Annotated in this window: 53 protein-coding genes and 1 pseudogene (1 of these 54 only partly in view); 26 read left to right on the forward strand and 28 right to left on the reverse strand. The window is 71.7% G+C overall.

Features of this window, described 5'->3' with window-relative positions:
- A partial coding sequence (locus tag K4G64_RS03335; RefSeq protein WP_374206351.1) for an AAA family ATPase occupies positions 1-1,424 on the forward strand: 1,424 nt, incomplete at its 5' end.
- Here the strand turns inward: K4G64_RS03335 and K4G64_RS03340 are convergent.
- The 4 genes from K4G64_RS03340 to K4G64_RS03355 form a co-directional block, all read right to left on the reverse strand.
- Complete coding sequence (locus tag K4G64_RS03340; protein ID WP_221754495.1) at positions 1,377-1,958, reverse strand: hypothetical protein; 582 nt, start codon at positions 1,956-1,958, stop codon at positions 1,377-1,379. The genes K4G64_RS03335 and K4G64_RS03340 overlap by 48 nt on opposite strands.
- A gap of 86 nt (positions 1,959-2,044) precedes the next feature.
- Positions 2,045-4,447, reverse strand: a complete 2,403-nt coding sequence (locus tag K4G64_RS03345; RefSeq protein WP_221754496.1) for a BTAD domain-containing putative transcriptional regulator — start codon at positions 4,445-4,447, stop codon at positions 2,045-2,047.
- Positions 4,448-4,476: 29 nt separating this feature from the next.
- Positions 4,477-5,253, reverse strand: coding sequence for a thioesterase II family protein (locus tag K4G64_RS03350; RefSeq protein WP_221754497.1), 777 nt, complete (start codon positions 5,251-5,253; stop codon positions 4,477-4,479).
- Entirely contained in the window at positions 5,196-5,870 is a 675-nt protein-coding gene (locus tag K4G64_RS03355; RefSeq protein WP_308122202.1) for an NAD(P)H-dependent oxidoreductase, read from the reverse strand. Before K4G64_RS03355 ends, K4G64_RS03350 begins: the two co-directional genes overlap by 58 nt.
- Positions 5,871-6,045: 175 nt before the next feature.
- Between K4G64_RS03355 and K4G64_RS03360 the strand changes: the two genes are divergently transcribed.
- From K4G64_RS03360 to K4G64_RS03375, 4 genes are all read left to right on the forward strand, one after another.
- The gene (locus K4G64_RS03360; protein ID WP_221754499.1) at positions 6,046-9,279 is read left to right on the forward strand and encodes a BTAD domain-containing putative transcriptional regulator; all 3,234 of its coding nucleotides are present in this window, start codon (positions 6,046-6,048) and stop codon (positions 9,277-9,279) included.
- Positions 9,280-9,561: 282 nt separating this feature from the next.
- On the forward strand, positions 9,562-10,014 hold the full coding sequence (locus K4G64_RS03365) for a hypothetical protein (RefSeq protein ID WP_221754500.1): 453 nt from the start codon (positions 9,562-9,564) through the stop codon (positions 10,012-10,014).
- 183 nt (positions 10,015-10,197) lie between these two features.
- Entirely contained in the window at positions 10,198-10,653 is a 456-nt protein-coding gene (locus K4G64_RS03370; protein WP_308122203.1) for a regulator component, read from the forward strand.
- Positions 10,640-11,818 carry an MAB_1171c family putative transporter gene (locus K4G64_RS03375; protein WP_221754502.1) on the forward strand — a complete coding sequence of 393 codons (1,179 nt, stop codon included), beginning with the start codon at positions 10,640-10,642 and terminating at the stop codon, positions 11,816-11,818. Before K4G64_RS03370 ends, K4G64_RS03375 begins: the two co-directional genes overlap by 14 nt.
- Before the next feature lie 36 nt (positions 11,819-11,854).
- Here K4G64_RS03375 and K4G64_RS03380 read toward each other — a convergent pair whose 3' ends face one another.
- Complete coding sequence (locus K4G64_RS03380; protein WP_221754503.1) at positions 11,855-12,688, reverse strand: SDR family NAD(P)-dependent oxidoreductase; 834 nt, start codon at positions 12,686-12,688, stop codon at positions 11,855-11,857.
- A 160-nt stretch (positions 12,689-12,848) separates the two neighbouring features.
- Between K4G64_RS03380 and K4G64_RS03385 the strand changes: the two genes are divergently transcribed.
- The gene (locus tag K4G64_RS03385) at positions 12,849-13,121 is read left to right on the forward strand and encodes a DUF3253 domain-containing protein (RefSeq protein WP_221754504.1); all 273 of its coding nucleotides are present in this window, start codon (positions 12,849-12,851) and stop codon (positions 13,119-13,121) included.
- A 175-nt stretch (positions 13,122-13,296) separates the two neighbouring features.
- Here K4G64_RS03385 and K4G64_RS03390 read toward each other — a convergent pair whose 3' ends face one another.
- Positions 13,297-13,581, reverse strand: coding sequence for a DUF6223 family protein (locus tag K4G64_RS03390; RefSeq protein ID WP_260459946.1), 285 nt, complete (start codon positions 13,579-13,581; stop codon positions 13,297-13,299).
- Here K4G64_RS03390 and K4G64_RS03395 point away from each other — a divergent pair.
- On the forward strand, positions 13,574-14,206 hold the full coding sequence (locus K4G64_RS03395) for a response regulator transcription factor (RefSeq protein ID WP_221754506.1): 633 nt from the start codon (positions 13,574-13,576) through the stop codon (positions 14,204-14,206). The two genes, K4G64_RS03390 and K4G64_RS03395, sit on opposite strands and share 8 nt — an antisense overlap.
- A gap of 37 nt (positions 14,207-14,243) precedes the next feature.
- On the opposite strand, the gene K4G64_RS03400 is transcribed toward K4G64_RS03395, so the two are convergent.
- Positions 14,244-14,543, reverse strand: a complete 300-nt coding sequence (locus K4G64_RS03400) for a putative quinol monooxygenase (protein ID WP_221754507.1) — start codon at positions 14,541-14,543, stop codon at positions 14,244-14,246.
- 41 nt (positions 14,544-14,584) lie between these two features.
- Positions 14,585-15,571 (reverse strand): carbohydrate kinase, encoded by a 987-nt coding sequence (locus K4G64_RS03405; RefSeq protein WP_221754508.1) that lies wholly within the window; start codon positions 15,569-15,571, stop codon positions 14,585-14,587.
- Between the two features lie 249 nt (positions 15,572-15,820).
- Between K4G64_RS03405 and K4G64_RS03410 the strand changes: the two genes are divergently transcribed.
- The 4 genes from K4G64_RS03410 (at position 15,821) to K4G64_RS03425 (ending at position 19,926) form a co-directional block, all read left to right on the forward strand.
- Positions 15,821-16,837: a sugar ABC transporter substrate-binding protein gene (locus K4G64_RS03410; protein WP_221754509.1), complete on the forward strand. Its 1,017-nt coding sequence runs from the start codon at positions 15,821-15,823 to the stop codon at positions 16,835-16,837.
- Positions 16,838-16,992: 155 nt separating this feature from the next.
- A complete protein-coding gene (locus tag K4G64_RS03415; RefSeq protein ID WP_221754510.1) occupies positions 16,993-18,006 on the forward strand; it encodes an ABC transporter permease in 1,014 nt (337 codons plus the stop codon).
- Positions 18,003-18,836: an ATP-binding cassette domain-containing protein gene (locus tag K4G64_RS03420; RefSeq protein ID WP_221754511.1), complete on the forward strand. Its 834-nt coding sequence runs from the start codon at positions 18,003-18,005 to the stop codon at positions 18,834-18,836. The genes K4G64_RS03415 and K4G64_RS03420 overlap by 4 nt, the downstream gene beginning before the upstream one ends.
- A gap of 64 nt (positions 18,837-18,900) precedes the next feature.
- On the forward strand, positions 18,901-19,926 hold the full coding sequence (locus K4G64_RS03425) for a LacI family DNA-binding transcriptional regulator (RefSeq protein ID WP_221754512.1): 1,026 nt from the start codon (positions 18,901-18,903) through the stop codon (positions 19,924-19,926).
- Between the two features lie 953 nt (positions 19,927-20,879).
- On the opposite strand, the gene K4G64_RS03430 is transcribed toward K4G64_RS03425, so the two are convergent.
- From K4G64_RS03430 to K4G64_RS39800, 4 genes and pseudogenes are all read right to left on the reverse strand, one after another.
- Positions 20,880-21,272, reverse strand: coding sequence for a type II toxin-antitoxin system death-on-curing family toxin (locus K4G64_RS03430; protein ID WP_221754513.1), 393 nt, complete (start codon positions 21,270-21,272; stop codon positions 20,880-20,882).
- The gene (locus K4G64_RS03435; RefSeq protein WP_037672007.1) at positions 21,269-21,463 is read right to left on the reverse strand and encodes a ribbon-helix-helix protein, CopG family; all 195 of its coding nucleotides are present in this window, start codon (positions 21,461-21,463) and stop codon (positions 21,269-21,271) included. The genes K4G64_RS03430 and K4G64_RS03435 overlap by 4 nt, the downstream gene beginning before the upstream one ends.
- 487 nt (positions 21,464-21,950) lie before the next feature.
- Positions 21,951-22,565, reverse strand: a complete 615-nt coding sequence (locus K4G64_RS41280) for a universal stress protein (protein WP_374206352.1) — start codon at positions 22,563-22,565, stop codon at positions 21,951-21,953.
- Positions 22,513-22,797: pseudogene (locus K4G64_RS39800) on the reverse strand (potassium-transporting ATPase subunit B); the annotation flags it as partial. The gene K4G64_RS41280 and the pseudogene K4G64_RS39800, both read right to left, overlap by 53 nt.
- 178 nt (positions 22,798-22,975) lie before the next feature.
- Between K4G64_RS39800 and K4G64_RS03450 the strand changes: the two are divergent.
- A complete protein-coding gene (locus K4G64_RS03450) occupies positions 22,976-23,542 on the forward strand; it encodes a hypothetical protein (RefSeq protein ID WP_260459948.1) in 567 nt (188 codons plus the stop codon).
- A 3-nt stretch (positions 23,543-23,545) separates the two neighbouring features.
- Here the strand turns inward: K4G64_RS03450 and K4G64_RS03455 are convergent, their stop codons facing one another.
- On the reverse strand, positions 23,546-23,752 hold the full coding sequence (locus K4G64_RS03455; protein ID WP_221754516.1) for a hypothetical protein: 207 nt from the start codon (positions 23,750-23,752) through the stop codon (positions 23,546-23,548).
- 138 nt (positions 23,753-23,890) lie between these two features.
- On the opposite strand from K4G64_RS03455, the gene K4G64_RS03460 reads away from it, so the two are divergent.
- From K4G64_RS03460 to K4G64_RS03480, 6 genes are all read left to right on the forward strand, one after another.
- Positions 23,891-24,922, forward strand: a complete 1,032-nt coding sequence (locus K4G64_RS03460) for a magnesium and cobalt transport protein CorA (RefSeq protein ID WP_221754517.1) — start codon at positions 23,891-23,893, stop codon at positions 24,920-24,922.
- A gap of 567 nt (positions 24,923-25,489) precedes the next feature.
- The gene (kdpB, locus tag K4G64_RS03465) at positions 25,490-27,643 is read left to right on the forward strand and encodes a potassium-transporting ATPase subunit KdpB (protein ID WP_221754518.1); all 2,154 of its coding nucleotides are present in this window, start codon (positions 25,490-25,492) and stop codon (positions 27,641-27,643) included.
- 350 nt (positions 27,644-27,993) lie between these two features.
- A complete protein-coding gene (locus K4G64_RS03470) occupies positions 27,994-28,812 on the forward strand; it encodes an SDR family NAD(P)-dependent oxidoreductase (RefSeq protein ID WP_221754519.1) in 819 nt (272 codons plus the stop codon).
- A 32-nt stretch (positions 28,813-28,844) separates the two neighbouring features.
- Positions 28,845-28,922 (forward strand): 50S ribosomal protein bL37, encoded by a 78-nt coding sequence (locus tag K4G64_RS41285; protein WP_374206355.1) that lies wholly within the window; start codon positions 28,845-28,847, stop codon positions 28,920-28,922.
- Between the two features lie 83 nt (positions 28,923-29,005).
- A complete protein-coding gene (locus K4G64_RS03475; protein ID WP_221754520.1) occupies positions 29,006-29,782 on the forward strand; it encodes a GNAT family N-acetyltransferase in 777 nt (258 codons plus the stop codon).
- A gap of 180 nt (positions 29,783-29,962) precedes the next feature.
- A complete protein-coding gene (locus K4G64_RS03480; RefSeq protein ID WP_221754521.1) occupies positions 29,963-31,915 on the forward strand; it encodes an amino acid transporter in 1,953 nt (650 codons plus the stop codon).
- 935 nt (positions 31,916-32,850) lie between these two features.
- On the opposite strand, the gene K4G64_RS03485 is transcribed toward K4G64_RS03480, so the two are convergent.
- The 4 genes from K4G64_RS03485 to K4G64_RS03500 all read right to left on the reverse strand — a co-directional run bounded on the left by K4G64_RS03485 (position 32,851) and on the right by K4G64_RS03500 (position 35,640).
- Entirely contained in the window at positions 32,851-33,591 is a 741-nt protein-coding gene (locus tag K4G64_RS03485) for a DUF1775 domain-containing protein (protein ID WP_221754522.1), read from the reverse strand.
- Between the two features lie 147 nt (positions 33,592-33,738).
- Positions 33,739-33,963 (reverse strand): heavy-metal-associated domain-containing protein, encoded by a 225-nt coding sequence (locus K4G64_RS03490; RefSeq protein WP_185013625.1) that lies wholly within the window; start codon positions 33,961-33,963, stop codon positions 33,739-33,741.
- Between the two features lie 113 nt (positions 33,964-34,076).
- Positions 34,077-34,694, reverse strand: coding sequence for a sigma-70 family RNA polymerase sigma factor (locus K4G64_RS03495; protein ID WP_221754523.1), 618 nt, complete (start codon positions 34,692-34,694; stop codon positions 34,077-34,079).
- A gap of 184 nt (positions 34,695-34,878) precedes the next feature.
- Entirely contained in the window at positions 34,879-35,640 is a 762-nt protein-coding gene (locus K4G64_RS03500; RefSeq protein ID WP_221754524.1) for a hypothetical protein, read from the reverse strand.
- A gap of 247 nt (positions 35,641-35,887) precedes the next feature.
- Here K4G64_RS03500 and K4G64_RS03505 point away from each other — a divergent pair, with 247 nt between their 5' ends.
- A complete protein-coding gene (locus K4G64_RS03505) occupies positions 35,888-37,030 on the forward strand; it encodes an MFS transporter (RefSeq protein WP_260459960.1) in 1,143 nt (380 codons plus the stop codon).
- Positions 37,027-38,055: a sugar ABC transporter permease gene (locus tag K4G64_RS03510; protein WP_260459949.1), complete on the forward strand. Its 1,029-nt coding sequence runs from the start codon at positions 37,027-37,029 to the stop codon at positions 38,053-38,055. The genes K4G64_RS03505 and K4G64_RS03510 overlap by 4 nt, the downstream gene beginning before the upstream one ends.
- Before the next feature lie 36 nt (positions 38,056-38,091).
- On the opposite strand, the gene K4G64_RS03515 is transcribed toward K4G64_RS03510, so the two are convergent.
- Positions 38,092-39,264: an acyl-CoA dehydrogenase family protein gene (locus tag K4G64_RS03515; RefSeq protein WP_221754525.1), complete on the reverse strand. Its 1,173-nt coding sequence runs from the start codon at positions 39,262-39,264 to the stop codon at positions 38,092-38,094.
- Between the two features lie 125 nt (positions 39,265-39,389).
- On the opposite strand from K4G64_RS03515, the gene K4G64_RS03520 reads away from it, so the two are divergent.
- The gene (locus K4G64_RS03520) at positions 39,390-41,129 is read left to right on the forward strand and encodes a CoA transferase (protein WP_221754526.1); all 1,740 of its coding nucleotides are present in this window, start codon (positions 39,390-39,392) and stop codon (positions 41,127-41,129) included.
- Positions 41,126-42,793 carry a class I adenylate-forming enzyme family protein gene (locus K4G64_RS03525; protein WP_221754527.1) on the forward strand — a complete coding sequence of 556 codons (1,668 nt, stop codon included), beginning with the start codon at positions 41,126-41,128 and terminating at the stop codon, positions 42,791-42,793. The genes K4G64_RS03520 and K4G64_RS03525 overlap by 4 nt, the downstream gene beginning before the upstream one ends.
- A 110-nt stretch (positions 42,794-42,903) precedes the next feature.
- Here K4G64_RS03525 and K4G64_RS03530 read toward each other — a convergent pair whose 3' ends face one another.
- The 6 genes from K4G64_RS03530 to K4G64_RS03555 form a co-directional block, all read right to left on the reverse strand.
- Positions 42,904-43,728 carry a metal ABC transporter substrate-binding protein gene (locus K4G64_RS03530; RefSeq protein WP_221754528.1) on the reverse strand — a complete coding sequence of 275 codons (825 nt, stop codon included), beginning with the start codon at positions 43,726-43,728 and terminating at the stop codon, positions 42,904-42,906.
- Positions 43,677-44,555, reverse strand: a complete 879-nt coding sequence (locus K4G64_RS03535; protein ID WP_221754529.1) for a metal ABC transporter permease — start codon at positions 44,553-44,555, stop codon at positions 43,677-43,679. Before K4G64_RS03535 ends, K4G64_RS03530 begins: the two co-directional genes overlap by 52 nt.
- Positions 44,552-45,187, reverse strand: a complete 636-nt coding sequence (locus tag K4G64_RS03540) for an ATP-binding cassette domain-containing protein (protein WP_221754530.1) — start codon at positions 45,185-45,187, stop codon at positions 44,552-44,554. The genes K4G64_RS03535 and K4G64_RS03540 overlap by 4 nt, the downstream gene beginning before the upstream one ends.
- Positions 45,188-45,485: 298 nt before the next feature.
- Positions 45,486-46,022: a copper chaperone PCu(A)C gene (locus K4G64_RS03545; RefSeq protein WP_221754531.1), complete on the reverse strand. Its 537-nt coding sequence runs from the start codon at positions 46,020-46,022 to the stop codon at positions 45,486-45,488.
- On the reverse strand, positions 46,019-48,316 hold the full coding sequence (locus K4G64_RS03550; RefSeq protein WP_221754532.1) for a cation-translocating P-type ATPase: 2,298 nt from the start codon (positions 48,314-48,316) through the stop codon (positions 46,019-46,021). Before K4G64_RS03550 ends, K4G64_RS03545 begins: the two co-directional genes overlap by 4 nt.
- A complete protein-coding gene (locus K4G64_RS03555; protein WP_221754533.1) occupies positions 48,313-48,567 on the reverse strand; it encodes a hypothetical protein in 255 nt (84 codons plus the stop codon). Before K4G64_RS03555 ends, K4G64_RS03550 begins: the two co-directional genes overlap by 4 nt.
- 162 nt (positions 48,568-48,729) lie before the next feature.
- Here K4G64_RS03555 and K4G64_RS03560 point away from each other — a divergent pair, with 162 nt between their 5' ends.
- Positions 48,730-49,011 carry a hypothetical protein gene (locus tag K4G64_RS03560; protein ID WP_221754534.1) on the forward strand — a complete coding sequence of 94 codons (282 nt, stop codon included), beginning with the start codon at positions 48,730-48,732 and terminating at the stop codon, positions 49,009-49,011.
- Positions 49,012-49,140: 129 nt separating this feature from the next.
- Here the strand turns inward: K4G64_RS03560 and aztD are convergent, their stop codons facing one another.
- From aztD to aztB, 4 genes are all read right to left on the reverse strand, one after another.
- Positions 49,141-50,343, reverse strand: coding sequence for a zinc metallochaperone AztD (gene aztD, locus K4G64_RS03565; RefSeq protein WP_221754535.1), 1,203 nt, complete (start codon positions 50,341-50,343; stop codon positions 49,141-49,143).
- 90 nt (positions 50,344-50,433) lie between these two features.
- Positions 50,434-51,399, reverse strand: coding sequence for a zinc ABC transporter substrate-binding protein AztC (aztC, locus tag K4G64_RS03570; RefSeq protein ID WP_221754536.1), 966 nt, complete (start codon positions 51,397-51,399; stop codon positions 50,434-50,436).
- Positions 51,396-52,628: a hypothetical protein gene (locus K4G64_RS03575; RefSeq protein WP_221754537.1), complete on the reverse strand. Its 1,233-nt coding sequence runs from the start codon at positions 52,626-52,628 to the stop codon at positions 51,396-51,398. The genes aztC and K4G64_RS03575 overlap by 4 nt, the downstream gene beginning before the upstream one ends.
- A gap of 10 nt (positions 52,629-52,638) precedes the next feature.
- Entirely contained in the window at positions 52,639-53,535 is an 897-nt protein-coding gene (gene aztB, locus K4G64_RS03580; RefSeq protein WP_221754538.1) for a zinc ABC transporter permease AztB, read from the reverse strand.
- Positions 53,536-53,692: 157 nt separating this feature from the next.
- Between aztB and aztA the strand changes: the two genes are divergently transcribed.
- The 3 genes from aztA to K4G64_RS03595 all read left to right on the forward strand — a co-directional run.
- A complete protein-coding gene (gene aztA, locus K4G64_RS03585; protein ID WP_260459950.1) occupies positions 53,693-54,292 on the forward strand; it encodes a zinc ABC transporter ATP-binding protein AztA in 600 nt (199 codons plus the stop codon).
- Between the two features lie 93 nt (positions 54,293-54,385).
- Entirely contained in the window at positions 54,386-55,411 is a 1,026-nt protein-coding gene (locus K4G64_RS03590) for a permease (protein ID WP_374206353.1), read from the forward strand.
- A protein-coding gene (locus K4G64_RS03595) for a TIGR03943 family protein (RefSeq protein ID WP_221754572.1) crosses the window boundary here: on the forward strand, positions 55,408-55,917 show its 5' portion. Its footprint extends 228 nt past the window's final position; only the first 510 of its 738 coding nucleotides appear in the window; the start codon lies at positions 55,408-55,410; its stop codon lies beyond the right edge, outside the window. Before K4G64_RS03590 ends, K4G64_RS03595 begins: the two co-directional genes overlap by 4 nt.

The following is a 55,917-nucleotide window of genomic DNA, read 5'->3' on the forward strand; positions in this document are numbered from 1 at the left end:
GTGGGCGCCTCGAGAACCTCTGGCGTCCTGGGCGTCCTTGGTGCTTCGAGGGCGAGAGGCTCGGCGGGACGTTCGACCGGGCGCACGGGGCGCGCCGCCCGCGGTGCGCGGTCGGGAACGGCCGGCACGCGTCCCGTACCGCCAGCGTGGTCATGTTCCGTTTCGGGCTCGGTGCGGAGCTGGGAAGGGTGCTGGCCGAGGACCGGGACCGGGTGGTCGACGCGCTGACCCAGATCGCCCGGGAGAAGACCGAACTCCACGGCGGCCGGGTCACGGCCATGCTCGGTTCGACGGTGCTCTCCGTGTTCGCCGAAGGGGCGGACGCGGCCGACCGGGCCGAGCGTGCCGTGCGCACCGCGGCCGCCGTCCGCTACAGCCTCAGCGTCCCCACCGGCACGCTCGCACCGCCGCAGGCCGCCGTGCGCGGCCTCACCGTGCACGCGGCCGTGGCGTCCGGGGAGGCCCTGCTGCCGCCCCGGTCCTCGGACGACCCGCCGCCGCCCTGGAGCGGCGGCAGGCTCGTCGACACCTGCCGGACGATGCTGGCGCATGTGCAGGCCGGGGAGATCCACGTCTGCGAGGAGACGCACCGGCAGGTCGAGCGGGCGGCGACGTTCCGGCGTGCCTGCGCGTCGGCCCTCGCCCCGTGGGAGCTGCACGCCCTGAACGACGACGTCACGGACCTGGCGTGGGGCCCGGCGGGCGCCGCCGTCCACGGCAGCGAGCTGGAGCTGATGCACCACACGCTGTCGCACACCCGGCAGCGCTCGGCAGCGCATCTGATCACCCTCATCGAGGGGTCCGGCCGGGCCCGGACGCGCCTGCTGATGGAGTTTCAGCGGCGGGTCGAGGAAAGCCACGGCGGCCCGGTTCGGGTGCTGGCCGGCACGGTTCCGGCGCCGCACACCGATTCCGCCCTGTCGGTGCCGGCGGAGATCCTCGCCGCCTACTGCGGCATCGACCCCGACTGCTCCGAGCCCCACACCGCGGTGCGGCTGCGGGCCACCCTGAACCGGCTCGGCGGCGACGCGGCCGGCGCTGTGAAGCTGTACGCGCCCCTGGCCCGGCTGCTGTCGCCGCAACGGTCGGCGTACGAGCGGGAGACGCCCGGCGAGATGCTCCGGGCCTGGGGGGCGTTCCTGGCGCGGGCGGCGCGCGAGCAGCCGCTGGTGCTGATCTGGGACGACCTCCAGCACGCCGACGACACACTGCTGGACATGGTGGAGCGGCTCACGCAGACCCACGCGGGCGTGCCGCTGCTCACCGTCGTCGGCGCGGACTCCCGGCTGCCGGACCGGCGGCCGGGCTGGGCCACCGCGCATCCGCGCACGGTGACCCTCAGCCTCAGCCCGGAGACGGGCGACGCCCTGGACCGGCTACTGGAGTCCCTGCTTCCGCCGGTCCGGGAGCCCGAGGTCGCCTGAGCGCGTCCCGCCCGTGCCGCTGAGGCGTATGGCACGGGCGAGGGCGCCCAGGGCGCGCGTGCCGTCCACGGACCCGTCGGGCAGGACGTCCGCGGCCGATTCGACCAGCAGGGACCCGGCCATGGCCGCCCAGGGGGCCGTCCCGCCCGCCCGCACCGGGCCGGCGTGCCCGGTGCCTTCGAGGACGCGCCGCGCCCACGCGGTCATCCGGGCCCGGTCCGCCGCGGTGACGCCCGGCACGGCCCGGAGCCCCACGCCGAAGCGGGCCAGTATCTCCGCCGCGTGCTCGGCGAGCAGGGCGTCCTGCCGTGCCACCGTATGCCCGGGCGGGCGGGCGAGAGGTTCGGCGTCGCCCGGCCGCGCCGGGCCGGTCTGCCGGGGGCGGCCGGCCCGGCTCAGTCCTTCGTGCAGGGCCGCGGCGAACCGCTCGCCGACGAAGACGGCCATCGGGGTGTCCATCTCGGCGGCGGATCCGCGCCCGGGGCGGGGTGAGGCGTGCGCGGGACGGCGGGTCTGTGGGGATGCGATGTCCATACGGACAGCTCACCAAGTCCCGCCCACACGCCACCCATTCGCCACTCCTCGACCCGGTCATCCCCGCGCCACGACCGCCCCCGTCCTCACACCGCCCGTCGCCCGGGTCGGACGTCGACCGGCTCGGGTGCCTTGCCCCGGAACCCGGCGTGGATCCGGCCGGACGGCCGCGCCCGCTCCTCCTGGCGGCGGGGGCGGCAGTCCAGGAAGGGCAGCGTGCGCCGGGGCGGTGGAGCGGCGGCCGGCTCGCGCAGGCGCGGCAGGGTCAGCCGGCCGGCGTGCTCGCAGGCACTGCCCCAGATGGGCCTGCGGCGCAGCAGGTCCAAGTGGCCGCACGCGACGACCAGCAGCGCCCCGGTGCCCGCGCCGCCCAGGCTCTCCGCCCAGTCCAGCACCGCGTCGTCGGCGAGGTGCAGGTCGTCCAGGCAGAGCACCACGGTGCGGTGGCGTGCCTCGTGCTCGATCACCTCGCCCCAGGCGGCGAGCAGGTCGGCCCCGCGTCCGGCCAGGCCGGTGTGGGGTGCGGGGCACAGCACGCGCAGCAGCCGCGCGGCGTCCACGTCGGACTCGACGGCGGAGCGGACCACTGCCCTGATCCGCTGCTCCGGCGGGTCGTGCCGCGCCCCGTGCCGCGGCGCCCATGCCTCCAGCAGCGCCGCCGCGACACCCGCGGCGTCCTGGCCGCCCCTGGGAACGCGCGGCCGTACGACCCGGACGCCGTCGGCGTCGCCCGCGACGCGGTGCTCGAACTGGGCGAGCAGGCGGGACTTGCCGACCCCGTGATCGCCGAGCACCGTCAGCAGGGAGGGCACACCATGGTGGCGCGAGTACTCCAGCAGGTTCTCCAGCAGGGCGAGTTCGGGCCGGCGCGGGGTGTCGGTGCCGTGCCCGGCGGGCTCGTCCGGGTGCAGGGCACGGGCCCTGCGGATGCCGGGGGCGCCGTCGGCGGCGCGGGTCGTCTCGTCGTAGCTCACCCACGTGCCGGTGTCGCCGGCCACGTCCTCGCTCACGTAGAGCTCGCCCTCCGGGACGCCGGAGAGCAGCGCGTGCGCCTTGTCGAGCAGGGTGCCCACCACCGAGACGGCGGCGCTCGGGTCGTGCGGGTCGTGCCGCACGATCGCCTTGCCGGAGATCACCACGGCCCGCATCACCATGCCCGCCCGTGTGGCCAGCCGGTCACGGGCCGCGAACGCCGCGCGCACCGCGTTCAGCGACGCCTCGGGCCGTTCGGACCGCAGCCCGAACAGCGCGGCGCACAGCCCGCCCATGGAGCCGACGACCGTCCCGGAGCGGTCCTCGACGCTCTCGGTGAGCACCGTGACCGCGTCGTGCAGGGAGGTGTCGAGCTGTTCGCTCCCCATGGCCGCCGCGTCCCCGGCGGACTCGGTGCACACCACGAGCACGCACACGTCCCGCCGCTCGGCGACGGCGCCGCCTCCGGGGAGGCCGAATCCCGTTGCCGCGCCCGGCCGTTCGGCGCTCTCCACAACGCCGTATGTGGACTCCGCACCGGGTCGGTTCCCGCTCTCAGCGGCTCCGACGGACAGCAGGGCCGGCGCCCGCAGGGGTTCCGGTGCCCTGACGTCCGGACCGGCCGCCCCGGGAATCCCGGTGTCCGCGGTGATCCGGACCGGGGCCCACGCGGCGCCCGTCTCCTCGTCCGCGGGGCGTCCCGGGGCGCTCGTCTCGGGGAGGCCCGGCTCCGCGCGGCCCTGCGTGGGCGAGGCCAGCGCCTGGTCGTGGCGCAGGATGCGATGCTGCAGGGTCTGCAGGGCGGCGGACGGCTCCAGTCCGTACTCCTCCACCAGGGCCAGCCGTACCCTGCTGAACACGCTCAGCGCCTCCGCCTGCCGCCCGCAGCGGTACAGGGCGAGCATCAACTGCCCGCACAGCCGCTCCCGCAGGGGCTCGGCCTCGGCGAGGGAGGTGAGTTCACCGAGCACGGCGTGGTGCCGGCCGCATGCCAGTTCCGCCTCGAAGCGGTCCTCCATGGCGTCCAGGCGCAGCTGCCGCAGTGCCGTCAACTCGGCCCACTCCACGCCCTGTTCGGCCAGGTCGGACAGGGCCGAGCCACGCCATTCCGCCAGGGCCTCCCCCAGCAGCTCGGCGGCCTCGGCCGCCTCACCCGCGTCCAGGCGTGCCCGGCCGGCGGCTACGGCACGCTCGAAACGGGTCGCGTCGAGCTGCTCGGGGTCGACGCGCAGGACGTATCCCGGTGCCCGGGTGAGCAGTCGGGGCGCCGCGTGCTGCTCGCCGTTCCCGCTCTCCAGCAGGGCGCGCAGCCCCCACACGGCGTTCTGCACCATCTTGCGGGCCGTGACCGGCCTCGCGTCCTCGGGCCACAGGGCCTCCAGGAGCTGGCTGGTGGCGACCACCTGGTTGGCGTGGAGGAGGAGCAGTCCGAGGACCGCTCTCTGCTTGACGCCGCCCAGCGGCAGACTGCGCCCGCCGCTCACCACCTCGAGCGGCCCGAGAACCTTGAATTCCACGCCTACCCCCGTACGTCGAACACCCGTGATCAGTCATGGCAGGCGTCGTTGCCCGCCCGAGCGGCGCTCGCCGAGCGGACGCCGCGCAGTACCACCTCGGCCACGTCGTCGCGACGCTGGTCCACATAGAAGTGACCGCCGGGAAAGACCCGCACTTCGGTCCCGGCGCGGGTGAACTCCCGCCAGCCGGTTGCCTCCTCGACGGAGACGACCGGGTCGGCGTCGCCGCACAGCACGGTGACCGGCGTGTGCAGCGGCTCCCGGGGTGTCCAGGAGTACGTGGCGAGGGCCGCGTAGTCCGCTCGCAGAGCCGGCAGCACCATTGCCACCAGCTCGGGGTCGTCGAGCAGGGTCACGCCGGTCCCCCCGAGCCGGCGTACGGCGGTCAGGATCGCGTCGTCGTCCGGGAGGACGTCGTGCGGACTGCGCCGCGGCCCCGGCGCACCCCGGGCCGACAGGAAGAGCCTGCGGGGCGACGGGGCGCCGCGCTCCTCCAGGATCCGGGCGGTCTCGTAGGCGACGAGCGCGCCCATGCTGTGGCCGAAGAACGCGAAGGGTGCCGCCGTTTCGTCGTCCTGCAGTTTCCCGGCGACGACCGCGGCGAGTTGCCCGATGTCCGCCACCGGCGTCTCCAGCCGGCGGTCCTGGCGGCCGGGGTACTGCACCGCCCGCACCTCGATGTGCGGTCGCAGCCGCCGGGACAGCGGCTGGTACGCGCTGGCCGCGCCCCCGGCGTGCGGGAAGCAGATCAGCCGGAGAGCGTCGGGCTCGGGATCGGCGAAACGTCGGAACCACTGGCCGTCCATGGCGCGTTGCGCTCCTGTCTGTTCACCTGGGGTACGTGGTAGCCGCGCTCCGCCCGGGCCCGGTGCAGTACACCGGCCCACCAGCTGAGGCGGTCGAACATCAGCCGGGCCGACACGTCCCAGTCGTCGCAGGCGGCCAGGGTGCCGTCGGGGCCGAGCCGCTCCCAGTAGTTGTGGAAGCTCACGGTCTCCTGCACGGGGACGGCGTGGACGTCGCCGAAGACCTGGCGCAGGGCCGCCACCGCGCACAATCCGCTGGAGGGTCCGCCGTAGGAGAGGAATCCGACGGGTTTGGCGTGCCATTCCGTGTCGTACCAGTCGATGGCGTTCTTCAGGGACGCCGGGAAGGTCTGGTTGTGCTCGGGGGTGACCACCACGAACGCGTCGGCGGCCCGCAGCCAGGGCGCGAGGTCCTTGACGGCCTGCGGCCGGGGTGCCGACGGGTCGGCGGACATCACGTCGGGCAGCCAGGCCGTGGCGAGGTCGATGACGTCCACGTCGAAGTCGGGCCGCAACCGGGCCCGCGAGGCCAGCCATTCCGCCGCGACGTGCCCGAACCGGCCCTTCCTGATGCTGCCGATGATGATCGCCAGCCGCAGTCGTTCATTCTCGGCCACCTGCCCCCGCCCTTCCGCCCCAGCGCCGAACCGCATTCCTGGGGGAACCCTGGCATATGCCCCTTCGGATTCGCTTCGGACGACTTCGGAAACGCTGCGGGGCGCCCTTCGGGGCGGGTGGCCGAGCCCTTTTCGTGCCACGTCGCGCCGGTCGTCGGCCGGTTACGCTGAGATCATGGAATTCGGGGTGCTGGGGCCGCTGGAGGTGCGCACGGACGAGAGTCGTGTCGTGCGGGTACCCGAAGTCAAGGTGCGCATGCTCCTCGCCGATCTGCTCGCCCACCACGGGCAGGTCGTCCCGACGGCGCGGCTCATCGAGGGCCTGTGGGGCGGCTCGACGTTCACGGCCCGGCCGACGGCGTCGCTTCAGGCCAAAGTCTCCCAGTTGCGGCGGGCGTTGGAGGACGCGGAGAGGGGCGGCCGTGAACTGATCGCGCACCGGCCGCCCGGATACGTCCTGGACGTCCCGGCCGCGGCGCTCGACGCCGGGCGGTTCCGCGAACTGGTCGCCCGGGCCAGGTCCGGCGCGGACCCGGTGACGCGCGCGGCGCTGTACACGGAGGCGCTGGCGCTGTGGCGCGGGCCGGCCTTCGCCGAGTTCGCCGACCAGCCGTCCGTGCGGCCGACCGCGGCGAGCCTGGAGGAGGAGCGCCTGACGGCGGTGGAGGAACACGCCGCGGTGCGCCTGGAGTTGGGTGAGCACAGTCTGCTGGTGGGCGAGCTGACGGAGCTGGTGGAGCAGCATCCGCTGCGCGAGGGGCTGCGGGGCGCGCTGATGTGGGCGCTGTACCAGGCGGGGCGTTCCTCCGACGCGCTCGACTGCTTCAACGATCTGCGGCGCCGGCTCGACGAGGAGTTGGGGCTGACCCCCGGCCCGTCCCTGGATGCGCTGCAGCAGGCCATCCTGCGCCACGACCCGGCCCTGGCGAGACCGGAGCCGTCGGCGCCCGCCGCGGGGGCGCAGGCGGGTCCGGGTCCCGCCGGTTCGGCCTCGCCCCTGGTGGGCCGCGAGCAGGACCTGCGGGCGGTCCGGGCCCTGCTCTTACAGCGGCGCCTGGTGACGCTCACCGGCCCGGGCGGCGTCGGCAAGACCCGGCTCGCCCAGGCGACGGCGGAGAGTCTGGCGGGCGCGTTCGGCGAGGGCACCTGGCTCGTGGAGCTCGCGGACGGAGGGGGCCTGGAGCGGTTCGCCGGCGCGGAGGCGCTGGCCGAGCGGGTGATGGCGACGCTGGGCATCCGGGAGAACACCTCGGACGACGACGCGAGGGGCCCGGCGGACCGCCTGGCGAACGCTCTGGCCGGGCGGCGGCTGCTGCTCGTGCTGGACAACTGCGAACACGTCGTGGAGGGCGTCGCGCACCTCGCGGGCCTGCTGCTGGGCCGGGCCCCGCACCTGCACATCCTGACGACCAGCCAGGAGCCCCTGCGCACCCGCGACGAGACGGTGTACCCGGTGTCGCCGCTGGCGCTGCCCCCGGAGGACCACCCGGACCTCGATGCCCTGACGGGTGCGGGCGCCGTACGTCTCTTCGTGGACAGGACCCGGGCGACGGACCCGGAGTTCGTGCTCGACGCCACCACCGCCCCCTTGGTCGCCGACGTGTGCCGGCGCCTCGACGGCATCCCGCTCGCCCTGGAACTGGCCGCCACACGCGTGCGGTCGCTCGGCATCCGGGAGCTGCACGACCGGCTCGACGACCGCTTCAAGGTCCTCAACAGCGGTTACCGGGACGCCCCGTCACGCCACCGGACGCTGCAGGCCACGCTGGACTGGAGCTGGGGTCTGCTCGACGAGCGCGAACGGACCGTGCTGCGCCGGCTGTCGGTGTTCGGCGAGGGGTGCGGGCTGCGGGCCGCGGAGGAGGTGTGCTCGGGCGGCGGCGTGTCACCCGCCGACGTCCTCGACGCGCTGAGCCTGCTCGTGGAGCGCTCGCTGGCCGTCCGCACCGAAGGACCGCAGGGCCCGCGCTACCGGCTGCTGGAGTCGGTCGCGGTCTACGCGCGTGACAGGCTCGCCGAGTCCGGAGAGCACGCCGCGACCGCCGCCCGTCACCTGCGCCACTGCGTCCGTCTCGCCGAGCGGGCCAGGCCGCATCTGCACGAGCGGGAGCAGTCCCGCTGGTTCCAGTACCTGGACCTGGAGGCGGCCAATGTGCAGCGCGCGCTGGCCGAGGCCGACCGGGCCGGGGCGGCGCAGGAGGCACTGCGCCTGGTCAACTCGCTGACCTGGTACTGGTATGTCCGCGGCCGGCTGGGCGAGGCCCGCAGGGCGCTGGCGACGGCCCTGGACACGGCGGGCGAGGCCGCGCCCGAGGAGCGCGTGGAGGCTGAGTTCTGGTACACGGGCATCCGGCTGCTGCTCGGCGAGCACGACCGGGAGTGTGCCGTCCTGGAGGAGTACCCGCCCGAGTCCACCCTGGAGTCGACCAGGGCGCAGTGGTTCCTGGCGCACGCGCAGTGGACGGTGGGGGCCCTGGTCAAGGGTGAGCAGCGGGTCGAGCGCGTCCTGGTCCGCTTCCGTACCCTGCGCGACGCGTGGGGTACCGCCGCCGCGCTGACCACCCGCGCCTGCTTCGCCCTGGCCCGCGGGGACCTGGAGTCGCTGCGCGGCAACGCCGAGGAGGCCCGCGCCCATTTCGCCGAACTGGGCGATCTGTGGGGCCGGTTGAAGACGACGGACGTGCTCGGCAGGCTCGCCGAGATCAACGGCGACTACGACCTCGCGGCCCAGTTGCACCGGGAGAGCCTGCGGATCGCCCAGGCCCTGGAGACCTGGCCCGAGATGTCCACGAAGCTGTCGGGGCTCGGCAGGATCGCCCTGCTCACCCAGCGCTACGACGAGGCCGACGATCTGCACGGACGGGCCCTGCGGATCGCGGTCGGGCAGGGCAACCAGCCGGCCGAGCAGTTCGCCGCGCTGGGGCTGGCGTTGAGCGCCCGCCGCCAGGGCAGCCTCGACGCCGCCGAGGAGTGGCTGCGTCCCTGGCTCGCCTGGAACCGGCGCCGCGGTGACGGCCCCGGCCTCGCGCTGGTGCTGGCCGAACTGGGCTTCATCGCCGAGCAGCGCGGCGATGCCGACCGGGCCCTGGCCCATCACCGGGACGGCCTCGCCGCCGCCGCGACGACCAAGGACCCCCGCTCGGTCGCCCTGGCCCTCGAAGGGCTGGCGGGCGCGTACTCCCTGGCAGGCGCCCCGCACCGCGCGGCCCGCCTCCTCGGCACGGCGGCGGCGACCCGGGAACGGGCGGGCGCCCCGCATCCCCCGGCGGAACGGGGCGACGTGGAACGCATCGCGGCCCGCCTGCGCGCCACGATGGACGAGGCGACGTACACGCGCGAGTTCACCGCCGGCACCCGACGCACCCACGAGGCCGAGGCCCTGGCGGAGACAGCCCAGCGGGCACCGTGAGGCCACGAACAGCCATGCCCGGCACGGCCGTTGCCGGACTCACTGGTGCGACGCAAGCACTCACTCGGGGACCGTACTCAGCGGATGAAAGGGTGTCAACCGATCCGCTGGGGTCCCTGGCGCCCCGGGCACGGCACAGGATGGATCTCGAGAGGGCTTTTGAGCCAAAGGTGCCGTCGCGTGCCCGGTGGGAGTGGGCAAGTCGGCGGGTCGCTGCGTAAGTTGGGTGTCCTGTCCTGTCCGCTGGACACAGACGTGATATCGCGCCCGGGAGTTGGAGACTTGGCCAGCAGCAGCAACGGCGACATCGGCACGGCAGGCCCGTCGTCCCTGGCTCGACGGCTTGAAGACATCATCAACGCCTACTACCGGGGCAGCCGTCCTCCCTACAGCAAGATCGCGGAGGAGATCCGCCAGAGCACGGGGCGGACATTCTCGGCCACCTACCTCTGGGAGCTGGCGACGGGACGGAAGCGGAACGTGACACGCGACCACCTCCGGGTGCTGGCGGAGCATTTCGGCGTCACGCCGGACTACTTCACCGACGAGGAGGTCTCCGAGAGAGTGAGGCGCCAGATGGAGTTCGCCGTCGCCCTGGGCAACAGCAAGGTACGAACGCTGGCCTTCCGCGCCGACGGGCTGTCGGAGGCAGGGCTCGACGCCCTTCTCGCACTCGTGAACGCGATGTCCGACGAATCCGATTCCGCAGGGAGACACCAGCGTCCCGGCCGGTGACACCATGCGGAAAGCCGGGGCAGCCACGACCAGTGAGAGCGAGAGGGACGAAGCCCGCTCATGCAAGCGCTCAGGCGACTTTCGCGTTTCCGTCATCCGGGACGGGGGTGACAGCAGGTGAGAAGAACGGGGGAATACGTCAAGTTACAACGCAAGTGTGCGGCGATCCTGCGTGATCTCGGGGTGAACCGGTCCCTGTCCTTCGACGCGATCCGTGAGCGGGTGGAGGAACTCAGAGGCCGCCCGCTGGTTCTGAAGGAACTGCCCGAGCAGGCAGCGATCGCCGGAGCCTGCGGCCTCTGGCTGGGCACCGACGACGCCGACTACGTCTTCTACGAAGCCCGGACCGCGCCGCTCCACCGGGAGCACATCATCCTGCACGAGATCGGCCACGTCCTGTGCGACCACCACCGGGGGATCACGGACCCGGGCGACGAGCTGACGGACCAGCTCCTCAGCGGTCTGCAGCCCCATCTCGTGAAACGCCTGATGGCTCGGACCAGTTACACGACCGCCGAGGAACAAGAAGCCGAGATGATCGCCAGCCTGATACAGAGCGCCGGGAAGACCGGCCCGGTGGCCGGCTCTCTCGGCCGTCTCGGCGCGTTCCTGGGAGTGACGGACGATGTCGGCCTCTGAGCTGGCGACCCAGGTGGGGCTCCTCAGCATCGTCACCATGTGGTTCGCCCTCGTCCTCCGTGCCCGGCCCGCGCTGCGCCAGCCGCACCAGCGGGGACTGTGGCTCACGGTCCTGGCCGCGGCCATCGCCATCACGCTCTTCCAGCCCGAGATCGTCGGCCGGCTCACGCACGCCGGCGTGGAGCTCCACACGGTCGCCCTGACCAGGAACCTGATCGGCGTCCTCAGTGCCGGGCTGGTCCTGCTCTTCATGGTCGATTCCACCCGGGTGCGTCGTCGCCTGCGTCTCACCGTGGCGGCCGGGCTGGCAACGGTGATGGGCGCGCTGGTCGCCCTGGACCTGCTGCAGGCCGATCACCCGCGCGAGAGCGTCACATCCGTCCAGGGGCCGGCCGACCCGGCGTTCTCCTACTGGTTGATCCTCATCGTGGCCCACCTGGTCGGTGACGCCGTCGCGCTCGTGGTCTGCTGGTCGTACAGCCTGCGTACCGGGGACCGCGATCTCGTCTGGTCGCTGCGGCTGTTCGCCGCCGGGAGCGTCCTCGCGCTCGTCTTCTGGTGCGGCTACCTCTGGCACCTCTACGGCGGCACCTCCGCCATGCTCCCCCACCTGTCCCTGATCATCGGCGTCCACGGCTGCATCAGGGCGGCATCGCTGCTCGTCCCCACCACGACCGCTCTCGTCCGGTCATGGAACGCCCTGCGTGTCACCTGGCGTCTGTGGCCACTGTGGCGCGATCTTGTTCTGGCGGTGCCCCAGGTAGCGCTCTCCAGCCCGCAGCGGACCAGGCTGCGGGAGGTTCTGCGGCCGCGTTCCCCGCTGGCGCTGCAGGCTCACCGGCAGACGATCGAGACCTATGACGCGCTGCTGGATCTGCAGAGATTCGTCCAGCCCGGCGCTTATGAGGAGGCGCACCGGCATGCCCGGCGGGCAGGGGTGCCGGAGCATCGCCTCGCCGACGCCGCACTGGCCGGCGCGCTGGGCCAGGCCCGACGGGCCAAGCTCGTCGGCGCGCCCCCGTCCGTCCCCCGCCCCCTGCCCGGCGTGGAGCACGGCAGCCCCGCGACACTGCTGGGGATCGCCCGGATGTGGCCGTCGATGACGGACGCGCTGCCCCGGCACGACGAGCCCGTCGACGCCGTGGCACCGACCCACCGTGACTGACCGGGCGGGCGGCACGACAGTCGGGGATCCGGGCCGCTATCGAGGAGTGCCGGGCGCCTCGTCGTGGCGGGGCGCGACACGGAACTCGAACGCCAGCGTCCCGGGGTCCAGGGCCGTCGCACCGCCGTCGACGGTGAGCACGGCGCCGTTCACGTAGGACGCCGCCGGGGACAGCAGCCAGCTGATGGTCTCCGCGATCTCACGCGGCTCACCGGGACGCCCCAGCGGAAGAAGCCCGGTCACCTCCTCGTAGGCGCCGTCCACGCCCTCACCCCGCAGGTCCGCCTCGGCGGCGAAGCGTGCCATGCGGCGGTCGGCCATCTCGCTTCGCACCCAGCTCGGGCACACGATGTTGGCCCGCACCCCCTGACGCCCGTAGTCGACGGCGACGGAACGGCAGAGTTGGAGCAGGGCCGCCTTGGACGTGGCGTACGGAGCGTTGCTCGTACCGTTGCGCAGTGCGGAGACCGAGGCCACGGCGACCACGGCCCCTCTCGCCTCCAGCAGGTGCGGGATCGCGGCGCGCAGAAGCAGCAGCGGACCGGTGACGTTGGTGCGCATCACCTCGTCCCAGTCCTCCAACGACAGGTCGCCCACGGTCCCGCCGCGCCCGATGCCCGCGTTGAGCACGAGTCCGTCGAGTCGTCCGTACGCGTCCAGGGCCGCCTGGACGAGACCGTCGGCGGCCTCCGGGTCCCGCACGTCGGAGGGATGCGCAAGTACCCCGATCTCCTGCTCGAGACGCCGCAACGGCTCGCTCCGCCGGCCCGAGACGACCACATGGTGACCTGCTTCGCGCAACAGCCGGGCGGTGGCCTCCCCGATACCCGAGCCTCCACCGGTCACGACAACAACTCGTCCGTCAGTCACAGCTGTTCTGGCTCCTTCGAGATCACAAGACGCGTCCGAGCCTAGGACCCGGTGATCCCTTGCTGATGACTTTGAGACATGGGAGGTGGTAGGGGGAAACCCACCCCCGAACTCTCCTGCCGGGGCTACCGCCCCGTCGAACGGTGCCACACTGGATGACATGGCGGAGACGGACCGGCAGCTCACCCAGCGGCTGGAGCAGGTCATCATGGCCCTGCTGGAGCGGCGTGCGGCCACGTCGTCGATCTGTCCGTCCGACGCCGCCCGCGAGGCCTACGAAGGCGACGACGAGGGCTGGCGAGCCCTGATGGAACCGGCCCGCCGAGCGGCGTGGAGCCTGGCGGCGGCCGGCAAGGCCGAGGTGACCCAGTCCGGCCACCCCGTCACGCAAGCCGAGGCCCGCGGCCCCATCCGCATCCGCCGCGGGCGCTGACGAAGGCCCCAGCGCCGCACCTGCCGAACCACGGGGTCGGCGGCTCTTACCCGCGGGCTCCAGGATCGCCACGCACTCCACGTGATGGGTCATCTCCGAGACCTGCGGGCGTGTCTGCGAGCTCCCCGCAAGGAGGAGCACTGACAGCGCGCTCCGGCGGCCCGTCCGGAACAGGTCACCTCCGTGAGCCGAGAACCGGTTCGGCGTCCCCCTCCGCTGCACGCGAGCGGGCGAGGGCCCGCCACCCCATTGCCACGGCGATCAACCCCAAGGGGATGGCCACAACGGCCCCCACCATCCCGTTGCCGGTGCCAGGGCCGCCGCTGGAGGTGGCCAGATGCAGCACCGCGAGGGCCGTGCCGACCAGGCCCACCGCCAATGCCGACACGGCTCCGACGCGCGCGTTGCCGGTGCCGATACGGCCGGTGACACGGGCGAGCGCCAGCCAGCCGATGATCATCCGCAGCGGCTTCCGGGCGCTGCTCGACCTCGAGGACGACATCGAGGTCGTGGCCGAAGCCGCCGACGGCAGGCAGGCCGTGGCCCTCGCGGAGGAGTGTCTGCCCGATGTCGCACTCATCGACATCCAGATGCCGGTCATGGACGGCATCGAGGCGACCCGGCGCATCGCCTCCGACCCCGCCCTGACCGGCGTGCACGTCGTCATGCTGACCAACTACGGCATGGACGAGTACGTCTTCGAGGCATTGCGCGCCGGCGCCGCCGGGTTCCTGGTCAAGGACATCGTGCCGGAGGACCTCCTGCACGCCGTACGGGTCGCCGCCCGCGGCGACGCCCTGCTCGCCCCGTCCATCACCCGCAAGCTGATCCACCGGTACGTCGCCCAGCCCCTCCCCGCAGCCACCGGCGCCGCGCTCGCGGAGTTGACCGGCCGGGAGCGCGAAGCGGTCGCCCTGGCGGCTCAGGGCCTGTCGAACGATCAGATCGCCGACCGCATGGTGATCAGCCCGATGACCGCGAAGACCCACATCAACCGGGCCATGACCAAACTCCACGCCCGCGACCGGGCCCAACTCGTGGTCCTCGCCTACGAGTCCGGCCTGGTCGCCCCGCGCAACAGCTGACGCCGGGGCAGCGGTGACCACGTGCGGCCGAGTGGATTCATGTGCGGTCGATCGGCTCGAGGAACGTGAGTACGGAGGCGTCCTCCTCGATCAGCGGGATGAGGGCGGCGTTGAACGGGGCGCCGTACGGGGCGTTCAGGTGGGCCTGGAAGGCGTCCTCGTCGCGGTAGACCTCGAAGATCCAGTAGGCACGGGGGGCGGCTTCTTTGACGTAGACGTCGAAGGCCAGGTTGCCTTCCTCTTCGCGCACCTTCAGGGCGTACTCCCGGATCAGGCGGGTGACCTCGCCCTCCGCTCCCTCTCGGGCGGTGAATTCGGCGAGCAGGGTTTTCGTCACGATTTTTCGTCCTTACCCTTGTCTGTTCTTGTCCGGGGGATTCAGTGGGTGGCGTCGAGGTGCCGGCCGGCGGAGGCGTCCGTCATGAGCGGCGCCAACCGGTCCTGCCAGGGCGGGTTGGGTCCGGCCACCGAGCAGGTCAGGGCGGCGACCTGCACGGCGAACAGGCAGGCCGCCTCGACGTCGCCGAGACTCAGATCCGTCAGCCTGCCGCCGAGGAGGCCGTGGACGCCGAGCTGGTGCAGCAGCCCGGCCGTGAAGGAGTCCCCCGCCCCGACCGTGTCGGCGACGCTCGTCGGCACGGCGGGCACCTGCATCCGGTCGCCGGCGAGTGAGGCCAGGGCGCCGTCGGCGCCTCGTGTGATCACCACGAGGCGCACCCCGGCGGCGTGCCAGATGTCGCACGCCTCCTCGGGCGGTGTGCCCGGCAGCAGGAGTTCCAGGTCGTCCTCGCTCAGCCGCAGCACGCCGGCAAGGCCGCACCAGTGCGCCAGCCGGGCACGGTAGACGTCGGGGTGCACCAGCAGCGGCCGGACGTTGGGGTCGATGCTGATGGTCGCGTGAGGTGCCGCGGCCGCCAGGAACTCCTCCACCACCACCGCTCCGGGTTCCTGAACCAGGGCCAGGGATCCGGTGTGCACGCAGGCGGTCCCGGACAGATCCACCCGGGCCAGCTCCTCGGCCGTCCACTGCCAGTCGGCCGTGTTCTGCGCGTGGAAGGAGAACGCCGCCTGCCCCTGGGCGTCCAGTTCCGCCACGGCCGGCGTGCTGGGTTCCGCGGCCGGGACGGCACTCGACAGGTCCGCTCCCGAGGTCTCCAGGCGGGCGCGGAACAGACGCCCGAACACATCACCCGACAACCGCGCGAGGAAGCGGGCCGGGGTGCCGAGCCAGGCCAGGGCCACTGCCGTGTTGGCGGGTCCGCCGCCGGGCAGCACACGCAGGGCGAGTTCGTCTCCGGCGCTCGCGGGTTCGGTGAACGCGTCCGCGACGCATGCTCCCAGGATGGTGATCCGGGGTGGGCTCATGGCTGCTCTTCTCTTGGAACGCGCGGAGCGGAAACGGGCATGAACCAGGCACGCCGACGTACGACTTCGGGCGGGCGACCGCCGAGGGGCGTTGCCGATTTGTGACGGGTGAAAGGCATTGACGTTGCCGGGGAACGGAGTCCATCATCCTCGCCAAGCAGTGTCAACGATGACATCAGTCAACGTTGACACCGCGGGACGGCAGGCCTCGCTGCCGACCACCCGCCCGACATCCCGCAGGAGTCGTTCATGTCACGCACCTCTCGTCTGCCCTCCTCTCTGCTCAGAGCCGCCGCGTGCACGGGTGCCGCAGCGCTCGCCCTGACCGCCTGTGGATCCGGATCGGGATCGGGCAGCGCGAGCACCGGCTCGGGCGAGGTCAAGGTCGGCCTCATCACCAAGACCGACACCAACCCGTTCTTCGTCAAGATGAAGGAGGGCGCCGAGAAGACGGCGAAGGCCGAGGGCGTCAAGCTCATGACCGCGGCCGGCAAGTTCGACGGAGACAACGCCGGGCAGGTCACCGCCATCGAGAACATGGTCGCCTCCGGCGTGAAGGGCATCCTGATCACCCCGAGCGACTCCAAGGCGATCGTGCCGGCGATCGAGAAGGCCAAGGCCAAGGGTGTTCTGGTCATCGCCCTGGACACCCCGACCGAGCCGCAGAGCGCGGTCGACGCCCTCTTCGCCACCGACAACCTCAAGGCCGGCGAGCTGATCGGCGAGTACGCCAAGGCCGCGATGAAGGGCAAGACCGCGAAGATAGCCGCCCTGGACCTCGCGCCGGGTGTGTCCGTCGGCGTTCAGCGGCACAACGGATTCCTCAAGGGCTTCGGCGTCACCGACAAGGACGTCGCCTGTGCCCAGGACACCGGCGGCGACCAGTCCAAGGGCCAGACGGCGATGGAGAACTGCCTCCAGAAGGAACCCGGCATCAACGTCGTCTACACGATCAACGAACCGGCAGCACTGGGTGCGTACACCGCGCTCAAGGCCAAGGGCCGGGAGAAGGACGTCCTGATCGTCTCCGTCGACGGCGGCTGCACCGGCACCCGGGCCGTCAAGGAGGGCAAGATCGCCGCGACCTCGCAGCAGTACCCGCTGAAGATGGCCGCCGAGGGCGTCAAGGCCGTGGTGACCTACGCCAAGGACGGCAAGAAGGCATCGGGTTACACCGACACCGGCGTCACCCTGATCACCGACAAGGCGCAGGACGGGGTCACGTCGAAGGACACCGCCTACGGCCTGGAGAACTGCTGGGGCTGAGCCCCCGCCCCCAGCCGCCCTCGTAGCCGCCGGTGTTCGACGCCCCTCAGCGGGGCGGCCGGCCCCTCCTCCCCGACCTGGGACGGCCGCCCCCTCGTCCTCCTGCCGCCCGGCAAGGCCGGACAAGGACTTCTGTCTTCCGACAAGGACCTCGCATGACTGCCACGTCTACGCCACCCTCCACGTCCACGCCGTACGCGGAGCTCAAAGCGCCGACCACGGTCCGCAGACTGCTCACGCAACCGACCACGGGCCCGCTGGTCGCGCTCCTGCTGGCCTGCGCCTTCTTCTCCGTCTCGACCGACCAGTTCCTCACCGGCGGGAACTTCTCGCTGATCGTGCAGCAGGTCATGGTCGTCGGCACGCTGGCCATCGGCCAGACCCTGATCATCCTGACCGCGGGCATCGACCTGTCCTGCGGGGCGGTGATGGCGTTCGGCAGCATCATGATCGCCAAGATGGCCGCCGAAGGCTCCCTGCCACCGCTCGCCGCGATCGCGCTGGGCCTGACCGTCTGCGCCGGCTTCGGCATGCTCAACGGGGCACTGGTGCAGAAGATCCCGCTGCCGCCGTTCATCGTCACCCTGGGCATGCTCAACGTGGCGTTCGCGCTGACCCACATCTACTCCGAGGAGCAGACGGTCACCAACCTGCCCGGCCCGCTGACGGCCCTCGGGCAGACCTTCCCGCTCGGCAGGACCGACATCACCTACGGCTCGCTGGTCACCATCGCCCTGTTCCTCCTCCTCGCCTACGCGCTGAGCAGCACCGGCTGGGGCAGGCACGTCTACGCGCTGGGCAACAGCCCGGAAGCGGCGCGACTGAACGGCATCCGCACCTCCCGGCTGACCATCGGGGTCTACACCGTGGCCGGTCTCCTCTACGGCATCGCCGCCCTGCTGCTCATCTCCCGCACCGGAGTCGGCGACCCGCAGGCCGGGCAGACCGACAACCTCGACAGCATCACCGCCGTGGTCCTCGGCGGCACCAGCCTCTTCGGCGGACGCGGGTCGGTCCTGGGCACGTTCATCGGCGTCCTCATCGTCGGCGTCTTCCGCAACGGGCTCCAGCTGATGGGCGTCGCCTCGATCTACCAGACGCTGATCACCGGTGTCCTGGTCATCCTCGCGGTGACCGTCGACCAGATCTCCCGGAGGAAGGTCCGATGACCACCACCACTGAGACCCCCGTTCTGCAGGCTCGCGGTCTGGTCAAGCGCTACGGCCACGTCACCGCCATCGACGGCGCCGACTTCGACCTGCTGCCCGGCGAGGTCCTGGCCGTCATCGGCGACAACGGAGCCGGCAAGACCAGCCTCATCAAGGCCCTGACCGGCGCGGTGGTGCCGGACGAGGGCGAGATACGCCTCCACGGCAAGCCGATCCAGTTCTCCGGCCCGCAGAGCGCACGCGCCCACGGCATCGAGACGGTCTATCAGGACCTCGCCGTGGCCGCCTCCATGGACATCGCCTCGAACATGTTCCTCGGCCGCGAGCTGCGCCGCCCGGGCCTCCTCGGCAGTGCCTTCCGCATGCTCGACAAGAAGCGCATGCGTCAGGAGGCTGCCGATCACATGGCCGACCTGAAGATCGGCCTGCGCTCGCTGACCCAGTCGGTGGAGACGCTCTCCGGCGGACAGCGGCAGGCCGTCGCGGTCGCCCGCGCCGTCGCCTGGGCCCGCAGCGTCGTCGTCATGGACGAACCCACGGCGGCCCTCGGCGTCAAGGAGTCCGGTCAGGTCCTCGACCTGATCCGCCGGGTCCGGGACAAGGGCATGCCGGTCGTCCTGATCAGCCACAACATGCCGCACGTCTTCGAGATCGCCGACCGGATCCACGTCCACCGGCTGGGCCGGCGCGCTGCCGTGATCAAGCCGTCCGACTACTCCATGGCGGAGGTCGTGGCCATCATGACCGGAGCGCTCAACGTCGACGCGGCTGGAGATACTGTCGTAGCGGATTCCGAGGCCGCGAAGGCCGCGGGAGTCCAGGCCAAGTGAAGCACTCACAGGTTCCGGCCGAGGCCGCGGCCGGGACCGACGAGCACAGGAGACTGTTTCCTCCATGGCAGCGAACCGCCGCCCGACCCTGGCAGACGTCGCCCGAGAAGTGGGCGTCAGTGCCAAGACCGTCTCCCGCGTCCTCAACGAGGACGGCCCCGCCTCGGCCGAGACCAGGGAGCAGGTGCTCGCCGCGGTGGCCAAGTTGGGCTTCCAGCCGAACCTCATGGCCCGCAACATCCGCGTCGGCGGTCCGGACACGACCATAGGGCTGGTCGTCCCCGACCTGGCCAACCCCTTCTTCGGAGCCGTGGCCCACGGTATCGAGGACACGGTCCGGGACCGTGGCCTGACGCTGCTCATGGGGTCGTCCGCCGACGACCCCGAGCGGGAACGCTCCCTGACGGCACAGTTCCTCGCCCGGCGCGTCAGCATTATGATCGTCGTGCCGTCCGTCGGCGCCGACCACTCCGACCTCAAGTCGCACCGTACCGCGGGGCTGCCCATCGTCTTCCTCGACCGGCCGGGGGCCGGCCTGTCCACGGACAGCATCGTCAGCTCCAACCGTGCGGGGGCCCAGGAGGGTGTCGCGCACCTCATCGCCCACGGCCACCGCCGTATCGGCTTCGTCGGTGACCTGCCCACCAAGCTCTACACCCGCCGCGAACGCCTGGCCGGATACCGCGAGGCCCTGCGCGAAGCCGACATCGCCCACGACCGCTCACTCGTCGTGAGCGCACACGACCAGCAGGGCGCGGAGGTGGTGACGGCTCAACTCCTCGAACTGCCCGATCCCCCCACGGCTCTGTTCGCCGGGAACAACATCATGGCGCTCGGCATCGTCGCCGAACTCGCCCGCAGCAAACGCAAGGACGTCGCAGTCGTGGCCTTCGACGACGTGTCACTCGCCGAAGCCCTGGAGCCGGCCCTGACGGTCGTCGCCCAGGACCCCGAGGAAATCGGCCGCAACGCCGCGGCCACCGCCCTGGCCCGACTCGACGGCGACCGCACCCGGGCACGCACCATCACCGTTCCGACGCGGCTGATCGTCCGGGGCTCGGGGGAACAACCACCTGCGCCCAAGCCTTAGGCGGCCTGCCACTGTCCCCTCCAGAAAGACCCTCTGGAGGGGATTCGGCACACATGAGGGCGGGACGCACCGCGAACCCGCGCGCAGGCGCACGCACAAGACCCGAGGTCAGGCGCCCATGGCCGCCGCTTCAAGGAGGGCAACACACTCCACGTGGTGCGTCATCGGAAAGATGTCGCACGAAGCAGGAGTCGCCACAACCGAAGGTCAACGCAGGTGGAGTGCTTGACACCGAACCGGCACATCGCACCGCTGGCGCACCGCGCGGACGCCGCTGAGCGTCCCGCCGATCCGGTCCTGCGTGATCGTGCACCAGATCACCCCTGGACGTGCTTTGAGCGGGACCGTTTGGTCGCGGGCGCTGTCTGCACACGGTGAGCCGCCAGGCGCCGACGCAGCCAGTCGCCGATCTCCCCGATGCCGATCAGGAACGCTGATGAAGCGGCGCATGCCGTGAGGGAAGAGGTCTGGCCGACGGCCTGGCCAAAGAGCCACAGGGCCAGGGCCAGCAGCAACCACCAGGCGGTCAAGGACCAGGCATGCCGCACCAAGCGTGCAGGGCCGGTCATCGGGTGGCCCTGGTCCTCTGGGTGGCGACCATGACCACGATGCATCCCGCGAGTGTCACCAACATCCCCGGCTGTGTCTGCAGCCCGGGTTGCCGCGGGTCTCGGTGGAGGTGGCCTTCACTTTGCGTTGGCCTACGACGATCGAATCCGCCTACCGCGTTCACGAATTCCGTAGAACCGGAGCGTTAACGCCACGAACACGGCCCGGCCGGAGAGGTGCACCAGCGCCGCCACCTGCCGCAGCAGTCCGGGATTGGAACCGCAGGTGTCGAGCACGCCCGGCTACGCCCGGGCAACTCATGAAAACTGCAGGTCAGATCACCTTTGCAGTAAGCTCCAGAATCGCCACACACCCCACCTGAGGCGCCCTTGCCTCGTCGAACGTCAGGAAACGGGGAACCAGGTCGCGAGGCGCTTGGCGATGGCCGGTACATCGATGTTGTCCTGCGCGACGTCCTCCACGAACGGGCCGGCCACGGAGACGGGCGGCGGGACCGTACCGGCACTGACGCCGTTGAACCGCAGGAAGACACGCATGGCGAGCCAGGCGGTGCGCTTGTTGCCGTCGATCAGCGCGTGATTGCGGGCGACGGAGTGCAGCAGTGCCGCAGCCTTCTCGTGCAGCGTGGGATACAACTCGGCTCCGAACACGTTCGTCCTGGGTCGCTCAATCGCCGACACCAGAAGGCCCATGTCACGCACGCTGTGCTCGGTACCGTTGACCGTGCGGGCGATGGCCAGGATCTCGTCGATCTGGATGTAGCGCACGTCCGTCACTTCAGGTAGTCCAGGATCTCCGCATCGCTGTCCATAAGCTCGGCCAGGACGTCATCGACCTTCAGCTCGGCCCGGTTCTGGGCGTCACGGATGGCCTCAATGGCAAGTTCCTGCTTGCTGCGGCCCTCCCGACGAGCCCGCTCGGTGAGCTTCGCGTCAAGGTCGTCGGGGAGTCGAAGTGTCATCGCCATACAAGGATGATACCAGGCCGGTATCAGAGTGGTGCGGTCGGGCCACGTTCCCGGCCTCCCAGAAGCGTGAGGCCGGGAGGGTCACTCGCTCCGCCTGCGGCGGCGCAGCAGAGGCTTCCGCTTAGAGCGTCATCCGAGCGTCAAGAATCTCCGAACGGCCCTCCGAAGGCGTCACCCATGCAGGCGCCTCGCTCACGAAACCGCAGGTCGGAGAGCTTCCAAAGATCGATCCGTCCGCTCGAACCGCTGCACGGTGGGAAGCAGGTCGAACAACCCACCCGGACAACAAAAGCGCAGGTCAGGACCCCTTGCCCGCAGGTTCGAGGATCGCCACACACTCCACGTGGTGCGTCATCGGAAACACGTCATCCTGGGCGCAGATGAGGAAACAGCAGGTCAGAGGTGGTACTCGGTCTCAAATGAGGGCCCGCGGACACTCGGAGCGTCAAACGAGCGTCACGGGCTCGCCCCATCACGACACCGACCCTCAGGGGGAAGACCAGTCGCCGCCTACGAGGGCCACGGGGCAGGGCGAGTGGCGTAGTGCGGCGTGGTGGGTGGGTCCGAGTTCGCGGCGTCCCATGCCGTGCCTGTGCCGGACTCCGAGGACCAGGAGATCGGCGTGGTCCGTGGCTCGGAGCAGGGCATCCCGCGTGGGTCCGTCGACGACTCGTCTGTGTACGACGACGCCCCGTTCGATGGCCGTCCGGTCCGGCACTGCCGCACCCAGGAGGGCTTCGGCTGCCTGCGAGCTGCCGAGGCCGGGTGGATCCTGCCGTGTTTCCTGCCGGCTCCGGGCATGCACCACGACCAGGTCGCAACCTCGTGCCTGTGCCTCCTGGAGGGCGAAGGTGACCGGAGCGGCGTCGGCGTCGGTTCCCTCCCCGACGCCGAGGACGACCTGACGGCCTGCTGACGGGCGCTCCGGGACGGAGTGGCCTACGACCACGATGGGGCACGACGCGCGTCCTGCCACACCGAGTCCGATGGAATCGGTGAAGAGGCGGCGCGCCAGGGCACCGTGTCCACGGTGGCCCACGACCAGTGCGAAGGTCCACGCCCGACATCCGGGTCTGGGCGGTGAAGGCGATCCACTCGGCACCCACCAGCTCGCCCTGGTGGCGCTCGCGCAACCCGTACTTCTCCTTGGCGAGAACCACGATGGAGCGGCCTTCGGGTGTCTCGTCGGCCAGCGACGAGAGCTGCGCCGCGTCGGCCACCTGCGCCTCGGTCGTGCCGCGCACGGGCACGAACTCGGCGGCCTGCCGGTTGCCCAGGGTGATGGTGCCGGTCTTGTCCAGCAGCAGCGTCGAGACGTCACCGGCGGCCTCGACAGGTCAAAACTGACGAGATGTTGACAGAAGTGACCCTGGCTACAGCCGAGCGCCTCGACCCGGCCGCGTGACCACTCGGGCGGTGAGAGGCGGCATCGGAGCAAGATGCCGTTCGGCATCCGTCAGAGCCGCGTCAAGGTGCGCCGTTCGGCAGCCCGGGCTCACTAGCGTCCAGCCCATGGGACGCCGTGACGATGCACACCGGGGACGGCTCGACGCACGGCCGGAGGACCCCGACGGAACCAGTGAGGCGACGAACGACCTCGAGCGCGCACAAGAGCTGCGCAGCGCGGTCCTCTGCGCAGCCGCACTGCTCGCCTTCCTCCTCCTGCTCGACTGGGGCTCCGGCCTGATCACCCCATGGCGGGCCGTGCTGTGGTGCGCCCTCGCCGGACTGCTCTACGCCGTGCTCTACCCCCAGCGCGTGTCCGCGGGCAACCACTGGCTGACCACGCGCGGCCTGGTCCGCAGGCACCGGGTCCGGACGGATCTGCTGGTGTCGGTCCGCTGCCTTGACGGGGTCTCTCAACGGCTCCTGCTGCGCGATCGCCTGGGAAACCGTGCCGAGATCGACCCCGAGGTCCTGGTGCGCCACCCGCACCTGTGGTTCTGCCTGGAGCGGGGGGCCCGCAAGGCCGCCGCCGACGGCTTGCTGCTCTGCGGCGCCACCGCCTTGCGACGCCTCTCGGAGCGCGTAGACCGCGAAACAGCCCGCGCTGTTTTCAGGATCTCCGGTCTGGAGTGAGCGTCAGCCCTGTCCGACGGGACCTCCCGTGCCCAGCGCCGACCCCGTCTGGTCGCGAGCGTCACTGCCACGGGCCGGGCCCGGAGCGGCCGGACCGGACCCGGAGGTGAGCATGAGCCGGCCGAGGTAGTGGCCGTTGCCATAGGTGCGCAGCTCGATCTCGCCGTACGGCCAGCCGACGGCGTCGAGGTCCCAGAAGCGTGTCCCCACGGAGTCGGCTCTGCGTACGCTGTCATCGCCGCCTCGCGCCCGGCCCGTCTTGCACATCCCCCTGACCGAGTAGCGCCCCTCCGGGGCACGAGTCGGGGGCAGGCGAGTCGCAAGGCAGCAAGAGGAAAGGACCGTCCGATGGCACCGCGGAACGAAGACGGTGGGGATCTGCCGACAGCGGTGGTGGACTGCGCCCTGTACGAGGACGGCGAGCGGGTCCCGGGCCACGTCGGGCTCAACAGGATCCTGGACCGGATAGACCCGAAGGCGGGCCGGTTCGCGTGGATCGGTCTGTACGAGCCGACCGCGGAGCAGATCCAGCAAGTAGCCGCCGCCTTCGGCCTGCACCCCCTCGCCGTCGAGGACGCCGTCCACGCCCACCAGCGGCCGAAGCTGGAGCGCTACGGCGACACCCTCTTTCTGGTGCTGAAGACGATCGTCTACGTCGACCACGAGCAGGTCACCGCCACCAGCGAGATCGTCGACACCGGCGAGATCATGCTCTTCGCGGGGCCCGGCTTCGCCATCAGCGTCCGCCACGGCAGCGCGCCGCCCCTGGACGGAGTACGCCGCCGCCTGGAGGCCGACCCCGACCATCTGGGCCACGGGCCCGCCGCGATCGTGCACGCGGTCGCCGACCTGGTCGTCGACCGCTACCTGGAGGTCGCCGACGCGTTTCAGAGCGACGTCGAGGACCTCGAAGCGGAGGTGTTCTCCCCGGACCGGCCCGTCGATGCCGCCCGCATCTACCAGCTCAAACGCGAGCTCCTGGAGTTCCGGCGGGCGGTCGCCCCGCTCTCCGGGCCGCTGCAGCGCCTCGCCTCCGGCACCGTCGCGGACATCCCCGCCAAGGTCACCGCATACCTGCGTGACGTCTCCGACCATCACCAGCGCGCCGCCGAGACGATCAACGGGTTCGATGAACTGGTCACCGACATGCTGAACGCGAGCATCGCCCAGCTCAGCGTCCAGCAGAACTTCGACATGCGCCGCATCAGCGCCATGGCCGCCCTCATCGCCGTCCCCACCATGATCGCCGGCGTCTACGGCATGAACTTCGACCACATGCCCGAACTGACCTGGCGCTACGGCTACCCCGCCGTCCTGACCGTCATCGTCATCGTCTGCACGCTCATCTACCGGGCTCTGCGCCGCAACAAGTGGCTCTGACCATCCCTCCGCACAGCCGCGCGGAGGCCGGAGCAGTACGGCTCGCACTCCGCGCGCAGCCAGGGAGCAGCCCGGCACCGGGCCCGGCCGTCGTGAACCGCCTCGGTCCGGGCTGCCCCGGGCGGGGCGGCCACCGCGCTTCCATGACGGTGCACTGCCCCGGTACGGGGACCCCGCCCGGCAGGGCGTGAGAAACATGAGCCGGCGGCGTCCCGTCAGGGACGGTCACCCGTCCCCGTCCTGCATTGTGCGCCGGCTCGCCGATCGATCTCAGCCCCGTTGACGGCCTCCTGACGGATGTTCGGCTGCCGTTGACGACACTTTGACGGCCGAGCCCCTCGCCCGTATGGGCACCGCAAATGTTCCGCTCGACCCGACGATCGCGGAGGCGATCAAGACTAGATTGCCACTCGGCTGCCCACCGGAACCGCCCGGATCGGTGGTTTACGCCCGAGCCATAAGCGCGTGCGCCGCCGACAGGTGCGGTGCGGGCCACGGCACCATCGCACCGCAGCCGCTGCGCCCACGACCACACCACCCACACCACACCACACCACGAGGGTGTCCATGCTTCCCGCTGCCCCCGACCAGGCCCCACCGTCACACCCGGAGCACGGAGCGCGGCTCGGACCGGAGCGAAGAGGGAGACGCCGCGCGCCGAGCGGTCTGTTCGAACCGGCCCAGCTCGTGCGCTCCTTCCCCGAGGCACTGCGCAAGCTCCACCCGCGCGCACTGGTCAAGAACCCGGTGCTGTTCGTCGTCTCCGCCGGCGCGGTCCTCACCACGCTGTCGGCGCTGCTGAACCCGACGGTTTTCACCTGGGTCATCAGCGTGTGGCTCTGGCTGACGGTCGTCTTCGCCAACCTCGCGGAGGCCGTCGCCGAGGGCCGCGGCAAAGCGCAGGCCGAGTCGCTGCGCCGGGCCCGCACGGACACGGTGGCGCTGCGCCTGCTGGACTGGCGCTGGGGGACGCATGCCGACACCGCCCGCTCCGAAGCCGTCGCCGCCACCGACCTGAAACCGCTGGACGTCGTGCTCGTCGAGGCGGGCGAGATGGTCCCGGCGGACGGTGACGTCATCGACGGTGTCGCCGCGGTGGACGAGTCGGCGATCACCGGGGAGTCCGCGCCCGTGATCCGCGAGGCCGGCGGCGACCGCAGCGGGGTCACGGGCGGGACGACGGTGCTGTCCGACCGGATCGTCGTACGGGTCAGTGCCCGGCCCGGGCACAGCTTCCTGGACCGCATGATCGCGCTGGTCGAGGGCGCCTCGCGGCAGAAGACCCCGAACGAGATCGCCCTGAACATCCTGCTGTCGTCCCTGACCATCGTCTTCGTCCTGGTCGTGGTCACCCTCCAGCCGATGGCCGCATACGCGGACGCGGCCCAGTCGACGACCGTGCTGGTCGCCCTCCTCGTCACGCTCATTCCCACCACGATCGGCGCCCTGCTCTCCGCGATCGGCATCGCCGGCATGGACCGCCTGGTGCAGCGCAACGTGCTGACCATGTCGGGCCGGGCGGTCGAGGCGGCGGGTGACGTGAACACCCTGCTGCTGGACAAGACCGGGACCATCACCCTCGGCAACCGCGAGGCCGCCGCCTTGGTTCCGCTGCCCGGCGTCGATGTCCGTCTGCTCGCGGAGGCCGCCCAGTTGTCCTCCCTCGCCGACGAGACACCCGAGGGCCGCTCCGTGGTGGTCCTGGCCAAGCGGCGGTACGGGCTGCGGGCGCCCGCCGAGCGGGAGTTGGCCCATGCCCGGTGGGTACCGTTCAGCGCACAGACCCGGATGAGCGGCGTCGACCTGCGGTGGGAGGCCGGTGCGGTGTGCGCCATCCGTAAGGGTGCCGCGCAGCAGGTCGTCGAGTGGGTGGCCATGTACGGCGGCCACGTGCCCCCCGAGGCACGGCTGTACGCCGACGCCGTGGCCTCCGGCGGCGGTACGCCCCTCCTGGTGGCCGTGCACGACTGGGACGGCCCCAGGGTGCTCGGCCTGATCCACCTCAAGGACGTCGTCAAGGACGGTATCCGGGAACGCTTCGCCGAACTGCGCCGTATGGGGATCCGCACGGTGATGATCACCGGCGACAACCCGCTCACCGCCCGCGCCATCGCCGAAGAGGCGGGCGTGGACGACTACTTGGCCGAGGCGACGCCCGAGGACAAGCTGGCGCTGATCCGGCGGGAACAGGAGGACGGCCAGCTGGTCGCGATGACCGGCGACGGCACCAACGACGCTCCCGCGCTCGCACAGGCGGACGTCGGCGTGGCGATGAACACGGGCACGTCGGCCGCCAAGGAGGCCGGCAACATGGTCGATCTCGACTCCAACCCGACCAAGCTCGTCGAGATCGTCGAGATCGGCAAACAACTCCTCATCACCCGCGGCGCCTTGACCACCTTCTCCATCACCAACGACGTCGCGAAGTACTTCGCCATCATCCCGGCGATGTTCGCGGGGGCCCACCCGGGCCTTCAGTCCCTGAACGTCATGGGCCTGCACAGTCCGACCTCGGCGATCACCTCCGCGATCATCTTCAACGCGCTGATCATCCTCGCTCTGATCCCGCTGGCCCTGCGCGGAGTGCGTTACACCCCGTCCTCCGCTCACGACCTGCTGCGCCGCAACCTGTTGCTGTACGGGCTCGGCGGTCTCGTCCTGCCTTTCCTGGGCATCAAACTGATCGATCTGCTGGTCTCCGGGGTGCCCGGCCTTGGCTGAGCCGCGTCCCTCTGCCTGGCGTGCGCGTCAGGGACCCGTATGCGTGCGTCAGAGTCCCGTCAGAGAACGGGAATCCGGCTTGCCCCGCCCGTGCGACACGGCTTCGATGGTCCTCGTGAACAGCGCCTGGCTCCTCTTCGACCGACCGCCGAGTCCTGCTCGGCCGTCGCGCCGCGAGCCGCGCTGACGGGAAGCGCCCGCGCCTCCTCGACGCGCGTCAGCCGACGCCGCCTTCCGTCACCCGAGGGTGCCGTGACCGACTCCGGTGCCCCTCGGTCCTCCTTCCCCTTCGCACGCACACCACCCCTGACCCGGGGCTGCGCAGGCGTGCCGAACCCCTGGATTGGATCATGTCCGACTCAGCCCTGTCGTCCTTGTCCGGCCGCACCGTCCTGGTCACCGGCGCCACCGCCGGCATCGGCTACGAAACCGCTCGGCAGCTCGCCGAGCGCGGTGCCACCGTGCTGCTGCACGGCCGCACCGCCGAAGACTCGCGCGCGGCCGCGGACGCTCTCGTCGCCACGGCGGGCGTCGACGCGAACCGACTGTGCACGTACGCGGCCGACTTCGCTCGTCTCGAAGAGGTCGAGGCCCTGGCCCACAGGATCACCGTCGAGCACCCGCACCTGACCGCTCTCGTCAACAACGCGGGCATGGCCGCGCCCGAGCGGCACACCGTCACCGCCGACGGCAACGAGATCGCCTTCCAGGTCAACTTCCTGGCCCACTACCTGCTCACCTGCCTGTTGGAGCCGGCACTCACCAGTGACCCCGGCGGACGGGTCGTGAACGTCTCGTCCTCCCTGCACCGCACGGCCTCCATCCAGTGGGCCGACCCCAACCGCGCCCGCCGCTACTCCCGACTCGCCGCGTACGCGCAGTCGCAGCTGGCCCTCACGGTGTTCGCCGCCGACCCGCGCGTCACGGCGGTCTCCGTGCACCCGGGCGTCTGCGACACCGCCCTGCTTCCGCTGTACGCCCCATCGGGCGTGTCCCCTGCCGAGGGCGCGGCCCACGTGGTGCGCCTGTGCGACCCGGCCGTCGAGATCGTCAATGGCGCCTACTACGAGCGCGACGAGCGAGTCGACCCGGCCCCGGCAGCGAGGGAGGACCGTACGGTCCGGCGCCTGAACAAGCTGGCGGACCTGCTCGTCGGCCGCGCCGCTTGAACCCACTCTCTCCCGCACAGGAGTTCACCCGCATGTCAAAACGAAGCCGCAAGAAGAAGGACCGCCGCAAGAAGAAGGCCAACCACGGCCGCAAGGCCGGTCAGCGCTGAAGTCAAGCCATGCCCGCGGGCGGGCGACCGGAGCCCCGGTCCCCGCCCGGTCCGTGTCCCCACTCTCCTCACACAAGGCACTGATGATCGAGATCTCGACGCCGGACCCCCGCGCGCTCGTCCGCTGGTTCCCCACCGGCTCCCCCGGCCCCGCCACGATCGGTGAGCACGTGCTGGCCACGGGCATCGGCCGGTGGTGGGCCGACCGACCCGTGCGGCCGCGCACGGTCGCCGTCTCCTGCGCAGGCCATGTCGTCCTGCGGGGAAATCCGGAAGGGCTCACCCCGTCTGTGTTCGCGCCGCTGGCCGGCAACCGTGTCGAAGCGCCGGCGCGGTTCCTGCCCGCTCTGGGCGCCGCCTTCGACCGCCTCACACCCTGGGAACGCATGATCTGGACGCTTCAGGCCGCTCCACAGCCCGCCACCGTCTCCCGCGCGGTGACCGTACGGCGCCTGGACCCGGCAGACACCGACGCCGTGCGCGCCCTCCACTCCGACGCTTCCTGGCTCTGGGCAAGCTGGGGCGGTCCGCGCGGTCTCGCCACGTCCGGACACGCCTGGGCCGCGGTGGGCCGCACAGGACGACTCCTGGCGGTGGCCTGCACCTACTTCCGCGGCACGGGGCACGAGGACGTAGCCGTCCATACCGTCGCCGACCGCAGACGCCACCACCTGGCTCTGGCCTGCGTGAGCGCCCTGTGCGAGGACATCGCCTCCCGCGGCCACACCCCCAGCTGGAACTGCTCGGTTCACAACCGGGCCAGCCGCCTCCTGGCCTGGACCGCTGGATTCCGCCTGGTACGGGAGTATGTCCACTTCGCGGCGGGGAGCCCCGTGGCACACGATCGGCTCAGTGCCTGAAGCGAACCGCACGGACCGGCCTCCGCGTAGCTGCGAGGCCGTTCAGCAGCCACTCTTAACGGGATCCTGACGGGTTCGCTCAGGGCAAGCGTGGGGCCAGGCGTCACTCTCTGCTTACGCTGGTCCGGCCGTCCGCGTGATGGCCGGACCGCACACCGAGCAGCACACAGGAGCACGCCGATGGCCAGCACCGAGCACCCACCGCACCGGCTGCGTGCCTGGATGCTGGAGGGCCTGGCCGACATGGGCAAGGACCAGGGGCGGGTGGGGCCCCGCCCGGAATCCCAGCTGCAGCACAAGGGCCAGCCCTGGTACCGCGTGATGTGCCTGACCGGCGTCGACTACTTCTCCACCCTCGGTTACCAGCCGGGCATCGCGGCCCTCGCCGCCGGCCTGCTGTCGCCGATCGCGACCATGGTGCTGGTGATCGTCACCCTGGCGGGCGCCCTGCCGGTCTACCGGAGGGTGGCGGAGGAGAGCCCGCACGGCGAGGGCTCGATCGCGATGCTCGAGCGGCTGCTGTCCTTCTGGAAGGGCAAGCTGTTCGTCCTGACACTGCTGGGCTTCGCCGCCACCGACTTCCTGATCACCATCACCCTGTCCGCCGCGGACGCCTCGACCCACCTCGTCGAGAACCCGCACCTCGAAGAGGCCCTGCACGACCAGCAGGTGCTGATCACGATGATCCTCATCGCGCTGCTCGGGGCGGTGTTCCTCAAGGGGTTCCTGGAGGCGATCGGCGTGGCCGTCGCACTGGTGGCCAGTTACCTCGCGCTCAACGCGGTGGTGGTCGTCGTCGGCCTCTACCACGTCGTCACCGAGGGGCATGTCGTCACCGACTGGTCGAACGCGCTGACCGCCGAGCACGGCAACTTCTTCGTGATGATCGGGATGGCGCTGATCGTCTTCCCCAAGCTGGCGCTCGGCATGTCCGGCTTCGAGACCGGTGTCGCCGTGATGCCGCACGTCAAGGGCGACCCCGGCGACACCGAGCAGCAGCCCAAGGGCCGTATCCGGGACACGAAGAAGCTGCTCACCACGGCCGCGCTGATCATGAGCGTCTTCCTGATCACGACCAGCTTCATCACCACCCTGCTCATCCCGGAAAAGGAGTTCGAGGAGGGCGGCAAGGCCAACGGCCGTGCTCTGGCGTACCTGGCGCACGACTACCTGGGCAACGCCTTCGGGACGGTCTACGACATCTCGACGATCTGCATCCTGTGGTTCGCCGGCGCCTCCGCGATGGCCGGCCTGCTCAACCTGATGCCGCGCTACCTGCCGCGCTACGGCATGGCCCCGCACTGGGCCCGCGCGGTGCGGCCCATGGTCATCGTCTTCACCCTGGTGGGCTTCCTGGTCACCTGGATCTTCAACGCCGACGTCGACGCCCAGGGCGGCGCCTACGCCACCGGCGTCCTCGTGCTGATCACCTCAGCCGCGATCGCGGTGACCATCGCCGCGCGCAAGGCGGGCCAGCGGAACTGGACCGTCGGCTTCGGCGTCATCTCGGTGGTCTTCCTCTACACGACCGTCGTCAACGTCATCGAGCGTCCCGACGGCGTGAAGATCGGCGCCTGCTTCATCGCGGGCATCATCCTCATCTCCCTCCTCTCGCGGCTGATGCGCGCCTTCGAACTGCGCGTGACCGACGTGCGCCTCGACGACATGGCGGAACGATTCGTCCGGGACATCGCCAGCCGCAAGATCCGGTTCATCGCCAACGAGCCCGACGCCCGCGACAAGGCCGAGTACCGCGACAAGATCGAGCAGATCCGCAACGACAACGACCTGCCCGAGCAGGAGGACTTCGTCTTCGTCGAGGTCACCGTCACCGACCCGTCGGAGTTCGAGGCCGGTCTGGTCGTGCGCGGCGCGGTCATGCACGGCCGCTACCGTGTCCTGACCCTGGAGTCGTCCTCCATCCCCAACGCGCTCGCCGCACTGCTCCTGCACGTCCGCGACACGACCGGCCGCATCCCGCACATCTACTTCGAATGGACCGAGGGCAACCCCTTCGCCAACTTCCTGCGCTTCTTCCTCTTCGGCCAGGGCGAGGTCGCCCCGGTCACCCGCGAGGTACTGCGCGAGGCGGAACCCGACCCCACACGCCGCCCGCGCGTGCACGCCGGTTGACATGCCGTGCCTCGCCCGACGCGGCGGTGCGCCGGGCAGGAGACCCCGGCGGCACTCCCCCATGCACGCAGACCGCGCCAGAACCGCTGCACGTCCGGCACCGCGAGGATCCGGTGACCACAAGACCACTCAAACCCAGTGACGGGACTGATGGGACATGAAGGCACTTCGGCACTGGAGTATGGGGACCAGGATCATCGTGCTCATGATCGGGTCCGGTGTCCTCGTCACGGCAGGCGCTCTCGCCGAGTGGTGGTGGCTCATGGGCATCGGCGCGTGGATGCTCATCGCCGCCGGCCTGCTCGAAATGATCTACCGCCCTTGATCCACTCACCGAGGTCGGAGCACCCAGGCACCGTCCCTGTGACGGGAACCCGATTCTCGTCAAGACGTCGCTCCTGAACCGGGAGGAAGGAGCTGCGCACCCTCCTCCAGCAGGGCCTGGTCGTGGTCGGCGGCCGGCTCGTCGACCGGTACGGCGTGCGCCCCGTCGTCCTCATCGGGTGTGTCCTGAGGATCGGTCCTGGCTGTTCGCCCTGTCCTCGGTGCTCAAGGTGTTCACCCAGCTCCCGGTGCCCCTTCCCCCGTGCGTTTGCAGGGCAAGGGAGGCACCCGAGGCGGGTGACCGGCTCGACCTGCGCCGCTCCATGACTGCCGGGCTACGCGCCGCGAGGTACGTCATCCTGCTCAACCTCGGCCGGATGCCGGTCGTCCCCACGGCCCGCGCCCGGGTGCCCGACCTCGCCCAGGCCGGCCGGCCTGTGGACCGGTGCTCTGTCGCTGTCGGCGGCCTGCTCGTCCGGTCTCCTCGGTGCTGTCCTCCGAGCCGACCAGCAGGGCACGGTCTGAGACCGGAACGCGACTGCTTTCGGCGACCGTAGTGCTTACCTGCCGACGGCTGCCGAATCGGGGGTTCCCGACTCCGCAGCTCCCTCTCAGGCGGCCCCGGTGCGGCGGCGCTTGAGCCACCAGGCTCCGCTGCCAAGGGCCAGTACGGCCGCACCGATACCGACAGGCACGGCGAGGGGCATGCCGTCGTCGTCCTCGCCGTCGTCGGCCGCGGCCTTCGCCGAGGAGCCCGGTGTGGCTGTGGCCGGCTGGGCAGTGGGCTCGCCGGCGGTGGCGGTGGGTTCCTCGGCGGGTGTGGGGCTGATCGCCTTGGCGCCGGCTTCGGCGGGCTTCAGCTCGAGGCGCGGTGCGGGATGGCCGTGTCCGTGGCCGTCCCCGCTCTCCTCGTCGTCAAGTTCGATCCAGCGGTCGACCTTGCCGTCGCTGTAGGTCTGCAGGGTCTTGAAGACGAGGGACTCGGCATCGGGCAACTGCCGTACGGTGACGACGTATTCGGCGTCCTCCCCCACGGCGAGCTTCGGCCCCGAGACGGTGTAGCCCCGGCCGGTGGGGGCGAGTTTCCAGCCGTCCGGGCCCTCCTTGTAGGTGATGTCGCCGGGTGTGATGCCCTTGGGCAGGACCACTTCCAGCTTGGTGATGCCCGCGGAGCCGGACTCGGACGCCGCGGAGAACGTCAGGACGACGTTCCGGCCGAGGGCCCGGGCGCCCTCGGCCTCGACCTCGGCATGGGCCGCGGCCGGTCCCGCGGTGGCGACAGTGACCACGAATGCGGCTGCCGTGAGGGCGCCGAGACGGTGCAGGGTGCGTGCCAGGGTCGGGTGATGCACGGGGAACTCCCTCGAATCCGTTGGTGTGGGGGCTGTTCTCGAGCGTGGGGCGGGTCCTCTGCCCAGGCAGGGGCGCGCGGACGGCGCTCCCCTGCCTGGCCGAAGGTACGCGTCGATCGCGAAACGACGGGCCGGGCGTCGTGCGGCTCAGACCGCGGCGCCTTGCGCGGCGGCGGTCACCTCGTAGCCCGCCTCGGTGATCGCAGCCCGTACGGCGTCGTCGTCGACCGCCTCTGCGTGTACCGTCACCCGCCCTGCCGGGACGTCGACGTCGACCTTGGTGACACCGGGTACGTCCCTCACCTCTTCGGTGATGCTCGCGGCGCAGTGGCCGCAGTTCATGCCGGACACGGTGTAGGTCTTCTCGGCCATGGGATGCTCCTGACTCTCTGTTTCTGGCGGTTGTGGCGTCGGCCGGGGGTGGGCCGGTTCGGGTTGCGGCCGCCCGGAGGGCGAACCGGGCGGCTGTGTACGTACGTGGCAGGTCAGGCCGCGGCGGCCACCGGCGTGCGGTGTTCGGCCTCGTCCAGCCACTCGATCAGCGAGGTGCGGGCCCGGGCGACCCGGGAGCGCACCGTGCCGACCGGGCAGTCGCTGACACTGGCCGCCTCCGCGTACGGAAGCCCGACGAGCTGGGTGAGGACGAAAGCCTCACGGCGGTCGTCCGGCAGCGCGTCCAGCAGCTCGGCCAGGGCGACGCCGTCGTCGAAGCCGGGCAGGTCGCGCGGCTGGGCGCGTTCGGCGGCCGACTGCCAGTCGTCGGTGTCCGACAGGCGGGGGCGGGAGGAGCTGTAGCGGATGCTGTCGATCACCGCGCGGCGGGCTATGGACAGCAGCCAGGTACGGGCCGAGGACCGGCCTTCGAACCGGTGCAGGCTGCCCAGCGCCCGTAGGAAGGTGTCCTGGGTCAGGTCGTCGGCGCTCTGAGGGTCGGCGCCGAGGAAGGTCACATAGCGTCGGACGTCTCGGTGCAGGGCGCGGACGAAGAGGTCGACGGCGTCGGGGTCGCCGCTGCGGGCGGCCAGTGCCCAGGCCGTGATGGACGCGTCTCTCGACGCCTCTTTCACTTCTTCGCGCGGTGCGGACAGGGCAGGAGTGAGCACCTGGTGTCCTCCTTCTCGGGAATCCAGGGAGCGGTGTCCGGGTCGACGCGCGCAGAGCAGCGAGCGGGACGGCGGAACCGGTGAAAGGGGAGCGGCCGGGCGTGCAGGTGCGCGCGACCGATGCCCGAGGCGGGGAGCCGACGGATCGTCGTCCCCCTGTGCGGCCTCGGGAAGCCGGCTGTCGTCAGGCGACAGCGATCCCCATGGGTGGACCCCGGGAAGTGATCGCGTGGGCGAGGAGAAGGCGCCGCGGCTTGCGATGCGAACGGCCCCTGAGGGAGCGCACACGTGGCCGGTGCGGCGGCGCGGGCAGCCGGAGGATCAGACGCAGCGGAGCGACGAGCCATCCGGCGAAGGCACGCAGGATGCGGAACGCGGCGCGCTCGCCGTGGGCGAGCCACAGGCCGCACAGCACCGCGGCCAGAAGGTGGGTGGCGAGCATGCCGGTCGAGGACATGCCACCCATGCCGTGGTCCAGGGAGTGCGCGGTGCCCAAGTGGTGCATCGACCCCGTGTGGTCCATCGACCCCATGGAGTGCATGGCGCCCATCGCGTGGTCCATGGAGCCCATCGAGCTCATGGACATCGGCGTGGCGCCGTGCTCGGCGCCCGGACCCGACGGCGAAGCGCACAGCAGGTAGCCCAGCCACTGCTGGACGAGCGACCCGCCGCCGGACGACTGCGAGTGGACCACTGCCTGGGCGAGCGAGAACGACGAGTGGAGTACGGCCTGGGTGGCGACCACGACGGAGCTGACCAGGACGGGCCCGCGCTCCCGGCCGGCCAGCCACCAGGCAGTGCCGCCGGTCGCCGACGACGCCGCGATCATGGCCCACCAGGGCACCGCGGTCCCGGACATCATGACGTGCCCCAGGGCGGCGAGCAGCACGCAGACGGCCGCGAACACAGCGGCCCTGAGCGTGCGAGAACACCACCCAACGGTCATGGCGCCTCATCCTTGCAGTCCGGGTCTCACGCGTCACGGGAGGGTACGGGCCTGACCCAGGTGTCCGACTCAATCCCGTCCTTGTGATCCACGCCACAGCAACGGGCGGGAACTCGCGGGAACTTGCTGCCGACTTCTCTCGCGGACCCGGGAAGGTCACCGGGGCTGAGGAGGGGTGTCGGTGGCGGCCGAGCAGAGTGAGATCCGGACCGCGGCCGAGGTTCCCCCGGCGCGGGCGACAACGGCCATGACCGCACTCCTGACGTGCGCGATGGCCTTCTCGATGATGCAGCTGTTCCTGCTGGGCGCCCTCGGACCACGGCTCGTGGACGACCTGCGTGTCTCGCCCACCGTGCTGGGCCTGACCACGACCGTCGGCTTCGGAGCGGCCGCCGTGCTCTCACCGGCCGGCGGGCGCGTGGTGGACCGGCTGGGGCCGCGCCGCTGCCTCGTCGCACTGCTGCTGGTGTCGGCGGTTGCCCTGGCACTGATCGGCTCGGCGCCGGGGACGGGGCTTCTGCTGGCGGCGGTCGCGTTGGGCGGCCTGCCGCAGGCACTGGCGAATCCCGCCACGAACAAGACCATCCTGGCGGTGGTTCCCGCCGACCGCCGCGGTTCGGTGACCGGGATGAAGCAGTCGGGCGTGCAGTTGGGCGCGTTCGCCGCCGGACTGCCACTGGCCGCGCTGGCCGGGGTCGCCGGCTGGCGGGGCGCGGTGTGGGCGGCTGCCGCGACGGCCGCGGTGGCCGCGGTATGGGCGGCGCGTACGCTGCCCGCCGATCCACCGCCGAAGTACGCACCCGCCTCATGGCTCCCCCGGGGCACCATCGCCTGGCTGGCCGTCTTCTCGCTGCTGCTGGGCTGTGGCATCGCCTCCGTGAACACCTACCTCGCCCTGTACGGCGTGCGGCGGCTCGACCTCGGCCCCACGGCGGCCGCCGCGCTGGTGGCGGTGCTGGGTGTCGCGGGGATCGCCGGACGGGTGGGCTGGTCGAAGGTCGCCGGTGAGCCGGGGCGCGCGCGGTGGCTTCCCGGCGGGCTGGCGGCCGGAGCGGTCGGGGCGGCGCTGCTGCTCGCGGCCTCGGCGTACGCCCATCCGCTGGCCTGGGTCGCCGCTGTCGCCGTGGGTGTCTTCGCCGTCTCCGCGAACGCCGTCTCCATGGTGCTGGTGATGCAGCGGGCCGCGCCCGGACAGGCAGGCCAGGACTCGGCCCTGGTCTCGGCCGGTTTCTTCGCCGGCTTCGCGATCGGTCCGCCCCTGTTCGGCCTGCTGGCCGCTGCCGGGCACTACGGGACGGGGTGGCTGGTGGTCGCCGGTGAGTTCGCGGGCGCAGGCGTGGTGGCGCTGGTCTGGGCGGTGCGGGAGCGGCGATCGGTCGTACGGCGATGAGCACGACGCGTGCGGCCGAGGGCCACCTGGACCGGACTGCCGCTGTCCCCGAGTGGGTCGGCCCCGCGCTGGAGTCCGTCCTCGGCCGGGTGGCTGTCACCCGGACCGAAGTCGCGGGCCGCTTCCCCCTGTTCGCGGACTCCCGCAGCGGCCGGTGGACGACGACCGGGCGGGGCTCGTGGACGGGCGGCTTCTGGGCAGGACTGCTGTGGCTCCGCGCCCGGCATACGGGGCAGGAGACCGACCGCGAGGCCGCCGCGCGGTGCACCGGCCGGCTCACCGACTGGGTGGACGCCGACACCGCGACACGCGGACTGATCTTCTGGTACGGAACGGCGCTCGCCGACACCCCGGAGGCCGCCGCTCTGCGCGCGCGGGCGGCCCGAGCCTGCCGGGACGCGTACGACGCCGAACTCGGCCTGGTTCCCTGGGGCTCGGCGTTCGGCGGCCCCCGGCTGCTGGCACGCGTGGACGGCGTGCCGGGCATGGTCCCGCTGCTGGCCTCGGTGGACCCCCGGGCCGCAAGGTCCCATCTCCACCGCCACCTCGAACTCTGCGCGGGCGAGGGCCCCTCGTACTGGTCCTGGCGGTACGAGCGGTCTGCCGGCTGGGCTCCCTGCGACGACCCACCGCCCGGCTGGAGCCGAGGCCGCGCCTGGCTGCTGCTTGCTGTCGCCGACGCCGCACACCGTCTCGACACCGACGACCTCGCCCAAGCTGTGGGCCGCCTGCTCCAGGAGCCGGCGGTACCGCCGGCCGACACGGCACACCCCGATGGCCCGCTGGACACCTCCGCCGCCGCCATCACCACGGTGGCCCTGCTCAAAATGGGCCACCGCGACCGGGCCGTCGCACTGCTCGACGAAGTCGTCAGCACCCATGTCACAGCCGACGGCCGCCTCCTGAACGGCTGCTACGACCTCTCCTCGGGAACGGCGACGCAACACGAGCTGGTCTGGGGCGACTTCTTCCTCGCGCACGCCCTCGCCGCACTCGCGGGCCTCGTCGACCCCCACGACGTCTGAGCGCTCCGCTGGAGGTGCGGTGACGGTTGTTCTTCGTCAGGGGGACCGCAGGACCCGGCGTGCGACCGCGGTGATGTGGAGTTCGTCCGGGCCGTCGAGGATCCGGGCGGCCCTGCCGGTGCGGAACAGGGCGGGCAGCGCGGTGTCAGGACCGAGACCCGCGGCCCCGTACACCTGGATCGCCGCGTCGGCCACCTGCTGCAAGGCGCGCGCGGCGGCCACCTTGGCCAGGCCCACCTCCATATGTGCGTCGAGCCCCGCGTCGAGGCGGGCCACCGCTTCGTACACCAGCGGACGGGTCGTGCGCAGGGCGAGCAGCGACTCGAAGACGTGACGCTGGACGAGCTGGAGGTCGCCGAGCGGGCCTCGGGAGCGGGTACGGGTCACCGCGCGCTCTCGCATCAGGTCGAAGGCCCGGCGTGCCTGCCCCAGCCAGCGCAGGCAGCGCAGGGTGCGGCCCAGTTGGAGCCGTTCGCCCGCGACGGCCAGGGCCTTGCCGCGCGCGCCGATCAGGTGGTCGCCGTCGACCACGACCTCGTCCAGGGCGATCTCCCACTGCCCGCCCACCCCGAACACCGGCAGCTCGCGCACCACGCGGAAGCCGGGTGAGCCGGTAGGCACGAGGAGCAGCGACAGGCCCTCCCGGTCCGCCGGTTCGCCATCGGTGCGGGCGAGCACCGTGACCAGGTCGGCGTCGGACGCCCCGCTGGTGAACCACTTCCGCCCGCTGACCCGCCAGGTGCCGTCTTCCCCCGGCTCGGCGCGGGTGGCGGTGAGGAAGGGATCCGTACCGGGCGTCTCCGGCTCGGTCATCGCGTAGCAGGCGCGTAGCTCGCCGGTGACGAGCCGTTCGGCGTACCGGTCACGGACGCCGGGGCTGCCGTGGCGCCACAGCATCAGCGTGTCGAGCAGGGGGGCGGAGCCGAGGGCGGCCGGTCCGTGGTCGCTGGCTCCCTCGGCCTCGGCGACGTGGGCGTACGAGCGCAGGGGCAGTCCTCGGCCGCCGAGTTCCGAGGGAAGCGGCAGCGCCCACAGCCCTTCGGCCTTGGCCTGCGCCTGCAGTCCCCGCAGCACGGCGGCCGCCTCCGGGCCGCCGGCGTCCAGCACCGGCTCGTGGGGCACCACCCGGTCGCGTACGAACGCCGCGACACGATCTCTCAACTCTGCTGTGTCCGCCGGGCATCGGGGCGCTCCGGTGATGTCCTCCATGCCGATCTTCCTCACTTTTCCCCGGAGCCGCGGGAACCCCGGCCCCCTGCCGTCCGACTGCATCTTCCGTGGAACTGGTCGGGGGCGATCGCCCCCGGGTTCCCGCGCGTCAGGAAAGGAGAGGCATGGCAACTCCAGCCACACCGGCCGTCGCGCGGACGGCCGGACCGCTCGACGGGCTCAGCTTCGAGGGTTCAGGTCCACCGGGCGCGGCGGACGCTCTGGTCGCGGAGCATCTGAGGCTGCTCGGCGCCCGGCCTGACGGCACTTCGGGAGGCCGGTTCACCGTCACCGGGCGCGAGGCCGGCGAGGTCTCCGCCCGCACCGTCTGGGGCGCGACCGCGAGCGATGAGGCCACCGTGCAGGCGGCCAGCGGCATCATGGCGGTGCACGGACGCCGCGACGGCGCCCCCCGCGGCCTGGCCGTCGACTACGCCGCGACCGCTACCGGCGTCCTGGCCGTGCAGGGCCTGCTGGCCGGTCTGCTGGCCCGGGCGCGCGGGACCGGGCACATCACCCAGGTCGAAGTGAGCGCCGAGCGGGCCGGGCTGCTCACGGTCTCCCAGTACCTGGCCGCCGCAGGCGCCGAGGAGGGCGAGGCCGCCGAAATCGCCCCGGGTGGACCGCCCTTCACATCCGCCGACGGCACGGTCTTCGAGGTGGAGACGCTCGACCCCGGTGTGTGGGCGGCGTTCTGGCGCGCCCTCGACGCTCCCGAGGCTGCGATACGCCAGGGATGGCGGCCCTTCCAGTTCCGCTATGCCACCGCCTGCGCGCCCTTCCCCGAGGTGCTGCACGAGGCGGTACGGGCGAGTACCTGGGAGCGGATCCGGCAGGCGGCGGGCTCATCGGGGGCCGATGTGTGCCCGTTGGGATCGCTGGCCGGGCGGGAGGCCGAGTACGACGGGGCGGCGCCCTGGGAGCTGACCCCGCACGACGCCACATACGTCCCGTGCGCAGCCCCCGGCGGCGGGCCACTCGCCGGGTTCACGGTCCTGGAGGCCGGTCGCCGCATCCAGGCGCCGCTGGCCGCCCATCTGCTCGGCCTGCTGGGGGCGGAGGTGGTCCGGATCGAGCCGCCGGGCGGCGACCCGTTGCGCGGCATGCCGCCGGCCTGCTCGGGGATCTCGGCGCGGTGGCTGGCGCTGAACCGGGGCAAGAAGGCCGTCGAGGTGGACATCAAGTCCCCCTCCGACCGGGAGCGGTTGCGTGAGATGGCCGCCGACGCCGATGTGTTCCTGCACAACTGGGCACCGGGCAAGGCCGCCCAGCTCGGCCTCGACCACGAACACCTGGCCGGTGCCAACCCCGCGCTCGTCTACGCGTACACCAGCGGCTGGGCGGACCGGCTGCCCGACGCCCCCATGGGAACCGACTTCATGGTCCAGGCCCGCACCGGCGTGGGCGAGGCGGTACGGCCCGCCGACGAGGCGCCCGCACCGTCCCTGATGACGCTGCTCGACGTGCTCGGCGGACTGCTCGGCGCCGAGGCGGTCCTGGCGGGCCTGCTGCTGCGGGAACGCACCGGCGTCGGCGTGCGCGTGGACTCGTCCCTGCTAGGCGCCGCCGACGTGCTGACCGCCCCCGCCCGGGCCCGGGCCGCACAGGGACTCGACCCGCGCCGGCCGGCCGGGTTCCGCCGCCCGCTGCGCACGGCCGACGGCTGGATCGCCCTGCCCGACCACGCCGCGATCCCGTACGACGTGAGCGACCTGTCGACAGCTCAGGTACTGGAGCGGCTGCGTGACCGCGGCCTGCCCGCCGTCCCCGTCGTCACCGATCTCGCCGATCTCCTCTCCTCCGGCTCGATCAGCCGCGACGCACACGGCGCCCCCGCCGTCCCGAACCCCTGGAGCTTCGCATGACCGTGGCCCTGCACGACCTGCTGCCCGCCGAACTGCGCCGCACCTGGGCCGTCGACGGCACCTGCCCCGACCTTGACCTGTACAGCCTTTTCCGCGCCCGCCAGATCGCCGACCTGCACCGCACCGCCGTCCTCGACGCCAAGGGGAAACTCTGTTACACCGCCCTCGACCGCAAGGTGCGATGTCTGGCCGCCGGGTTGTCCGGGCTCGGCATAGGCGCCGGTGACGTGGTCGGCATACAACTGCCCAACGGCCGCGACGCCGTCATCGCCGACCTCGCCCTGGCCGCCCTCGGCGCGCTCGCGCTGCCTTTCCCGGTCGGCCGGGGCGGGCGGGAGGCGGCTTCGCTGCTGCGCAGAGCGGAGGCGGTCGCCGTCATCGCCGCCACCGAGCACCGCGGCAGCCGGCACGCCGCCGACCTGCTCGCCCTGGCCGGCGAACTGCCCGCGCTGCGCACCGTGATCGCCGCCGGGCCCGGCACGGCACCGGACGGCGCCGTCGCCTTCTCCGCGCTGCTGCGCACCGACCCGAAGTCCTTCACCGCGGCTCGCCCGGACCCCGACTCCGCCGCCCGGATCCTCGTCTCCTCCGGCTCCGAGGCCGAGCCGAAGATGGTGGCGTACTCCCACAACGCGCTGGCCGGCGGCCGCGGCAACTTCCTCGCCTCCCTCATCCCCGACGACCGGCCGCCGCGCTGCCTCTTCCTCGTCCCGCTGGCCTCCGCGTTCGGCAGCAACGGCACCGCCGTCACCCTCGCCCGGCACGGCGGAACGCTCGTCCTGCTCGACCACTTCACACCCGAGGCGGCCCTGGACGCGCTCGCCGAGCACGAGCCCACCCACGTCCTGGGCGTGCCCACCATGATCCGGATGATGCTCGACCGGATCGCCGAGGGACACCACCCGGAATTCACTCCCCCGACGGCCGTCGTCGTCGGCGGCTCACCACTCGACGAGGCCACCGCCGACGAAGCCCGCCGCGTCTTCGGCTGCCCGGTCGTGAACCTCTACGGCTCCGCCGACGGCGTCAACTGCCACACCGGCCTGGGCGAAGACCCCCTGCGCGGAGAAGGGCCCGGCATCCTCGCCGGACACCCCGACCCGCGCGTCGCCGACATACGTATCGCCGTCCCCGGCGCACCCGGGTTCACGGAGGCACCGAAGGGTTCCGTCGGCGAGATCGTCGCGCGCGGCCCCATGACCCCGCTGTGCTACGTCGCCGCCCCGGACCTGGACGCCCGCTACCGCACATCCGACGGCTGGGTACGCACCGGCGACCTCGGCCTCATCGAGGACGACGGCACCCTGCGGATCGTCGGCCGCCTGAAGGACGTCGTCATCCGGGGCGGGTCCAACATCAGCCCGGCCGAGGTCGAGATCGAACTCGCCACGCATCCACGCGTACGGGACGTGGTGTGCGTCGGCGTGCCGGATCCGCTGATGGGCGAACGGCTCGCGGCCTGCGTCGTCCCACGGGGCGACGCACCCACGCTGGAAGACCTCTCCGCACATCTGGACTCGCGTGGTCTGGAGCGGCGCAAACACCCCGAACACCTACTGATCGTCACGGAGTTGCCGCTGACTCCGGCAGGCAAGCCGGACCGGTCCCTCCTGCGTGAGCGGTGCTCCGCACAGGCGCCGGATTCCCTCGCCCGGGCCGTCTGACCCGTACGGCCTGAGGCCTTGCCCGATCGGTTCACCGAAAGGGTGAACGACGCGCGGGGCCGGAGCCAAGAGGCGGCTCCGGCCCCGCACTCGCTCGGCGGGAGCCCTCGTTACGAGCCCATGGCCTTCTTGATGGTGTCCGCCGCGTTCTTGTAGACCGCCATCAGATCCAGGTCCTTGCCGGGGTAGTTGACGATCTCCACCTGCTTCGCCCCCGAGTCGGGCAGCACCTTGCCCGTCGTCATGTGGACGTTGTCGAAGACGTAGGCGGGCTTCTTCTTCGCCAGGTCGGACAGCTGCTGGGCGGTCACGGCCTCAGGACCGTACGTACCCGCCACCTCCGCGCCCGCCATCTTCGCCGACCAGACGGAGAAGACCTGGGCGACGACGGCCGGGGCCTTGCCGTCCGGCCAGGCGTCCTTCAGCTCCTTCTGCAGGGTGCCGTACTCACCCCTGAAGGACGTGTCCCACTGGGCGGCGGCATCCTCGGTCCCGAACAGCTTGCCCAGCCGCGTGACTTCGGCACTGGCCTTGTCGGCGGAGTTGTCGAGGTTGACCTCGACCAGTTTCGCGTCCGACCCGGCGGCATCCTTGATCTTCTCCGCGTACGGTTCGAAGGGTGCGTAGAGCACGAAGTCGGCGCCCGCGATCGCCGTGAGGTCCGACGGCTTGGGGTCGTAGTCCGGGGCGTGCTGCGCGGACGACGGGACGATGACCTTCACGTCCTTCGCACCCGCGGCCTTGGCGAAGGCGCCCTCCCAGGTGGTGGTGGCCACGACGACAGGGGCGTCGCCGTTCTTCTTCCCACTCGTGCTCGTGTCCGCGCTGTCGGCCTTGTCGGAACCGCACGCGGTGGCGGTCAGGACGAGCGCGGTGCTCAGGCTCAGTGCGAGGACGGAAGGGACACGGGCGATGCGGACGCGGATGCGCGCCATGAGCTGATTCTCCGTTCGGGAATGAGATGGACGGCCAGGACGACGATCCCGGCCGTCAGGACGAGCACGGGCCCGGGCGGCCAGTCGAGCTTCAGCGCGACGAGGAACCCGGTGAGGTTCACGGCGACGCCGATGCCGACCGCCCAGGCGGTGATGGATTTCAGGGAGGTGCCCAGCCGCCGCGCGGCCAGCGCCGGCAGCAGGGTCAGCGCGTCGACGAGCAGCGCGCCGGTCAGTTTGATGGCCCCGGCCACGGCCACCGCGACCAGGACGAGGAGAAGGAGGGTCAGCAGGTCGACGCGTACCCCGGAGGAGAGGGCGAGTTCACGGTCGTGGAGCAGGAGGGCGAGGTCGCGGCGACGCCAGAAGAACAGGGCCGGTACGACGACGGCCAGCACGCCCAGCAGCCACAGGTCGGCCGTGCCCACGGACAGGATCGAGCCCCACAGGAGCGCGAACGCGCCCTGCGCGTTGACTCCGGAGACGGCCAGGACCAGCAGCGCGGCGGCGATCGCCAGGCTCATCAGCAGGCCCATCGCGCCCGACAGCCCGTCCGGCGTGCGGGCCAGCGGCGCAACCCCGGCTCCGGCGAGGGCGCAGGCGACCAGCGCGCACAGCATGGGATCGAGCCCGGTCAGCAGCCCCACCGCGATGCCCAGCAGCGCGACGTGCATCATCGCGAACCGCACCGGCATGATGTCAAGACCCACGATGACGACACCGATCACGGGCAGGCCGACTGCGGCCAACAGCAGGGCGGTGCCCGCCCGTTGAACCGGGACGAGCTGGAGGAGCGGCCCGAGGTCGGCGGCTGCGAGGCTGCTCACCGGACCTCCCTCAGCCGGCCGGCCGCCATCTCCAGCACCCGGTCGCAGCGGTCGGCCAGCGCCCGGTCGTGCGTGACGACCACCACGGTCACCGGCAGCGACAGCAGCACATCGGCGGCCTCCTCCTGCCCGGCGAAGTCGAGGGCCGCGGTCGGCTCGTCGGCCAGCAGCACCCCCGCCCCGGCGGCGACACCACCGACCGCGCGGGCCAGATACATGCGCTGCAACTGTCCTCCGGACAGCGTGTGCAGCGGCCGTCCGGTCAGTGCGCCGACTCCCAGTTTCGCCGCCGCCTCCACGGCTTCGGCCCGTGCCCCGCTGCTGGCCAGCAACTCGTGTGCGAGCAGCGGAAAACGCCCCACGGCGGGCTTCTGCGGAATCCACGCACACGCCCGGCGCCGCCACGCCCACTCGGCCGCCGTCGCCGTGCCCCGCCCGCCGACCGTGATCTGTCCGCCGGCCTGGCGGTGCAGGCCCAGCACCGCGCGGATCAGCGTGGTCTTGCCCGACCCGTTGGTGCCGGTCAACGCGACCCGCTCGCCTGCCCCGATGTCGAGATCGACACCCCGTACGGCCTCGACACGGCCGTGCCGACAGGCGACTTCACGCATCCGCACATCCAGACCGTCCATCCCACCTCCTGCTCGTTCCCCGAGAGGAGTCGGAGGGAGAGGGCGGTGAGTTCCCGCCGGACCAGGCGAATCCACGACACTTCGCGGCATCGCGTTCGCGCGTCTGCCGCCGAGCACTAGCCCGAGCCGTTCAGAGCTCGGCCCGCGGCGCCGGAGGGGCGGGCTGAACGGCACGGAGTCGACGCCCGCCGCCCCGGCTTCGCCGCAGCGCCGCATGCGGCGTGGAGCGGTCACGGCCGAGCACGCCCTCGCCGGCCGGCCCACGTCGCGCGGTGATCCGATCGAGCCCGCGGACCGCCTACGGCAATGCCGCTGGGCCCGGCCGCACCACAGCGGCCACGGCCCGCACCGGACCGCTGTGCCGGAAGTGCAGGGTGAACCGCACGAGGTCGCCGGGGCGCCACTGGCCCGGGCGGACGGGCACCGTCAGATCGACGCCGTGCGGCGACATGGCGAGGGTCTCGCCCGCCGCGACGGAGACGGAGTCGATCAGCGAGCGGTAGGCCGCGTTCCCCCGGGCCATGCGGTGCCGGGACAGCGTGACGTCCCCGGGGACCTCCCGTGCCGTGGCGCGGATCAGTGTGTCGGCCGAGCCGCCCTCATTGGTGATCCGGAAGAACGCCGCCGTCTCCGGCACTCCGTCGGAGGGCATGAGGACCTTGCCGACTTCGACGCGGATGTCCGCCGGACGGCCGGCCCGGCCCGCGCCGACCCAGGTCGTCAGGCCCGCCAGGGCGACGCTGCACGCGGCCACGGGCACCAGGACGGCCAGTGCCCCGTCCCTCAGCCGCCGCGGGGTGAGTTGGGCCAGTGCGGACACCGGGATACGTCTCATCGGACCAGAGCCTTCCCGCCGGGAGCTCGTCGCCCGCGGCCACGGGCGACGGACGGCTGCCAGGCGCGCAGCCGAAGGCTGTTGGCCACCACCAGGACCGAACTCGCGGACATCGCCGCGGCGGCGACCATGGGATCGAGCAGGCCGACCATGGCGAGCGGCACGGTGACGGCGTTGTACCCGAACGCCCACGCCAGGTTCGTCCGGATCGTGCCCAGCGTGCGCCGGGCCAGGCATACGGCGTCGACGAGGGCCTCGATGTCCCCGCGGGCCAGGGTCAGATCCGCCGCACCGATGGCCACGTCGGTGCCGCTGCCCAGGGCGATGCCGAGGTCGGCGGCAGCGAGTGCGGCGGCGTCGTTCACGCCGTCACCGACGACGGCGACCCGCGCTCCGTCCTGCCTGAGTCGCTCCACGAGAGCGGCCTTGGCCTCGGGGGTGCACCGGGAGTGGACCTCCTCGATGCCGAGCGCCCGGGCGACGGCCTCCGCGGGGGCCTCGCGGTCGCCGGTGGCGAGCACCGGCCGGATCCCGAGCCGGCGCAGCCGGTCCACGGCCCGGTAGCCGCCGGGCCGCACGAGGTCGCCGACGGCGATCAGAGCCGCGGCCCGGCCGTCGATCGTCACGAGGACGGGCGTCTGCGCGGCTTCCTCCGCAGCGGCGAGCGCCTCGGCGAGGGTGCCCGGCACCTCTCCGTCCGGCGCCGCCACTTCGACCGTGCGTCCGTCCACCTGCCCGCTGACGCCGCGCCCGGGGACCGCGACGAACTCGGTGACCTCCGGCAGTGGTCCACCATTGCCCGCGCGGCGTGCGAAGGCGGTGACCGCCCGTCCGATCGGATGCTCGGAGCCCTGCTCCACCGCACCGGCCAGCCGCACCACCTCGTCCTGCCCGGGCCCGCCCGGTAGCACGGTCACCTCGGCCACCGTCATGTGACCGGTGGTCAGCGTGCCGGTCTTGTCCAGGACGACGGTGTCCACGTGCTGGAGGGCCTCCAGTGTCCGCGGTCCGCGCACCAGCACGCCCAGTTGGGCGCCGCGGCCGGTGGCGGCCATCAGGGCGGTGGGCGTGGCCAGGCCCAGGGCGCAGGGACAGGCCACGACCAGGACGGCCACACAGGCGGTGAGCGCCGCCTGCGGATCGGCTCCCGCGCCGAGCCAGAAGCCGAGGACGGTCACCGCGATGGCGAGGACGACGGGGACGAACGCCCCGGCGACCGCGTCGGCCAGCCGCTGTGCCCGCGCCTTGCCGGCCTGCGCGTCCATGACGAGCCGGGTGATGCGGGCCAGTTGGGTGTCCGCGCCGACGGCGGTGGCCTCGACGAGAAGCATCCCGCCGGCGTTGACAGCGCCACCGGTGAGAGCGGATCCAGGACCGACCTCGACCGGCCGGCTCTCGCCGGTGACCAGGGACAGGTCGAGGGCGGAGCTTCCTTCCGTCACCCGCCCGTCCGTGGCGACCCGCTCGCCGGGACGCACCACGAAGACCTGCCCCACCTGCAACTGCTCGATGGGCACAGACCGTTCGCCGTGAGCGTCCTTCACGGACACTTTCTTGGCGGCCAGCTCGGCGAGCGATCGCAGCGCTGCCCCGGTCCCTCGCCGGGCTCGCGCCTCCAGGTAGCGCCCGGTCAGCACGAACAGCGGGACACTCACGGCGGCTTCGAGGTACAGGTGGGCCGTGCCTTCCGAGGCCGAGGGCACCAAGCTGAAGGACATGATCATGCCAGGCTCGCCGGCTCCGCCGAGGAACAGCGCGTACACCGACCAGGAGAACGAGGCCAGCACTCCGAGAGAGACCAGGGTGTCCATGGTGGCCGTGGAGTGGCGCAGTCCGCGAAGTGCCCGGATGTGGAAGGGCCAGGCACTCCACACCGCGACGGGCGCGGCCAGCATGAAGCACAGCCACTGCCAGTTGCGGAACTGCAGGGCGGGCACCATCGACAGCACGAGGACCGGGGTCGACAGCAGCGCGGTGACCACGAGCCGCTCCCGCGCGCCGCGGTCCTCGGCATCGAAGCCGTCGCTGTCTTCCGCGCTCCCGCCCTCGCCGTCCTCGCGGGCGGGCAGGGCGGCCTCGTAGCCTGCCTGCTCGACCGCGGCCAGCAGGTCCTCGGGCGCGACGCCGGCCGGGTGGCTGACCCGGGCGAGCCCCGTGGCGAGGTTGACCGTGGCCGTCACACCGTCCAGCTTGCCGAGCTTCTTCTCGACCCGGCGGACACAGGCCGCGCAGGTCATCCCGCCGACGGTGATGTCCGTGACCGTGAGAGCCGCCGGCGGACCGCCCACCGTCATCCGCCGCTCCCGTGACGCATCCCCGGCATGTCCTCCATGCCGCCGGGCGCATCGCCCGTGCCGCCACCCTCTCCGGTCGTTCCTGTGCCGTGCATGCCGGGCGCCACCGGCCCGGACGCCGATCCGACCAGATAGGAGACCGAGTACAGCACCACCAGCAGGAGCAGGAATCCGCAGAGCGCGGGAGGAGGAAGCAGCTTCCGGGCGGTCGCACCGGTGGAGCGACGGGATGACTGCGGAGTATCGGCCATGACCGACCTTTCCTGGTCGCATCGGGTTGTCTTGCCGGGGAGGACGGCCTCAGCCGTACCGCTCCAGTGGTCGGGCCGACGGGATGCCGGGTTCCGGCAGTCGATCGTGAGGCGGGTCACAGCGCGAAGTCGACGCGGGCCGACCGCTTCCCCGGTTCCCTGATGGCCCTCGACACCGCCGGCCCGGGCTTCTTCGACACCCAGGAACAGCACGACGCCCTCGGCAGGGTCGACGCCCGCATGCACTGGTACTGCCCCGACCCGGCCCAACTGGCCGTCTGGCGGCCCGGGACGGGCATGCCGGCGTCACACACCCTCACCAGCCTCCCCAACCCCCTGCTGGCCGAACTACCGTTGCCCTACCAGCAGATGGTGTCGGCGCTCGCCGCGCAACGCCTGCCCCAGGCCGAGGGGTACCGGCTCAAGCTGCTGCGCCTGCCCTGACGGCCGACACGGTAACGGGAGGCCGTCCACGTCACGACGGTCTCCTTCCGCCGGCCGCACGGCTGCTCGGATCGCCCGCCGGCAGCGGGCCGGCGAGTGATCCGAGCAGTGGGCTCCGGAACGGACCGGTCAGTGACCGGCCACTGTCCCGGACAGTTCGTTGGTGGCCTTCGGCAGTGTCACGGACGTCAGCTTCTCGCCCGAGTCCAGATCGAAGGCGTGCAGTCGGCGCTTGCCCGGCTCCGAGACGTACGCCGTGTGGTCGCGGACGAACAGGGTGGGCCTGGGCTGCTGCCAGTCCAGGGGCTCCGTCCAGTCGCCGACCGCGTCGATCTTCTTCTCCACCTTTCCGGTCTCCGGGTCGATGACGTGGAGGACGCCGTTGGTACCGAGGACGAGGGCCTCGCCGTGCGGGCCGCGGGCGAGGGAGCGGAAGGAGTAGCTGGTGCCGAGGTCGACCAGCTTCATCTTCGCGGTGCGGGTGTCGATCAGCGAGATGCGGGTGGGCCGTTCCAGTTCGGCCTCGGGGTCGGTCTTGTAGTCGCCGAGGAGGATCGGGGAGTCGTCGCTGCCGGCCTGGTTGCCGGTGCGGGCGTAGTCGTCGGCGGCGTCGACCTTGGTGAACTTGCCGTCCTTGTAGAGGAGTACGCCGTCCTCGCAGCCGAGTCCGATCACCTCGTCCTTCGCGGCGGCCTCTCCGTGCACACCGGGGCAGTTCTCGGCGCGGGCGATCTCCTTGTCGTCCTTGTCCAGGACGAGCGCGCCGGTGCGCTTCTCCTCGGTGCCCAGAGTGGTGACGAGTTCGCCGTCGGCCAGTTCGATGGCGACACCGTGGTGGGGTTCGGCGGAGGTGTAGGTGCGGCCCTCCGGCTGCTTCCCGCCGGCCAGGTCGGCGGGGTCGAAGACGTTCACCTCGCCCGTGCCGTCGGTGAACAGCACCGTCTTGCCGCCGTGCCGCACGACGTGACCCGGCTTGGATCCCTTGAACTCGGCGTCGGTGAACTCCTGCCGGGCGGCGTCGAACACGCGGAAGCCGCTGTCGGTGGAGATGACGACGTGGTCCTCGTCGCCCGCCGGGTTGACCCGGTTGAAGCCGGGCAGCTCGATCGTGTTCGCCAGCTTCAGGTTCTCGCCGTCAAGGACGTAGAGGCCCCCGTCGTAGGAGGCGACGATCGGGTTCTTGACAGCAGCGGCCTCGCTGCTCTTCGTCTGCTTCTTCGGCTCGGCGTCTGAGGCGGCGTCGTCGTTGCCGCCGCAGGCGCTCAGCGCCATGGCCGCCGCCACGGCGAGTGCCGTGCCGGTGAGCGTTCTGGCGCGTGTCGACCTGTTCATCGCGTGTCTTTCCTCTCCGGCCCTCAGGGCGCGGTGTTGTGTGGTGGAACGGCCGGGGAGTTCGGTTCGCCGGGCCGCGGGGAAGCTCGTTCAGTCGCGGGTGAGGCCGTCGGCCATGGCCGAGGTGTTGGCGCGCATCATCTCCAGGTAGGTCCCGGCGCCCTTGCCCTTCTCGGTCAGCGACTCGGAGTACAGCGAAACGACGTCGACGTCGCCGCCCATCTCCTGGCGCAGTACCTCGGTCAGCCGGGTGGGCTGGGAGGAGTCGGCGAAGACGGTGCGCACGCCGGCCTTCTCCATGGCCTGGGTCAGGGAGCGCAGGTCGGAGGAGCTGGGTGAGGCGAGGGTGGTGCCGCTGGGGATGACGGCGCCGATCACGCGAAAGCCGAAGCGGTCGGCGAGGTAGCCGAAGACGTGGTGGTTGGTGACCAGGGCGCGCCGGTTCTCGGGGACGGCGGCGAAGGACTTCTCCATCCAGGTGGTGAGGTCGGCGAGTTGTCCGTCGTAGCGCGCGGCGTTGTTCCGGACGGCCTTCTCGTCCACGCCGTCCACGTGCTCGACGACCTGGTCGGCGATCAGGCCGGCGGCCTTGCGCACCCGGTCGGGGTCGGTCCAGAAGTGCGGGTCGGGTTCGCCGGCCTCTTCCTCGGGTCCGCCGTCCTGCCCCGTGTGGAAGGTGAGCGGGTCGGCCGCCTCGGCTGCCGCGAAGGTGGCCACGCCGGACTCGCGGGCCGCTTCCACGTGCCGCAGTACGTTCTCCTCCAGACCGAGCCCGTTGTAGACGACCAGGTCCGCGTTCTCCAACTCCGCGGCCTGCACGGCCGACAGGCCGAAGGAGTGCGGGTCGGCGTTGGGCTTCATCAGGACACTGACGTCGGCCTCTTCCCCGACGATCTCCCGGGTGACGTCGCCGAGGATGTTGGTGGTCACCACGACCCGCGGCCGATCATCGTCGTCACCGCCCGCGCAGCCGGTCGCCGCACAGGCAAGGACGAAGAAGCTGACGAGGGTCACCAGCAGCGCACGGACCCGTGCCGCACCCACACGCACGCTCATCGGCCCGTCTCCACCATCAGAGAAGGACGAACGTCCAGGTCGAAGGTGCGCGCCACACGGAGGTTGTCGTTGTAGTCGATCTCGTACACGCGTCTGCCCTCGGGGTCATTGAGGTAGGCACGGCTGCGGTCCACCTCGATCAACGGCGTCGCGGTGCCCCCGGGCCCGGCTTCGGGGAGGTCCCTCAGCAAGGGTTCGGTGACCGTGGTCTCCTTGCCGGTGGAGATGTCGTAGCCGTGCAGGGCTCCGTCGGTCTCCAGGACCAGCAGTGGCGCGCCTTCACCGGCCGTGTTGGCGGCGACCACCGGACCGGTCTCCACCCGGGTCCAGGCGCCCTCGGTGACGTCCAGGACCCAGACGGCGTCCTTGCCCGCGGGTGCCGTGAGGGTGCTGCTGCCGGGGCGGTACCGGAACTCGGTGGCACGCTCCTGCCGCGGCACGTCCTCGCTGTAGGGGATCTTTTCGGCGGTGAAGGCGCCGTCGTCCTCGTGGACGAGCAGGGCGCCGTCGGCGCAGCCGAGGACGAGCCCGCGCCGGGTGACCGCGTCGCCCCGCGGGTCCACGCACTCCGCCTCCGGGGCGGCGACCTGCTTGCCGGACCGGTCGAGCACGGTGGCCCTCGCGGAGCTCTCGCCTGTGAGGGTGATCAGGTGTTCCGCGTACGGTACGACGGCGCCGGCGTAGTCGCCCGGGAGCCGGACGGGGGTACTGACCGAGCCCTTCTCCAGTTCGGCGCGTGGGTACACCCTCGCCTTCCCGTCCGCAGCCGTGACCACAGTGACGCCCGCGTCACCGCGCACGCTCGTGCCGGTGCCGCCCGGGAACTCGCCGACCTCCCGGATCTTCGCGCGGTAGTAGTGCACGTGGTCTCCGTGGTCGACCATCCACGCGCCGCCGTCGAGGACTTGGGTGCCGTCGGTGTTGTGGAAGTAGCCGAAGCGGCCGTCCGTGGTCAGTGCGGTGACTCCGGGCCTGCGGGCGGTGTCGTGAACCTTGCCGGTGATCAGGTCCAGCACCCGGGTGTCACCGCTTTCGGGGTCGGCGAGCAGGAGCCGGGACTGCTGCTCGGCCGCCTCGGTGGCGCCTTCCACGTAGCCGTGCGGGGTGGCGGAGGAAGCGGGTTCCTCGGAGTCGGACTTGGTGTGGTCCTGGCCCGCGCACCCGGCGGTCAGGAGGATCGCGACCGCCAGAGCCGGGGCCAGCGATGTGACGTTTCTGCGGACGAACAAGGAGATCGCCTCAGGTTTCGTTCGGTCGGGGCGTGGGGGCGCTCGGGGTCAAGGTGACCGCCGGGACGGGGAGGCGGGTACCGCGCGCACGGTGGCGGTGCCGGAATCCGGACGCCAGGTGGGACAGGAAGAAGAGACCGACCGCGAGGGCCGAGACGGTCGCCCCGGCCGCGGTGCTCAGGTGCCAGGACAGGAGCAGGCCGCCGAAGGTGGCGGCGGTGCCGAGGGCCGCGGCCAGGGCCATGACCCCGCTCACGCTGCGCGCCCAGGGCAGTGCGGCCGCAGGCGGAGCGATGAGCAGGCCGAGGACGAGGAGTGTTCCCACGATGTGGAACGAGGCGACGATGGCCAGCGCCAGCAGTCCCAGCAGCACGGCGTGGGCGAGCCGGGGGCGCAGACCCAGCGTCCTGGCCTTGCGCTCGTCGAACGCCAGCGCCAGGAAGGCCCGGTGCCCGAGCGCCGAGACGCCCAGCGCCAGCAGCAGGGCCGTCCCGAGAAGGGTCAGGTCATTCTCGCGCACGGCGAGGACGTCACCGAAGAGGAAGCCGGTGAGGTCCACCGCGAAGGACTGCGAGCGGGACACGATGATGACGCCGAGCGACAGCATGCCGACGAACAACAGGCCGATGCCGGTGTCCTGCGACAGCCTCGGGGTACGGCCGAGCGCCGTGACGCCCGCCGTCATGACGGCCGCGCTCACCACCGCCCCCACCAGCAGGTTGCCCCCGAGCAGCGAGGCGACCGCAACCCCCGGCAGCAGTCCGTGGGACATGGCGTCGCCGAGGAAGGCCATCCCTCTCAGCACCACCCACGTACCCGCGAGGGCACATATCGCCGACACCAGAATCCCGGCCCACAGGGCCCGTTGCACAAAGGCCACCTCGAAAGGGGCCGTCAACCACTCCATACGACGACCCTACAATGACAATCATGTTCAAAAAAACCTCTCGTCGCCGCCGGACGACGAGCCGAGGAACGAGCGCGTCCGGTTCCACAAGCTGAACGCCGGCTATCCAGGCCGACCCGTACTCCACCAACTCAGCGCGGACATAACGGGTTTGGCCATGACCGCACTCGTCGGACCGAATGGAAGCGGGAAGTCCACGCTGCTGGGCGTTCTGGCCGGAGTGATCACTGCCACATCCGGACAGCTCCGGTTCGCGGAGGGCTCACCACCGGCCTTCGTCCCGCAGCGCGGCGCCGTCGGCGACACGCTCCCCCTCACGGCGCGACAGACCGTGGAGATGGGCCGCTGGGGCGAGCGTGGACTGTGGCGGCGGCTGACCCGGCAGGACCGAGCCGTGGTCGACGACGCCATGGAACGGCTGGGCGTCGCCGACCTCGGCGCCCGCCAACTCGGCGAGTTGTCGGGCGGCCAGCGCCAGCGGGTCCTGATCGCGCAGGGCCTCGCCCAGCAGTCCGACCTGCTGCTCCTGGACGAGCCGACCACCGGGCTCGATCCCGAGGCACGGGATCGGATCACAGCCCTGCTGACCGACCTGGTGCACGACGGCACGACCGTCGTCCAGGCCACGCACGATCTCGAGGCCGCCCGCTCGGCCGACGCCTGTCTGCTCCTCAGTGACGGACGGCTGGTCGGACACGGCCCGCCCGAGCAGGTACTCACCCCTCAGGCACTGACCCGGATATGGCAGCCGGCGTGAAGCCCAGGACCGGGCGCAGGGCGCTCAGCGTGGCCTCACTAAGCTGGGCGGGCCGCCACCGCGCGGAGGTTGCCGAACGGTGAAGCGAGTGACGTGAGCGATCAGAAGTACGCCGGAGAGCGGGGCGGGCTGGCCGACGCCGTACGCCTGACCGCGCGGGTGGGGCTGAACGTCCTGCTCGGCGGGTTCGCGCTCCTCACCATCGTCACGGTCGCCGGCGTGCTTGGTCCGATGCTCGCCCTCGACCTCTACACGCCTCCCGTCGCGGCCTGGTGGACGGTCTTCACCGCCGTCGTCGTCCAGGGGGTGCCGTTCCTCCTGCTCGGTGCGCTGGTCTCCGCGGCCGTCGGCACGCTGGTCCCCGAACGGGTCTTCACCCGGTTGCTGCCGCGCAGCCCCGCTCTCTCGGTACCGATGGCGGGTGCCGCCGGGGTGGTGCTGCCCGGGTGTGAGTGCGCGTCCGTGCCGGTGGCCGGCAGTCTCATGCGGCGCGGAGTGGCACCGGCGGCCGCCCTCACCTTCCTGTTGTCCGCGCCCGCGGTCAACCCCGTGGTACTCGTCGCCACGTCCCTCGCCTTCCCCGGTGAACCGCTGATGGTGGTGGCCCGATTCGCCGCCTCGCTGGCCACTGCCGTGACCATGGGCTGGCTGTGGGCACGCTTCGGACGCCCGGAGTGGCTGAGGCTGCCGACGCGGCCCGCCACCGAGGCCGCGGGCTCGCGCGCGGGCGCCTTCGCGTCCGGGCTGCAGCACGACTTCCTGCACGCCGGCGGCTTCCTGGTGGTCGGGGCGGCCGCGGCGGCTACCTTCAACATCACCGTGCCACGCTCGTTGCTCGACGTCTTCACGGCATCCGCCTGGGTGTCGGTGCTGATTCTGGCGCTGCTCGCCGTGGTGCTGTGCGTGTGCAGCGAGGCGGACGCCTTCGTGGCGGCGTCGCTGAGCGGGTTCGGGCCGGTGGCCCAGTTGGCGTTCATGGTGGTGGGGCCGATGGTCGACTTGAAGCTCTTCGCCCTCCAGGCGGGCACGTTCGGGCGGGGCTTCGCCCTCCGGTTCTCGTCCGTCACCTGGGTGGCCGCGGTGACGGGCAGTGTCCTGGTGGGGTGGTGGCTGCTGTGAGAAAGTACGGTTCCGCCGCGCTGTTGCTGCTCGTCGGCGCCGCGGTACTGCGCGTCTCGCTCTTCAGCGACCTCTACCTCCGCTACGTACAGGCCGGGCTGCGGCCCTACTTGATCGCCTCCGGTGCGCTGCTGGCGCTGCTCGGTCTGGTACGGGGCGCCCTGACCGCGCGAGCGGCGCAGGAGGACTTCGCCGGCGCCGACGGGCACGGTCAGCGGGGCCACGGTCACACCCACACCGGCGCTCCTCGTGTCGCCTGGCTGCTCTCCCTGCCTGCCGTCGCCCTGCTCTGCTTCCCTCCCCCGGCGCTGGGTTCCTACAGTGCGGAACGGGAAGAGGCCAGGCGTGCCGAGGAGTTCGTCGGCACGTTCCCCGCACTGCCCGCAGGCGACCCGGTGGAGCTGAGCCTGGCCGAGTTCGGCTCCCGGGCCGCGTACGACAGCGGATACTCGCTGCGCGACCGCACCGTGCGCCTCATCGGTTTCGTCACCCGCGACGACGACGGC

The sequence above is a fragment of the Streptomyces sp. WAC04114 genome (genome assembly GCF_019733245.1).
In the GTDB taxonomy this organism is placed as follows: Bacteria; Actinomycetota; Actinomycetes; order Streptomycetales; family Streptomycetaceae; genus Streptomyces; species Streptomyces massasporeus_A.

Bases quoted from the DNA above. Each gene is read 5' to 3' on its own strand.
- K4G64_RS03340 (WP_221754495.1), bottom strand. From the start codon at position 1,958: ATGGACATCGCATCCCCACAGACCCGCCGTCCCGCGCACGCCTCACCC.
- K4G64_RS03350 (WP_221754497.1), bottom strand. From the start codon at position 5,253: ATGGACGGCCAGTGGTTCCGACGTTTCGCCGATCCCGAGCCCGACGCT.
- K4G64_RS03360 (WP_221754499.1), top strand. From the start codon at position 6,046: ATGGAATTCGGGGTGCTGGGGCCGCTGGAGGTGCGCACGGACGAGAGT.
- K4G64_RS03375 (WP_221754502.1), top strand. From the start codon at position 10,640: ATGTCGGCCTCTGAGCTGGCGACCCAGGTGGGGCTCCTCAGCATCGTC.
- K4G64_RS03385 (WP_221754504.1), top strand. From the start codon at position 12,849: ATGGCGGAGACGGACCGGCAGCTCACCCAGCGGCTGGAGCAGGTCATC.
- K4G64_RS03395 (WP_221754506.1), top strand. From the start codon at position 13,574: ATGATCATCCGCAGCGGCTTCCGGGCGCTGCTCGACCTCGAGGACGAC.
- K4G64_RS03390 (WP_260459946.1), bottom strand. From the start codon at position 13,581: ATGATCATCGGCTGGCTGGCGCTCGCCCGTGTCACCGGCCGTATCGGC.
- K4G64_RS03405 (WP_221754508.1), bottom strand. From the start codon at position 15,571: ATGAGCCCACCCCGGATCACCATCCTGGGAGCATGCGTCGCGGACGCG.
- K4G64_RS03410 (WP_221754509.1), top strand. From the start codon at position 15,821: ATGTCACGCACCTCTCGTCTGCCCTCCTCTCTGCTCAGAGCCGCCGCG.
- K4G64_RS03415 (WP_221754510.1), top strand. From the start codon at position 16,993: ATGACTGCCACGTCTACGCCACCCTCCACGTCCACGCCGTACGCGGAG.
- K4G64_RS03420 (WP_221754511.1), top strand. From the start codon at position 18,003: ATGACCACCACCACTGAGACCCCCGTTCTGCAGGCTCGCGGTCTGGTC.
- K4G64_RS03425 (WP_221754512.1), top strand. From the start codon at position 18,901: ATGGCAGCGAACCGCCGCCCGACCCTGGCAGACGTCGCCCGAGAAGTG.
- K4G64_RS03435 (WP_037672007.1), bottom strand. From the start codon at position 21,463: ATGGCGATGACACTTCGACTCCCCGACGACCTTGACGCGAAGCTCACC.
- K4G64_RS03450 (WP_260459948.1), top strand. From the start codon at position 22,976: ATGGGACGCCGTGACGATGCACACCGGGGACGGCTCGACGCACGGCCG.
- K4G64_RS03460 (WP_221754517.1), top strand. From the start codon at position 23,891: ATGGCACCGCGGAACGAAGACGGTGGGGATCTGCCGACAGCGGTGGTG.
- kdpB (WP_221754518.1), top strand. From the start codon at position 25,490: ATGCTTCCCGCTGCCCCCGACCAGGCCCCACCGTCACACCCGGAGCAC.
- K4G64_RS03470 (WP_221754519.1), top strand. From the start codon at position 27,994: ATGTCCGACTCAGCCCTGTCGTCCTTGTCCGGCCGCACCGTCCTGGTC.
- K4G64_RS41285 (WP_374206355.1), top strand. From the start codon at position 28,845: ATGTCAAAACGAAGCCGCAAGAAGAAGGACCGCCGCAAGAAGAAGGCC.
- K4G64_RS03475 (WP_221754520.1), top strand. From the start codon at position 29,006: ATGATCGAGATCTCGACGCCGGACCCCCGCGCGCTCGTCCGCTGGTTC.
- K4G64_RS03480 (WP_221754521.1), top strand. From the start codon at position 29,963: ATGGCCAGCACCGAGCACCCACCGCACCGGCTGCGTGCCTGGATGCTG.
- K4G64_RS03490 (WP_185013625.1), bottom strand. From the start codon at position 33,963: ATGGCCGAGAAGACCTACACCGTGTCCGGCATGAACTGCGGCCACTGC.
- K4G64_RS03500 (WP_221754524.1), bottom strand. From the start codon at position 35,640: ATGACCGTTGGGTGGTGTTCTCGCACGCTCAGGGCCGCTGTGTTCGCG.
- K4G64_RS03505 (WP_260459960.1), top strand. From the start codon at position 35,888: ATGACCGCACTCCTGACGTGCGCGATGGCCTTCTCGATGATGCAGCTG.
- K4G64_RS03510 (WP_260459949.1), top strand. From the start codon at position 37,027: ATGAGCACGACGCGTGCGGCCGAGGGCCACCTGGACCGGACTGCCGCT.
- K4G64_RS03515 (WP_221754525.1), bottom strand. From the start codon at position 39,264: ATGGAGGACATCACCGGAGCGCCCCGATGCCCGGCGGACACAGCAGAG.
- K4G64_RS03520 (WP_221754526.1), top strand. From the start codon at position 39,390: ATGGCAACTCCAGCCACACCGGCCGTCGCGCGGACGGCCGGACCGCTC.
- K4G64_RS03525 (WP_221754527.1), top strand. From the start codon at position 41,126: ATGACCGTGGCCCTGCACGACCTGCTGCCCGCCGAACTGCGCCGCACC.
- K4G64_RS03530 (WP_221754528.1), bottom strand. From the start codon at position 43,728: ATGGCGCGCATCCGCGTCCGCATCGCCCGTGTCCCTTCCGTCCTCGCA.
- K4G64_RS03540 (WP_221754530.1), bottom strand. From the start codon at position 45,187: ATGGACGGTCTGGATGTGCGGATGCGTGAAGTCGCCTGTCGGCACGGC.
- K4G64_RS03545 (WP_221754531.1), bottom strand. From the start codon at position 46,022: ATGAGACGTATCCCGGTGTCCGCACTGGCCCAACTCACCCCGCGGCGG.
- K4G64_RS03550 (WP_221754532.1), bottom strand. From the start codon at position 48,316: ATGACGGTGGGCGGTCCGCCGGCGGCTCTCACGGTCACGGACATCACC.
- K4G64_RS03555 (WP_221754533.1), bottom strand. From the start codon at position 48,567: ATGGCCGATACTCCGCAGTCATCCCGTCGCTCCACCGGTGCGACCGCC.
- K4G64_RS03560 (WP_221754534.1), top strand. From the start codon at position 48,730: ATGGCCCTCGACACCGCCGGCCCGGGCTTCTTCGACACCCAGGAACAG.
- aztD (WP_221754535.1), bottom strand. From the start codon at position 50,343: ATGAACAGGTCGACACGCGCCAGAACGCTCACCGGCACGGCACTCGCC.
- aztC (WP_221754536.1), bottom strand. From the start codon at position 51,399: ATGAGCGTGCGTGTGGGTGCGGCACGGGTCCGTGCGCTGCTGGTGACC.
- aztB (WP_221754538.1), bottom strand. From the start codon at position 53,535: ATGGAGTGGTTGACGGCCCCTTTCGAGGTGGCCTTTGTGCAACGGGCC.
- aztA (WP_260459950.1), top strand. From the start codon at position 53,693: ATGACCGCACTCGTCGGACCGAATGGAAGCGGGAAGTCCACGCTGCTG.